At 39.4% G+C, this 57671-nt stretch carries 52 protein-coding genes and 1 pseudogene (1 of these 53 running past the window's edge); 33 read left to right on the top strand and 20 right to left on the bottom strand.

The genetic code is table 11. The annotated features are described in order from the left end of the window. The 5 genes from dhaM to glpK form a co-directional block, all read left to right on the top strand. Positions 1-172, top strand: the 3' portion of a protein-coding gene (gene dhaM, locus KS419_RS12845; RefSeq protein WP_217066803.1) for a dihydroxyacetone kinase phosphoryl donor subunit DhaM. The gene continues 227 nt to the left of window position 1, outside the view; the window shows 172 of its 399 coding nt (coding positions 228-399); the start codon falls outside the window, past its left edge; the stop codon is at positions 170-172. Positions 173-197: 25 nt separating this feature from the next. Then, entirely contained in the window at positions 198-458 is a 261-nt protein-coding gene (locus KS419_RS12840; protein WP_217066802.1) for an HPr family phosphocarrier protein, read from the top strand. 219 nt (positions 459-677) lie between these two features. Then, on the top strand, positions 678-1268 hold the full coding sequence (locus tag KS419_RS12835; RefSeq protein WP_217066801.1) for a glycerol-3-phosphate responsive antiterminator: 591 nt from the start codon (positions 678-680) through the stop codon (positions 1266-1268). 184 nt (positions 1269-1452) lie between these two features. Beyond that, complete coding sequence (locus KS419_RS12830; protein WP_217066800.1) at positions 1453-2289, top strand: MIP/aquaporin family protein; 837 nt, start codon at positions 1453-1455, stop codon at positions 2287-2289. 14 nt (positions 2290-2303) lie between these two features. Further along, positions 2304-3824 (top strand): glycerol kinase GlpK, encoded by a 1521-nt coding sequence (glpK, locus tag KS419_RS12825; protein ID WP_217066799.1) that lies wholly within the window; start codon positions 2304-2306, stop codon positions 3822-3824. 204 nt (positions 3825-4028) lie between these two features. Here glpK and KS419_RS12820 read toward each other — a convergent pair whose 3' ends face one another. Both KS419_RS12820 and KS419_RS12815 read right to left on the bottom strand, forming a co-directional pair. Continuing rightward, positions 4029-5201, bottom strand: coding sequence for an MFS transporter (locus KS419_RS12820; protein ID WP_217066798.1), 1173 nt, complete (start codon positions 5199-5201; stop codon positions 4029-4031). A gap of 220 nt (positions 5202-5421) precedes the next feature. After that, a complete protein-coding gene (locus tag KS419_RS12815) occupies positions 5422-6177 on the bottom strand; it encodes a YqcI/YcgG family protein (RefSeq protein WP_217066797.1) in 756 nt (251 codons plus the stop codon). Positions 6178-6505: 328 nt separating this feature from the next. On the opposite strand from KS419_RS12815, the gene queC reads away from it, so the two are divergent. Next, on the top strand, positions 6506-7171 hold the full coding sequence (queC, locus tag KS419_RS12810; RefSeq protein ID WP_217066796.1) for a 7-cyano-7-deazaguanine synthase QueC: 666 nt from the start codon (positions 6506-6508) through the stop codon (positions 7169-7171). 242 nt (positions 7172-7413) lie between these two features. On the opposite strand, the gene KS419_RS12805 is transcribed toward queC, so the two are convergent. From KS419_RS12805 to KS419_RS12790, 4 genes are all read right to left on the bottom strand, one after another. Beyond that, the gene (locus KS419_RS12805) at positions 7414-8484 is read right to left on the bottom strand and encodes an undecaprenyldiphospho-muramoylpentapeptide beta-N-acetylglucosaminyltransferase (protein ID WP_217066795.1); all 1071 of its coding nucleotides are present in this window, start codon (positions 8482-8484) and stop codon (positions 7414-7416) included. Between the two features lie 186 nt (positions 8485-8670). Further along, on the bottom strand, positions 8671-9927 hold the full coding sequence (locus KS419_RS12800) for an ABC transporter permease (RefSeq protein WP_217066794.1): 1257 nt from the start codon (positions 9925-9927) through the stop codon (positions 8671-8673). Further along, the gene (locus tag KS419_RS12795) at positions 9920-10822 is read right to left on the bottom strand and encodes an ABC transporter ATP-binding protein (protein WP_217066793.1); all 903 of its coding nucleotides are present in this window, start codon (positions 10820-10822) and stop codon (positions 9920-9922) included. The genes KS419_RS12800 and KS419_RS12795 overlap by 8 nt, the downstream gene beginning before the upstream one ends. 454 nt (positions 10823-11276) lie before the next feature. Continuing rightward, positions 11277-12938 (bottom strand): M20/M25/M40 family metallo-hydrolase, encoded by a 1662-nt coding sequence (locus tag KS419_RS12790; protein ID WP_217066792.1) that lies wholly within the window; start codon positions 12936-12938, stop codon positions 11277-11279. A gap of 860 nt (positions 12939-13798) precedes the next feature. Here KS419_RS12790 and KS419_RS12785 point away from each other — a divergent pair. The 8 genes and pseudogenes from KS419_RS12785 (at position 13799) to aroD (ending at position 22135) form a co-directional block, all read left to right on the top strand. Further along, positions 13799-15032 (top strand): annotated as a pseudogene (locus tag KS419_RS12785) (L-lactate MFS transporter). Positions 15033-15156: 124 nt separating this feature from the next. Beyond that, positions 15157-15537, top strand: coding sequence for a Na-translocating system protein MpsC family protein (locus KS419_RS12780; protein WP_217066791.1), 381 nt, complete (start codon positions 15157-15159; stop codon positions 15535-15537). A gap of 37 nt (positions 15538-15574) precedes the next feature. Next, positions 15575-17926 carry an FdhF/YdeP family oxidoreductase gene (locus KS419_RS12775; RefSeq protein WP_217066790.1) on the top strand — a complete coding sequence of 784 codons (2352 nt, stop codon included), beginning with the start codon at positions 15575-15577 and terminating at the stop codon, positions 17924-17926. Between the two features lie 13 nt (positions 17927-17939). After that, entirely contained in the window at positions 17940-18731 is a 792-nt protein-coding gene (fdhD, locus tag KS419_RS12770) for a formate dehydrogenase accessory sulfurtransferase FdhD (protein WP_217066789.1), read from the top strand. Further along, positions 18728-19753, top strand: coding sequence for a GTP 3',8-cyclase MoaA (gene moaA, locus KS419_RS12765; RefSeq protein WP_217066788.1), 1026 nt, complete (start codon positions 18728-18730; stop codon positions 19751-19753). Before fdhD ends, moaA begins: the two co-directional genes overlap by 4 nt. Positions 19754-20115: 362 nt before the next feature. Further along, entirely contained in the window at positions 20116-20562 is a 447-nt protein-coding gene (locus KS419_RS12760; protein WP_217066787.1) for a GNAT family N-acetyltransferase, read from the top strand. A 171-nt stretch (positions 20563-20733) separates the two neighbouring features. Further along, positions 20734-21282 (top strand): shikimate kinase, encoded by a 549-nt coding sequence (locus KS419_RS12755; protein WP_380086549.1) that lies wholly within the window; start codon positions 20734-20736, stop codon positions 21280-21282. Between the two features lie 88 nt (positions 21283-21370). Next, on the top strand, positions 21371-22135 hold the full coding sequence (gene aroD / locus KS419_RS12750) for a type I 3-dehydroquinate dehydratase (RefSeq protein WP_217066786.1): 765 nt from the start codon (positions 21371-21373) through the stop codon (positions 22133-22135). 77 nt (positions 22136-22212) lie between these two features. Here the strand turns inward: aroD and KS419_RS12745 are convergent, their stop codons facing one another. After that, positions 22213-22533, bottom strand: a complete 321-nt coding sequence (locus tag KS419_RS12745; RefSeq protein ID WP_217066785.1) for a DUF4870 domain-containing protein — start codon at positions 22531-22533, stop codon at positions 22213-22215. A gap of 320 nt (positions 22534-22853) precedes the next feature. Here KS419_RS12745 and KS419_RS12740 point away from each other — a divergent pair, with 320 nt between their 5' ends. Then, positions 22854-24029, top strand: coding sequence for a DUF5050 domain-containing protein (locus KS419_RS12740; protein ID WP_217066784.1), 1176 nt, complete (start codon positions 22854-22856; stop codon positions 24027-24029). 59 nt (positions 24030-24088) lie between these two features. Continuing rightward, on the top strand, positions 24089-24421 hold the full coding sequence (locus tag KS419_RS12735) for a hypothetical protein (protein ID WP_217066783.1): 333 nt from the start codon (positions 24089-24091) through the stop codon (positions 24419-24421). Between the two features lie 137 nt (positions 24422-24558). Here KS419_RS12735 and KS419_RS12730 read toward each other — a convergent pair whose 3' ends face one another. After that, positions 24559-25398 carry an endonuclease/exonuclease/phosphatase family protein gene (locus KS419_RS12730; RefSeq protein ID WP_217066782.1) on the bottom strand — a complete coding sequence of 280 codons (840 nt, stop codon included), beginning with the start codon at positions 25396-25398 and terminating at the stop codon, positions 24559-24561. Positions 25399-25643: 245 nt separating this feature from the next. On the opposite strand from KS419_RS12730, the gene KS419_RS12725 reads away from it, so the two are divergent. From KS419_RS12725 to KS419_RS12710, 4 genes are all read left to right on the top strand, one after another. After that, positions 25644-26561, top strand: coding sequence for an MBL fold metallo-hydrolase (locus tag KS419_RS12725; protein WP_246593961.1), 918 nt, complete (start codon positions 25644-25646; stop codon positions 26559-26561). A 125-nt stretch (positions 26562-26686) separates the two neighbouring features. Further along, entirely contained in the window at positions 26687-27247 is a 561-nt protein-coding gene (locus KS419_RS12720) for a DUF2179 domain-containing protein (RefSeq protein ID WP_217066781.1), read from the top strand. A 150-nt stretch (positions 27248-27397) separates the two neighbouring features. Next, positions 27398-28342: an AraC family transcriptional regulator gene (locus KS419_RS12715; RefSeq protein ID WP_217066780.1), complete on the top strand. Its 945-nt coding sequence runs from the start codon at positions 27398-27400 to the stop codon at positions 28340-28342. Positions 28343-28479: 137 nt separating this feature from the next. Further along, a complete protein-coding gene (locus KS419_RS12710) occupies positions 28480-30597 on the top strand; it encodes a glycoside hydrolase family 52 protein (protein WP_217066779.1) in 2118 nt (705 codons plus the stop codon). Between the two features lie 211 nt (positions 30598-30808). Here the strand turns inward: KS419_RS12710 and KS419_RS12705 are convergent, their stop codons facing one another. Further along, on the bottom strand, positions 30809-32464 hold the full coding sequence (locus KS419_RS12705) for an FAD-binding dehydrogenase (protein WP_217066778.1): 1656 nt from the start codon (positions 32462-32464) through the stop codon (positions 30809-30811). A 297-nt stretch (positions 32465-32761) separates the two neighbouring features. Here KS419_RS12705 and plsY point away from each other — a divergent pair, with 297 nt between their 5' ends. Continuing rightward, positions 32762-33430, top strand: coding sequence for a glycerol-3-phosphate 1-O-acyltransferase PlsY (gene plsY / locus KS419_RS12700; protein WP_217066777.1), 669 nt, complete (start codon positions 32762-32764; stop codon positions 33428-33430). Positions 33431-33660: 230 nt separating this feature from the next. On the opposite strand, the gene menC is transcribed toward plsY, so the two are convergent. The 3 genes from menC to KS419_RS12685 are packed head-to-tail and all read right to left on the bottom strand — an operon-like array spanning position 33661 to position 36804. Next, positions 33661-34785, bottom strand: coding sequence for an o-succinylbenzoate synthase (menC, locus tag KS419_RS12695; RefSeq protein ID WP_246593959.1), 1125 nt, complete (start codon positions 34783-34785; stop codon positions 33661-33663). Between the two features lie 14 nt (positions 34786-34799). Further along, the gene (locus KS419_RS12690; RefSeq protein ID WP_217066776.1) at positions 34800-35660 is read right to left on the bottom strand and encodes a GNAT family N-acetyltransferase; all 861 of its coding nucleotides are present in this window, start codon (positions 35658-35660) and stop codon (positions 34800-34802) included. Further along, positions 35653-36804 carry a M20 peptidase aminoacylase family protein gene (locus KS419_RS12685; RefSeq protein WP_380086589.1) on the bottom strand — a complete coding sequence of 384 codons (1152 nt, stop codon included), beginning with the start codon at positions 36802-36804 and terminating at the stop codon, positions 35653-35655. The genes KS419_RS12690 and KS419_RS12685 overlap by 8 nt, the downstream gene beginning before the upstream one ends. A 251-nt stretch (positions 36805-37055) precedes the next feature. Here KS419_RS12685 and KS419_RS12680 point away from each other — a divergent pair, with 251 nt between their 5' ends. Further along, positions 37056-38012, top strand: a complete 957-nt coding sequence (locus KS419_RS12680; RefSeq protein ID WP_246593957.1) for a DMT family transporter — start codon at positions 37056-37058, stop codon at positions 38010-38012. Between the two features lie 102 nt (positions 38013-38114). On the opposite strand, the gene KS419_RS12675 is transcribed toward KS419_RS12680, so the two are convergent. From KS419_RS12675 to KS419_RS12665, 3 genes are read right to left on the bottom strand one after another with little or no spacing between them, the layout of a single operon-like run. Then, positions 38115-39236: a Ger(x)C family spore germination protein gene (locus KS419_RS12675; protein WP_217066774.1), complete on the bottom strand. Its 1122-nt coding sequence runs from the start codon at positions 39234-39236 to the stop codon at positions 38115-38117. Next, on the bottom strand, positions 39233-40348 hold the full coding sequence (locus KS419_RS12670) for a GerAB/ArcD/ProY family transporter (protein WP_217066773.1): 1116 nt from the start codon (positions 40346-40348) through the stop codon (positions 39233-39235). Before KS419_RS12670 ends, KS419_RS12675 begins: the two co-directional genes overlap by 4 nt. Positions 40349-40355: 7 nt before the next feature. Beyond that, on the bottom strand, positions 40356-41870 hold the full coding sequence (locus KS419_RS12665) for a spore germination protein (protein ID WP_343215061.1): 1515 nt from the start codon (positions 41868-41870) through the stop codon (positions 40356-40358). 404 nt (positions 41871-42274) lie between these two features. On the opposite strand from KS419_RS12665, the gene KS419_RS12660 reads away from it, so the two are divergent. Then, on the top strand, positions 42275-42913 hold the full coding sequence (locus KS419_RS12660) for a hypothetical protein (RefSeq protein ID WP_217066772.1): 639 nt from the start codon (positions 42275-42277) through the stop codon (positions 42911-42913). A gap of 126 nt (positions 42914-43039) precedes the next feature. Here KS419_RS12660 and KS419_RS12655 read toward each other — a convergent pair whose 3' ends face one another. Next, complete coding sequence (locus KS419_RS12655) at positions 43040-44356, bottom strand: DUF4179 domain-containing protein (protein ID WP_217066771.1); 1317 nt, start codon at positions 44354-44356, stop codon at positions 43040-43042. Continuing rightward, positions 44332-44862: a sigma-70 family RNA polymerase sigma factor gene (locus KS419_RS12650; protein ID WP_246593968.1), complete on the bottom strand. Its 531-nt coding sequence runs from the start codon at positions 44860-44862 to the stop codon at positions 44332-44334. Before KS419_RS12650 ends, KS419_RS12655 begins: the two co-directional genes overlap by 25 nt. A 314-nt stretch (positions 44863-45176) precedes the next feature. Between KS419_RS12650 and KS419_RS12645 the strand changes: the two genes are divergently transcribed. The 6 genes from KS419_RS12645 to KS419_RS12620 all read left to right on the top strand — a co-directional run bounded on the left by KS419_RS12645 (position 45177) and on the right by KS419_RS12620 (position 50157). Next, positions 45177-46124, top strand: a complete 948-nt coding sequence (locus tag KS419_RS12645; RefSeq protein ID WP_217066769.1) for a D-2-hydroxyacid dehydrogenase — start codon at positions 45177-45179, stop codon at positions 46122-46124. A gap of 51 nt (positions 46125-46175) precedes the next feature. After that, a complete protein-coding gene (locus KS419_RS12640; RefSeq protein ID WP_217066768.1) occupies positions 46176-46406 on the top strand; it encodes an excisionase family DNA-binding protein in 231 nt (76 codons plus the stop codon). A gap of 150 nt (positions 46407-46556) precedes the next feature. After that, on the top strand, positions 46557-47663 hold the full coding sequence (locus tag KS419_RS12635; RefSeq protein ID WP_217066767.1) for an anaerobic sulfatase maturase: 1107 nt from the start codon (positions 46557-46559) through the stop codon (positions 47661-47663). 22 nt (positions 47664-47685) lie between these two features. Continuing rightward, entirely contained in the window at positions 47686-48870 is a 1185-nt protein-coding gene (locus KS419_RS12630) for an ROK family transcriptional regulator (protein ID WP_217066766.1), read from the top strand. Positions 48871-49003: 133 nt separating this feature from the next. Then, entirely contained in the window at positions 49004-49621 is a 618-nt protein-coding gene (locus KS419_RS12625) for a chromate transporter (protein WP_217066765.1), read from the top strand. Beyond that, the gene (locus tag KS419_RS12620) at positions 49621-50157 is read left to right on the top strand and encodes a chromate transporter (RefSeq protein WP_217066764.1); all 537 of its coding nucleotides are present in this window, start codon (positions 49621-49623) and stop codon (positions 50155-50157) included. The genes KS419_RS12625 and KS419_RS12620 overlap by 1 nt, the downstream gene beginning before the upstream one ends. On the opposite strand, the gene KS419_RS12615 is transcribed toward KS419_RS12620, so the two are convergent. The 3 genes from KS419_RS12615 to KS419_RS12605 all read right to left on the bottom strand — a co-directional run bounded on the left by KS419_RS12615 (position 50154) and on the right by KS419_RS12605 (position 51527). Next, positions 50154-50699, bottom strand: coding sequence for a YkoP family protein (locus KS419_RS12615; protein WP_217066763.1), 546 nt, complete (start codon positions 50697-50699; stop codon positions 50154-50156). The two genes, KS419_RS12620 and KS419_RS12615, sit on opposite strands and share 4 nt — an antisense overlap. Before the next feature lie 160 nt (positions 50700-50859). After that, positions 50860-51171 carry a 4a-hydroxytetrahydrobiopterin dehydratase gene (locus KS419_RS12610; RefSeq protein ID WP_217066762.1) on the bottom strand — a complete coding sequence of 104 codons (312 nt, stop codon included), beginning with the start codon at positions 51169-51171 and terminating at the stop codon, positions 50860-50862. Between the two features lie 224 nt (positions 51172-51395). After that, positions 51396-51527 (bottom strand): DUF4023 domain-containing protein, encoded by a 132-nt coding sequence (locus tag KS419_RS12605; RefSeq protein WP_217066761.1) that lies wholly within the window; start codon positions 51525-51527, stop codon positions 51396-51398. Positions 51528-52056: 529 nt separating this feature from the next. Between KS419_RS12605 and KS419_RS12600 the strand changes: the two genes are divergently transcribed. The 4 genes from KS419_RS12600 to KS419_RS12585 all read left to right on the top strand — a co-directional run bounded on the left by KS419_RS12600 (position 52057) and on the right by KS419_RS12585 (position 57446). Continuing rightward, a complete protein-coding gene (locus KS419_RS12600) occupies positions 52057-53103 on the top strand; it encodes a hypothetical protein (RefSeq protein WP_217066760.1) in 1047 nt (348 codons plus the stop codon). 257 nt (positions 53104-53360) lie between these two features. After that, the gene (locus KS419_RS12595; RefSeq protein ID WP_217066759.1) at positions 53361-54368 is read left to right on the top strand and encodes a substrate-binding domain-containing protein; all 1008 of its coding nucleotides are present in this window, start codon (positions 53361-53363) and stop codon (positions 54366-54368) included. A 30-nt stretch (positions 54369-54398) separates the two neighbouring features. Continuing rightward, entirely contained in the window at positions 54399-56222 is a 1824-nt protein-coding gene (locus KS419_RS12590; protein WP_217066758.1) for a cache domain-containing sensor histidine kinase, read from the top strand. Between the two features lie 6 nt (positions 56223-56228). Beyond that, positions 56229-57446: a response regulator transcription factor gene (locus KS419_RS12585; RefSeq protein WP_246593954.1), complete on the top strand. Its 1218-nt coding sequence runs from the start codon at positions 56229-56231 to the stop codon at positions 57444-57446. Positions 57447-57671 lie beyond the last annotated feature (225 nt).

Below are 57671 nucleotides of genomic sequence, written 5' to 3'. Positions count from 1 at the left end.
TGCAGAATTGGCAGTAGAGATGTTTGGAGGAAATAAAAAAATCATTTTTGCGGACGCCCCTTTAGTAGAAGGTGCTTATGCTGCTGTAGTGGAATCTGGTTTAGGCAATACCGTAGAAGAAGTGGCAAACGCAGCAGAAAGTGCAAAACAACTGCAAAAGATATCAGACTAGCATGAGAGAAACAGAGGTGTATGATATGGTAGAAAAAGATATTTTAGTTCGAATTGAGAATGGCTTGCATGCAAGACCTGCAGCACAATTTATTAAGAAGATAATTCCTTTTCAAAGTAAAGTGGTCTTTGCTCTTGGCTCAAAAAAAATAAATGCAAAAAGTATTTTAAACCTAATGGGGGTAAGTATTCTAGAAGGACAAACAATAAGAGTGATTGTGGAAGGGGAGGACGAAATTAAAACACTAGAATGTATAGAATCCTTTTTTCGTGGTCAAAACGACTAAATATTCATTCGCATAAGTGGTTAAAATACTTTCTCCCGACTTAATATAGTAGAATGATTAACTAAACAAAATGGGAAAATACATCCTTCCCCATGTGTGACACCTATTACGAAAATGAGAAATAACTTTCATAAGGGAAATGGAGCGCACTATCTTTAAGAGGAGTCTGTTCACAAGTTGAAAATATATTCAACTTTGTATTAAAGGGGGATCAAAGCAGTGAATATAAATTCGTCGGTTTTACCGGCTATTCGTGATTTGAAGGATTTAGATACAGCCATCAAACATGATTATGAATATGTCGTTCTGCTGAATACGTATATTGGTCAATTAAAGAGTATAGTTAAAATGCTTCACAGTAATCAGAAAAAAGTTCTTATTCACGCAGATTTAGTTCAAGGTTTAAGAAATGACGAGTATGCAACACAGTTCTTGTGCAAGGATATTCGCCCGGATGGGGTAATTTCCACAAGAAAGAATGTACTATTAACCGCTAAGAAACATAAGCTAATTACAATACAACGTTTCTTTTTATTAGACTCCATTGCACTTGAATCTAGTTACCAGACACTTAAATCTATTGAACCGGATAGTGTAGAGGTGTTACCAGGTGTCATACCTCATATGATCACGGAGATCTATGAAAAAACCAAGATTCCAGTTATTGCTGGAGGATTAATTCGCACCAAGAAAGAAGTGAAGGCTGCACTTGAAGCAGGAGCTATGGCAATTACTACCTCTAAAAAAGAGCTTTGGAGTTATCAGGATGACCTTCACCTAACAGAATTCAGAAAAAACAAAATAGTATAAATATTGTTTAAAAACTAATTGACAACGCTTACATTAGGGTATTATGATGTAACTAAGTTAATATATTTTCGATTGAGACGTGGAGACCAACGAAAAAGCTTACCTAGCGATTTGAAGTGCTAGGTAAGAGTTTTTGTTGGTCTTTTTGTTGTCTCATCACATTATTCTATAAGGGGGAAGAAAAATGACGGCGTTTATGGGAGAATTAGTAGGAACGATGATTTTGATTATCTTTGGCGGCGGTGTTGTTGCAGGTGTCGTGCTAAAAGGAACAAAATCAGAAGCCGGTGGGTGGATTGTTATTACATTGGCTTGGGGCTTAGGGGTTGCAATGGCTGTTTATGCAGTAGGGGACATCAGTGGAGCACATGTTAATCCTGCGGTAACGGTTGGGTTAGCCTCGGTTGGGGAATTTCCGTGGGCCAGTGTACCAACTTATATTGCAGCACAAATGATTGGAGCCTTTATTGGTGCTGCACTTGTCTGGTTACATTATTATCCACATTGGAAGAAAACAGACGATAAGGGAGCAAAGCTTGCTGTGTTTTCGACAGGTCCTGCAATTAAACATACTCCTGGGAATTACTTTAGCGAAGTTCTTGGCACATTCGTCCTCGTATTAGGTATATTATCCATAGGTGCCAATCAGTTCACGGAGGGGTTAAATCCTCTGATAGTTGGATTCTTGATTGTAGTAATCGGATTGTCTTTAGGGGGTACAACAGGGTATGCTATTAATCCAGCCCGTGATCTAGGTCCAAGAATTGCCCATGCTGTTCTTCCGATTTTTGGAAAAGGTAGTTCTGATTGGGGATATGCATGGATTCCAGTTATAGGTCCTATCATTGGCGGTTCTCTTGGAGCATTGTTCTATGCTGCTGTATTTGAAGGTGTCGTGCATAATTTATTGTATGTGTTTTTAGCTTTATTCTTTGTCGTATTATTAGCATCCATGCAATTGCATAAAAAGGATATTAAATCATTACCAACAATTCCAAAAGCGACCGAAAAACAAGCTTAAAGGGGGAAATCATAATGGAAAAAAGGTATGTACTTGCACTTGATCAAGGAACTACAAGTTCCAGAGCAATTTTATTTAACAAAGCAGGAGAAATCATCGGGGTAGCACAAAAGGAATTCACGCAAATTTTTCCTAAGCCAGGCTGGGTAGAGCATAATGCAAATGAGATTTGGTCTTCTATCTTGGCAGTTATGGCAGAAGTGCTTAATACGAATGATGTGTCACCAAAGGAAGTAGCATCCATTGGGATTACAAATCAACGGGAAACAGCTGTTATTTGGGATAAGGAGACGGGAAAGCCTGTATATAATGCTATCGTCTGGCAATCCAGACAAACGGATGGGATTTGTGAAGAGTTAAAGAAACAAGGCCATAACGATTTGTTTCGTGATAAAACGGGGTTACTAATTGATGCCTACTTCTCAGGTACTAAGGTGAAATGGATTTTGGACAATGTAGAGGGGGTGAGAGAGCGAGCTAATAGTGGAGAGTTGTTATTTGGTACGATTGATACATGGCTGATTTGGAAATTATCCGGAGGGGAGACCCATGTAACAGATTATACGAATGCCTCAAGAACATTAATGTTTAATATTTATGATCTTGCTTGGGATGAGGAACTACTGGAAATTCTCACAGTTCCCCGCTCTATGTTACCGGAAGTACGGCCATCTTCAGAGGTATACGCTCATACAGTGAACTATCATTTCTTCGGGGAAGAAGTACCGATTGCAGGTGTAGCGGGAGACCAGCAGGCAGCTTTGTTTGGGCAAGCTTGTTATGAAAAGGGTATGGCCAAGAATACGTATGGTACAGGTTGTTTCATGCTTATGAATACTGGAGAGGAAGCTGTAAAGTCAAATCACGGACTTTTGACTACTATCGCTTGGGGAATCGATGGCAAAGTGGAATATGCACTTGAAGGGAGTATCTTTGTTGCAGGTTCCGCCATTCAATGGTTGCGTGACGGTTTAAGAATGCTTAAAAAGGCATCGGATAGTGAAGGATATGCCTCAAAAGTTGACTCAACCGATGGTGTATACGTAGTGCCCGCATTTGTTGGCTTAGGTACACCATATTGGGATAGTGAGGTAAGAGGTGCAATCTTCGGGATCACGAGGGGGACGGAAAAAGAGCATTTTGTCCGGGCGACATTGGAATCTTTAGCTTATCAAACAAAGGACGTTTTAAATGCAATGGAAGCGGATTCTGGAATTGATTTAAAAACGTTGAGGGTAGATGGGGGAGCCGTTGCAAATAATTTCCTCATGCAATTTCAAGGTGACATCTTAAATGTTCCAGTTCAACGTCCAGTCATACAAGAGACAACTGCATTGGGAGCTGCATACCTTGCAGGATTAGCAACAGGATTCTGGAGTAATAGAGAGGAAATTGCTCAACAATGGAAAATTGATAAAACGTTTGAACCAGTAATGGACGAGAAAGAACGTACTGAACTTTATGACGGATGGAAGATTGCAGTTGAAGCGACGACGAAATTTAAACGGCCTTCCAACGAAAGTATGCCAGTATAGAGATTAGAGACTGCTTATAAAGTAGCAAATAACAAATTTATAAAAGTAGGTCAGGGGAGATGGAGAGAGTGCAAACAAAGATTCTATGACTGCAAGTTAGTAAAATGAGTAGTGAATCCAAACGCATAACCAATGAACAGTCTCTTCAGAAGGTTCATTTTAAAATGGAAAAGACAGCAAGGACTCGCTGTCTTTTTCATTGGACTAAGAAGCTTCGGCATGGAGTTTCCTAGTTTGAACTTGATAAATTCGATACAGTAAGAAAGCAATAAGTGAGAGAACGATTCCTGCTAAATAAGGTAAACCAATCATAATTGAAAACAAGAACCCACCTAAAGGAGGACCAATAATTCTTCCAAGAGAATCAAAGGAGGATAACAGTCCGGTTGTGCTGCCATGCCCAGTAGTGGATTTTTTCGTTAATAGGGATGAGACACTCGGACGAATAAACCCATTTCCTATTCCAAAGATTGTTAGAAAGATGGCAGCTGTAAGAAAGTTATCAACCAATAGTATTAGACCAAAGCCAAGTGCTGAAATCACTATTCCCAATTGGATGACAGGCCCCTCTCCAAATTTTTTAGTAAGCCTTCCCACCAATCCACCTTGTACAAGTGCTCCGCTAAAACCCATGATCATGAAAATATAGCCTAACTGGACAGTATCTAGTCCCGCCGTTTCCGCCGCAAAATATGCAAATGTTGCCTCTAGTCCTGCTAAGGATAAGGAAACAAATAACTGCAAGAAATAGAGAATAGAAACGGGCCCATTTAATGCTTTTAGTAATGGAGTTTTTTTCACTGGTTCATTAGTCGGTCCACTTAAAGTTAGGGATTCTTTTAACACAAACATGACAAAGAAAAACGTGAGCAGGGAAGAAACTCCCGATAAAAGAAAGGGAACATGTAGGCCAAATTCTGAGAATATGCCCCCGATCGCTGGTCCAAAAATAAAGCCGAGACCAACAGAAGCACCAATTATCCCCATACCCTTCCCGCGGTTTTCTTCTGATGTGATATCTGCAACATATGCCATGACAGTAGGCATGTTTGCAGAGGATAAGAAACCACCGATAATTCTCGCTGCAAACAACATCCAAAGTTGGGTAGAAAATGCCATTAAGAAAAAGGATAATGCCAGTCCAATAATCCCAATCATCATGACAGGTTTACGTCCAATTCGATCGGATATTCTCCCCCACATTGGAGCAAAAAGAAGCTGCATAAAGGAGTAGACAGCCATTAGAAGACCTAACTGTGTTGGCGTTGCCCCCATTTCCTCTGCATAAAATGGAAGTACAGGTATAATTATTCCAAATCCTACCATCACAAAGAACATGACGGCAAATAAAATTGGTAAGGCTTTTTTTGTTTCCAAAAGGTATTCACTCCAGTTTTCTAACTGTAACCACGTTAGTAATATGTAAATTATAAGGAGTTTAAAGGAGGCTCGTCAACTTCTACTTGAATAATTTTGGCTGAGGATAACTTCCTATTCATTAGAAACAGATCTAGAGGTAGGGACTGTCCAAAATTAAAATAAAGGTCGAGGGACTGTCCAAAACTTTCCCCCTTGAAAATGGGACAGTCCTTCTAGGTTATTTCGAATCATTCTTTTTTGTCTCTTCCCTCAACGTTCTATGAAAAGGACATTTATTCAACTGTGTATCATCATCCCTTAAAAAATATTGTTTCCATTCAAAGTTATCTTCATTTCCGTAATGCTTTAGTTCAGGATGTGGTGAAATAGTGTCATAGGCCATTAGCCGATCTCTGATAGCAGATTTTATTTTTTTCGCGTAGTCAGGAGAACTGTTAAATTGTGTTAAAACCCAACGTGGGGTTATAGCCAGCATAAAATAAGGAAATGATCTACTTTTCCGATAGTGATGGGATGGTGTTGCACAATAAACAAAATATGGTTCCCCGTGATAGCAAAATTCCCAGACACTATTTTCAGCATGTTCCGGTATTTGCCTTGGCCATGATTCCTTATCAATAGACGAAAGCCAGTTTAACTGTTGCCAGAATAGTTGTTCAAACTGTTCTACCGTTCTACTTCTAAGGTCTTTAGGAGTTTGGAAAAAAACGATGAGTGTTGCATATTTTCCGAAACTTCTAGATTTTTCCGTGAATTTTTGTAAACATCCTCCTAGTTCAATGGCGGAATCCTTATAACGGGGGTCCCTAACAAATGCGTATCGGAGATGGCCAAAGGAGAAAGCTTGTGTTGCTGGAATACATGGAAATGCATTTTTACGATCAGACATTTTATGTTCAAAATCCTGAAGAGCACTCCTTTTCCAAGAAGGTAGTTTGGTAACCGTTATAGAGTCGTTAGAATATAACGTCATTGAAATTAAACCTCCTGTATAGCATTAGTTTATGCTATGTGAGTAGGGGGAAATAGGCGACACAAATTCATACTTGTAATGGATGTAAGCTTTGTTATTCTCAAAGGAGAGAATGGGATAAACTGATACATGAATACGACCAATGCTTAACATTTTGATATGGACCAGAGGCAGTCCAACGGAGCTATATCATTTTAATAAATGGTTGATGAAATTGATTCATTTGGTGATGTTATTCGTTGGAATTTGATCTATGTTACTATTAGGAAAATCGATGAAAGAAATGGTTAGATAATTTTTCTCGAGATTCGAAAGGGGAAAGTGAGTGATGAAAGAAGAGAAAGCTGTTGTTGTATTTAGCGGAGGGCAAGATAGCACAACGTGTTTATTCTGGGCCATAAAAAACTTTAAAGAAGTTGAAGCGGTAACATTTGATTATAATCAACGGCACCAATTGGAGATAAAAGTGGCTAAATCCATTGCCGATGAAGTGGGTGTAAAACATACCGTTCTGGATATGTCCCTCCTAAACCAACTGGCCCCAAGTGCATTAACCCGTACAGATATTCCGATAGAACAAAAGGAGGGTGAACTGCCATCCACCTTTGTTGAGGGAAGAAATCTATTATTTTTATCTTTTGCAGCTATTCTGGCAAAGGGGACTGGTGCAAGACACCTAGTTACAGGAGTTTGTGAAACGGATTTCAGTGGCTATCCTGACTGTCGTGATGTATTTATAAAATCAATGAATGTGACATTGAATTTAGCCATGGATAGCCAGTTTGTTATCCATACTCCATTGATGTGGCTGGATAAAGGAGAGACGTGGAAGCTTGCAGATGAATTAGGTGTGTTGGAGTTTGTCCGGGATAAGACGCTCACTTGCTATAACGGGATTATAGCGGATGGTTGTGGTGAGTGCCCAGCATGTATTCTGAGAAAAAGAGGGTTAGACTCTTATATGAGGAAAAAGGAAGAACGGAGCGAGTATTAAAACAGTGTGGATACAACGGATGGTCTTTTATATTAATTTACAATATAAAAAGCAACCGGTTTTTCTCACCGGCTGCTTACAGATTTATGTGAAAAGAAAGCCCATACAGGGCGAAGCCCCTCTTTAGAGATGGGATGATTTTTCACTCAGACAATTAAGGTAGCTTTTGCTACCTTAATTGTCTGAAGATATGCCATGATTCCAGAATGGATATCCGTTCCCACTTACCAACTGAAGAGGCCCTATTTAATGTTTTCCATCTCTTGAATTAAGTAACTTACCGTATCCTGTGAGACTGCCTCCGACATCTTTGCTTTAAATGTCTCCTGGTTTTCTCGGAGGTTTGCTAAAAGATCTAATAAGCTTTCTTCATGAAGATCCTCTTCCTCGAGCATGAGACTGTACCCTTTTTTCTGAAAGGATTTCGCATTCAAAATTTGATCGCCGCGGCTTTGCTTCCGAGTAAGTGGAATGATCAGCATCGGGATACGTAAATTTAAAAACTCAAAGATAGCATTGGATCCGCCCCTGGTAATGACAAAATCAGTCACAGCCAAGATATCTGCCAATTCCCCGTGAACGTACTCGAATTGTCGGTAACCAGGCTTCCCTTCTAGAGAATCATCAAGATTGTTTTTTCCACATAGATGGACAATTTGATATTTCGCAAGTAGTTCTGGAAGGGCACCCCTCACCGTTTCATTAATTTTTTTTGCCCCTAAGCTCCCGCCCATAATGGTTAAGACAGGCTTTCCTCCGTCAAAATCAAGGAATTTCAACCCCTTCTCCCGATTTCCTTCAAATAAATCTTTACGGATTGGACTTCCAACCACAGTTGCTTTTTCTTGTGGGAAGTGAGCTGCCGCTTCTTCAAATGACGTAAAGATCCTTGTAGCAAAACGATTGGCAATTTTATTGGCAAGTCCCGGTGTGATATCACTTTCGTGCAGAAATACTGGAATTTTCAATGATTTTGCAGCAATAACAACAGGTACAGTCACAAATCCCCCTTTTGAAAAAACTAGCTTAGGCTTAACTTTCTTAAGTATTTTTCTTGCCCCAAGAATTCCCTTAAGTACTCTAACCGTATCTGTAAAATTCTTTCTGTCAAAATAACGCCGCAGTTTACCACTGGAAATCCCGTGGTAAGGAATAGTTAAGTTTCCAATAAGGTCTTTTTCTATCCCCTCATAGGAACCGATGTAATGAATATCCCATTTTGATGTATCAAGTTCGTTTATGATCGCAATGTTTGGTGTCACATGACCGGCAGAGCCGCCCCCTGTAAATACAATTGTTTTCTTTTTATCCATCTATCTGCACCCAACTTTCACCTTATTTCATCCATTCCACTTTATCAAAAGAGGCTATTCCAATACAACAATGAATACAGTTAATTTCATTTTTCATCGTATCACAGAAAAAAACGGAGGTGAACAGTGATACTGACACCTCCGTACAACTATCTATTCCTCTATACTTTAACACGTTCAAAAAAATTACCCTTCTTTTTTTCCCAAATTGAACGCTTGCTTCAGCCCAGTTTTAAAAGAAAATTTACCGTACATTAGAACGCCACCCTTATAAATTCTTGCGGCTAGGATATTAATCAATATGGCACTGATAATCAATACACCCATAATCACAACGATTTCCCAACCTGGAATTGTATCCATTCCAATGCGGAGGAATAATAGCTGTGGTGTAAAGAATGGTACATAGGATAAAACTTTAATAAATGCAGCATCCGGCGTATTTAAGCCAATCACAGAAATAAACAATGCAATAATAGCAATAAAAACAAGAGGTTGGATGGCCTGATTTACTTCTTCGGCACGACTCACTAATGCTCCAAGCATTGCAGCGACACCTCCGTATAGGAAATACCCAAGAATAATTAGTACTAAAGCAAAGATGATTAAGCTGATATCAAACGTCTCGGAAAAGAACGTTTCAAGAAAATCGTCCCCACTTAACGTGTAGCCGATAAAGGCTGCCACAACGATGGCTAGTAAATTTAATAAACCAGCAGCACCAATTCCAAGAATCTTTCCTAACATTTGTGTAACTGGATTCACACTTGATACGATGATCTCCATTACCCGCGAAGACTTTTCGGTGGCCACTTCCGTAGCGATCATGGACCCAAAAGTCAGGACAACCATATAAATAGCGAACACCAAACCATAAACCATCCAATACGCCTGCATATGCCCTTCTTGTGTTTGCACTTCCCCATTTTCACGGAGCGGACTTTCACTGAAAGAGACAGGACTGTATATCATGGCCATCTGTTGCTCATTTAAATCCAGTTCATTTGTAACAAGACTTTCCTTCACACGCTGGACATCGTTATTCACTTCCATAGCCACTCTGAAATCGGAACCTCCACCGAAAAATTCAGCGGATATATTCTCGAAACTACCTTCTAAGGCAAGGACATAATCATGCTCCCCATTCCTGGCATCTTCCACAGCGCTATCCACATTGGAACTTGAATAAGGAGTATATTGAAATGACCCTCCCTCTTCAAACGAAGCAAGGACTTCCCCAAACATTCCCTCACTTACGGTATTATCGACCACAACAATAACGGAACGTTCTTCCTCCCCGTCCCCTGAAAAGCGGTCAATTATCGTGTTGATATTCATTAACGATATAATTAACAGACCCATTACAAGAGTGGAGATCACAAACGCCTTGGATTTAATTCGTCTCTCTGCGGTATGACTGACTGTCGTCCAAAAATTATTCATCTTTGTCTCCTCCCGCCTTATCAATGAATATATCGTGCAACGACGGCTCTTCCACTTCAAACTTACGGACAAATCCCTTTTCAGAAATGGCACGGAAAATTTCCTCCGCTACCCTTTCGTTTTCCACTTTTACGACAGCCCCATCTTTTGATACATCCAGATTCATTACTCCCGGTATACTTCGGAGAAACGCCAACTCATAATCGGCTCTAATGCTGATACTCTTCATTCCGTAAGAACGCTTAATTTCCCGAAGGTTCCCCTGAAGAACGGCCTTCCCTTCCTTGAGCATGATGATATCCTCACATAACTCCTCCACATTTCGCATCTGATGACTGGAAAACACAATCGTCGTCCCAGCCTTTTGCAGATCCCGAACAGCATCCTTCAACATGTCAGAATTGACAGGGTCAAGACCACTGAATGGTTCATCCAAAATTAAGATTTCCGGTTTATGTAACACAGCAGCCATGAACTGAATCTTTTGCTGATTTCCCTTCGATAACTCCTCAATTTTCTTATTTTCATACTCTGGAACTTGAAACCGATCCAACCATTGCCGAATCTCCCTTATGATGTCAGGTTTCTTCATCCCCTTCAACTTCATTAAATAAATGAGCTGATCCTTTACTGTCAGCTTTGGAAATAACCCTCGCTCCTCGGGCAGATAACCGATTAATTTTGTCCGCTTGTAAGATAGGCGGTCCCCATCCCAAGTAATGTTTCCCTCTGTGGGATCAAGCAGTCCCAAAATCATACGAAACGAAGTCGTTTTCCCAGCACCATTCGCCCCAAGCATCCCGAACATTTCCCCCTTTTGAACCTTGAGAGATATGCCTTCCACCGCAACATGATTGTCGAACGTTTTTCGAATATTCTCTATCACCAAAGTCATCCTGATTTTCTCTCCCTTCTGTTTTTAAGACCCACAAGCCCCCTTTTAGGGAAAAAAGGGGATGAGTGTCCTAATCTAAGAAAATATACTAATGGAGTTTCCCTTTTCCAGTCAGCAGGTTTAAATACCTATTAAACGTTTACGTCTGTATCATACAAATAGTTTCAAGTGAATGGAAATATGTTGAAACATGAAGTACATTCCAGATGATCGGGAAGTGGGGAATGAGTTATGTGACTTGAATTTACATCTATAGATAGACATTAACAGTCCATTGTTTTCCAATAAAAAGAAGAGACTAACAAACGAAAGTGTTTAATGGAATCGAACAATGCACAATCATAGGGAAGTATATTTCCGTAAGATAATGCATTGCGATAACTAACATATCATTCGAAAATTTCATTGATTAAAACACTTTTGTTCTAGACTCTTCAGGTTGTCTGTTAAAGCTCTAATCTTTGTGGTCTAAGAGTTTTTGAATCACTAGATTAGTTAAGTTTGGTACCACTTCTAAAGAGTAGTCCAGTTCCATACGCTCGTATTGCTTGTGGGCGTCGAAACCGTAAGGACCGATATTAATTACAGGGACATTGACATCTCTTATATCCTGATAATTGACAAAATGTTTTGTTCCCCAACCTGGATTATTGTTGGATACAGCATTAATTCCCGCTTCATCATCACTTAATGCCACAAAGCTCATATCCGATATATAAGGGAAGAAGTTTCTAACGACGATTGGATGCTTATATTCCGGTTGAATTTGAGCAACTGATTCTTCAAGGGCATCGATTAATTTTTTCTCTCGCTTGTCCTTCCCAGAAACATCAATTCTAGGAGAATAGAGTGAGGAATAAAATAGGATGATCGCTGGACTACGATCGTCCATCCATTTCCACGATTCTTCCACGACTCTTGCAGCAAACATTCTCGTATCTAACTCCGGATCAAGGAGTAACTGCTCTTTGAACGAAGTCATATGATCTTTATAACGTTTTCCGTGTTCTAAAACTAAACTACTCTCCATCTCCTCGTAGGTCATCACCCTTGATTTCCAAGGAACTTCCACGTATGCTTGCTGACTCCTTTGGCTGAACAATTTATGTCGTGCCTTAAATTGATCGAGGGCGTTAGAAAAGGCAATGTGAGCATGTGCCTTCAGTTTCTCCAAAACATCTTTCGGTGACCAAGAATGAATAAAGAAGTTATAGTAAACATAGGAAGAAAGTGCAGTTTGAACCGTATAGGAAGGTTTTAAGTCCATTTGTTTCAACGAAACTGGAGGTACTGTCGTTTCTCCAAATGCCTCATCACAGAGGTCAGGATTATAATTAATTTCCTTTGTTAATTCGGCTGCAATAAAGTTAGGGTCTATTCCTTCAAAACAAGAACCCACATGTGTTTCTGCTCCTGTTATAAAAAAAGATGGGAGGAGTTTTCCAACAGTACCTTTATAAATATAACGATTTTGATCCCCTTCGAAACGTGGTGAAACAAAGTCAGCATTAATTGCACCCACATAATCAAAATTGTGTTCTTCACGAAGTTTTTTCAATGTCTTTAAAGCTGACAGTATTCCATGAGAGGAATCTTCTTCATCACATTCAATGACGACGAGGAGGTTTCCTTCTAATTCTTCGGGATGTTCAGCATAATAGTTTAATAGATAGAGGTGACTGGCAACTCCACTTTTCATATCTAAAACGCCTCGTCCAAACAAGTATTCTCCTGATTGTAATTGGGCATTTACCGTTGGGGGAAGATCTTCTGAACGGAGGGTGTTCATTAATTCCTCTGGATTGCATGCCTTATCTTTTAAATGGTTATAATCTTCTATCCCCACGGTATCCATATGCCCCATTAAAATGACAGTTTTGTCACTTTTATTTTTCATTCCTTTCACAAAAGCGATGACGTTATAACGTTCCTGTTCATCATCAACTGTTTGTTGTTTCAGTAGGTAGGTAGGATTCTTTTTGAAATAAGGTGAAGAAGAGAGAAGTGTATGGATAGCAGAACTAATTTCCCTTTCCCCATCTGTATTTACGACACTTTCAATGTGAACTAGTTGATTTGTTAAATGCAATACTTCTTCTCTACAAGATAGTTTCATAGTTAAATCCCCTTTAACAGAAAATCAGACACAAAATCGTGCGGGACCTGGTCCCGCACAATTTTGTGACCAAGGCGTTTGCGCTTTTCTTATATACTAATACCTTATTATTATTCTTCAATATAATATAATTCTTAAGTTTCGCCAAGGAAAATAGGTAGCAACACTTAAATATTTGAGTATAGGTTTACACTATTTTCAATATACAAATGTGTTTATTCCCTTGACTTTTATAAAAAACTATTTTAATGTAAAAATATAAATTGTGAACATTCTGTGAACGAGAAACTATTTGAGAGAACGACAGTATTGATTTCTTAAACAATTTCATAGCTAAATCTCGAGAAATTATGTGAAAGCTACATCTGGATGGTTTTGAGACAGCGACCCTGTTTTCTGCTACTTGGATGTGATTGCAAACGCTTTAAAATGAAAGCGTACATAATTTTAAGCTTGATTGTGGTCCGATAATAGCGTTCCTGTTTACTCAACCACCGTCACAAATACTATTGCCATCAGTGGCTTTAGTGTATGTGACGGTTTTTTATTTAAAGAAAAGAATGTATAAGTTTTTGCACCTTCGGGCATTGTTAGCTCCATCGCCTACTCGCTGCGGGGCACTTCGGAAGTGACAACTGAAGTCAAAGAGCGGACTTCAGTTTGTCATTCCTGCACTGCCCTACGCTTGTGACCATAGGCGCTTGCGCTTTTCATATTGTTAGCTCCAGCGCCTACTCGCATGGGAACTGAAAAAGTGGTTTTAAACTTTTTCAGTTGCTTCTTAATCGCTGCGGGGCACTTCGCTCGTGATCTTAGGCGCTTTCGCTTTTCTTATTAAAAATGAATGGGGGAAACCGATTATGAATGAAAAGAAAGTAAAGAATCGTTGGTTAATTGCACTATCTGCGGTGGGAATTCACATCTCTATCGGGGCAGTATATGCGTGGAGTAATTTCACCAATCCGTTAATGGAGCAATATGGATGGACGTCTAGCCAAGTACAATTAACCTTTAGTATTGCCATTTTGTTTTTAGGGCTATCAGCTGCATTTTTAGGTCATTTTGTAGAAAAATACGGTCCGAAGAAGGCAGGGCTGTTAGCATCAGGTTGTTTTGGAATCATTACTATTTCTTTATTTATCCTTTGGGGTTCTTGGGGGAATCGGTTTAGGTGTTGGATACATAGCCCCCGTTTCAACTCTAGTAAAATGGTTCCCAGATCGAAGGGGACTGGCAACGGGATTAGCGATAATGGGTTTTGGATTTGCAGCAGCGATCAGTAGTCCCATAATGGACTATCTCATTTATAATGTTGGGATTGCAAATACGTTTTTCACATTAGGAGCAGCATATTTTGTCATCATGACCTTATCCTCTTTATATCTTGAACGGCCACCACAAGGCTGGTTGCCAGAAGGATTTAAGGAAAAAATCGACTCCGGGAAGGTGAAAATGAAGGAGGATCTTGCACAATTAACCGCAAATGAGGCGATAAAAACACCGAGGTTTTATTATTTATGGATCATGCTCTTTATCAATGTTACGTGTGGAATTGCGATATTATCGGCCACAAGCCCATTAGCACAGGAAAGTATTGGTCTAAGCGCGACGCAAGCGGCAGCACTTGTTGGGATATTAGGTATCTTTAATGGAGTTGGCCGTCTCGGATGGGCAACAATATCTGATTATATTGGCCGACCGAATACTTACACTACTTTTTTTGTCATCCAGATTGTTTTATTTGCCTTACTGCCATTTACAACCGCAGCACTTCCATTTCAAATCATGCTAATGATCATTTATACCTGCTATGGAGGTGGGTTTGCATCTATCCCGGCTTATATCGGTGATATCTTTGGTACGAAGCAGCTTGGTGCAATACATGGCTATATTTTAACAGCTTGGGCTGCTGCAGGATTAGTGGGGCCACTATTTGCAGCATGGATGTATGATACAACCGGAAGTTATTCCAACAGTTTGCTCTATTTCGCTGGCTTATTTTCGATCGCTCTCATTGTGTCTCTTGTGATTCGACTAGATATGCGAAAACTAGAAACAAGAAATCAAAAGGAGAGGGCGTTACTCAGTGCCTAAAAAGGTAACTAGTTCAAGTGAATAATCAATTTGTAAGCTTCCAGTTTTGGACAATTGTTCCATGTGAATTATACTTTAATTAAACAATCAGTCCGAAAATACAAAGGAAGAAGGGCATAGAACGATGAATAAATACGAGGCAGAATTCAGTAATCTTGTAAGGGCATTTCGTAAAAAGCATATGGGGAAAGGTCCCAGTGTTGTTCGGACGACCTTTTGTAAAAACTGGGCCATCTGTGAAATGGAGGGTAACCTCTCTCCCGTTGAAAAGTTTATCGCCACAACCGAAGATGGGAAGCAGATGCTTAGATCTGCGAGGACGGAAATGGTTAAAAAGATTTATTTGAAACATCGGCCCGTGGAAATGGAAGAATTACTCCAAGCCAACTATCTCGATTTATTTGTGGATATTGATATAGAAAAGGATATGGCCATGTCTATTTTTATCTTCGATGAAAATGTAGAGTTGAAGTTTGGATCTGATAGAGGGAAAGATAGACGTTAGCCTTAAGTATTAAATCAAATTATAGAGGGTGAAACAAATGGGGAAAACAAAACACCAAGGACCTATGAAATTACCAAAAATGCCTGATCCGTCACATTGGGTAAGTATGGTTCCTTTTGGAATAGGAAAAGTAAAACCAAAACATATTCGAGATACAGTTAAAGTTGTTTGGGAAAATAAAGATAATTTACCATACGCTACTCGAATTTTAACACAAGGTGTTTGTGATGGCTGTGCCTTGGGAGTAGCAGGATTATATGATCAAACTCTTGCTGGCCCACATGTCTGTACCACACGTCTTAACGTCCTTCGATTAAATACAATGTCAGCAATAAAAGAAGAGGTCCTCCATCAGGACATTGAGGAACTTCGAAAATTGGATAGTACAGAACTTCGAAAATTAGGACGTATTCCTTATCCCCTGTCCCGAAAACCTGGAGAGAAGACGTTCCGAAGAATTTCATGGGACGAAGCACTGGACCGGGTTGCAGAGAAGATAAAAGCGATTGATCCGAAACAGTTGGCATTTTTTTTAACGGCGAGGGGAATTACAAATGAATCGTATTATGCTGCAGCAAAAGTGGCCAGGTTTTTGGGGACAAATAATATTGACAACGCCTCAAGAATTTGTCACTCACCAAGTAAAACAGCATTAAAACGATCCCTTGGAATTGGTGCCTCCAGCTGTAACTATCAAGATTGGATCGGCTCCGATGTCCTAGTATTCTGGGGTTCTGTAGCTGCTAATAACCAGCCTGTTTCCACGAAGTACATGTATGCAGCAAAACGAAAAGGAACGAAGATTATCATCATTAATCCATACCATGAACCATCGATGGATGAATACTGGATTCCTTCTATTCCTGACAGCGCCTTGTTCGGAACGAAACTGGCTGATGATGTATACCAAGTGAATATCGGTGGAGATATCGCCTTTATGAATGGCGTAATGAAGCATTGGTTTGAAATGGAAGAACTCGTTCCAGGATCAGCCATTGATCACCAGTTTGTTAATGAACATACGAAAGGTTTTCAACAGCTAAAAGAACATGTACGGAATCAAGACTGGGAAACTCTTGAAAAGTCATCCGGACTTACAAAAGATAGAATGCTAGAGTTTGCTCAATTGCTAGCGAAATCGCAGAGTGGAGTTTTCATCTGGTCGATGGGCCTTACACAACACCGCTTTGGAACGGATAATATCTCTCAAGTGGCAAACCTTGCCATGCTCCGTGGATTCCTCGGGAGGGAAAAATGTGGAGTGATGCCTATTCGAGGACATTCTGGAGTGCAAGGATCCGGTGAAATGGGAGCAGATCCATTTGTTCTTCCAGGTGGAGATTTCGAACCGAAAAACAAAAAACGAATCGAAGAACTTTGGAATTTCAATGTTCCAGATTGGCAAGGGGATATTGTGGGAGTAACACTTGAAAATGCTCTACTACCAGAGGAACATGAACGGCACGTAAAGGTTTTTTACACATCTGGAGGGAACTTCCTTGAAACAATGCCAAATCCACAATTCGTGAAACAATGTTTAGAAAGTGTGGATGTCCGTGTTCATCAAGATATTATATTAAATACATCAACATTGGTGGATGCAAAAGAAGAAGTAATCGTTCTTCCAGCCATGACAAGGTATGAACAACCAGGTGGGGGAACTTCCACTTCCACCGAGCGAATGGTCTACTTTTCCCCGGAAATAAAAGGACCACGAATTGAGGAAGCACGCGCTGAATGGGAGATCTATGTAGATCTTGCTAAACGTGTGAAATCGGAGGAAAAGGATCTTATTGATGTGAAGAGTGCTAAACAACTGAGGGATGAAATAGCTAAAGCGAATCCAAATTACAATGGAATTCAGCATTTGAAAAATAAAGGGGATGTTTTCCAATGGGGTGGCGCCTGGTTATGTGAAGGTGGGATTTGCCCGACAGAAGATGGTCGGGGAACTTTACTTCCCATTGAATTACCGGAACTAAGAAAGCCAGAGGGACATTTTTATGTGACCACAAGGCGTGGAAAACAATTTAACTCCATGGTTTATAGTGAAACAGATCCAAATAATAGCGCTGACCGATATGATGTATTAATTCATTCGGAGGATGCAAAGGAATTGGGAATATCCGAAAGGGAAGCCATCGTAGTATATAATAAATACGGTGTTTATCACGGTAGGGCGAAATTTGAAAATACCCGGCAAGGCAACATCCAAGTATATTGGCCAGAAGGAAATGTTTTAATTCCAAAGGGAGTTTATGAAACTTATGCTGGTATTCCAGAATACAATACAGCAGTGGTAGTGGAAAAAGCGGAACAATATTATTCCCAAAAAGATACGAAATATGTGGAAAAACGAGTGGAAGAACTTGAAATGGAGATTAGTTAAAAAGGAGCTTGCCATGAAAAGCAATGTACTGGAAACGTACTCAATCACAAAATTTGATGGTGGAAAACTATACAAGGTGGAAGATATGATCGCTACGGAATTCCCCCTTACCATTCACATTAACGGGGCAGAATTTGCAACGATGGTATGTACTCCTACACATTTGCAGGAACTGGTTAGGGGCTTTCTAGCATCAGAAGGAATTATTCGTTTTCTAGATGAAATCCAATCCTTAGTGATTGATGAATCTAAAGGCTTTGCATTTGTGGAACTTAAAAATAAACAAATATCAACTACGTCTTTTCAGACTAAACGATTCATTGGTTCATGTTGTGGGAAAAGTAGACAATTCTACTTTCAAAATGATGTAAAAACGGCTAAAACGATTAAAAGCAATCAAACTATTACAATACAAGAGTGTATTCAGCTAATTAAAAGGATGCAAGAGGAGTCAGAAGATTTTCATTTGTCGGGGGGGTTGCACAATACAGCCCTTTGCTCAAACAAAGATATCATTGTTTCCAGATCCGATATCGGGAGGCATAACGCCTTAGATAAAATTTACGGGTACTGTATGGAAAACAAGGTTTCTCTCCGAGATAAGGTCATTGCTTTTAGTGGAAGAATTTCCTCTGAGGTATTACTTAAAGTATCAAAAATAGGGGTAGGTATTATCCTGTCAAAGTCAGCACCTACCACTTTGGCCATTCAATTGGCAGAAGACTTAGGAATAACGGCAGTGGGTTTTATTAGAGAAGAACGTCTCAATCTATACACTCATCCAGAAAGAATTATAAACCAATGAATGCTAACTCAACGCTTGTAACGGATAAACTTTCTAGACCGATAAAAGATCTGCGAATATCGGTGACAGATCAATGCAATTTCAGGTGTTCTTATTGTATGACTGCGGAATTATTCGGACCGGATTTTCCGTTCTTACAACAAAAGGAACTCTTATCTTTCGATGAAATAACACAGATAGTGGAGCAGTTTGCGAAATTAGGGGTGGAGAAGCTTCGAATTACAGGGGGCGAGCCATTACTTCGTAAAGGTCTTGCCAATCTCATTCGTGAATTAAACAGAATTCATGGAATAAAAGATATTGCCCTGACAACAAACGGAGTTTTTCTCCCTAAGCAATTACAAAAACTAAAAGAGTCAGGTCTGAAGAGAATTAATGTGAGCCTTGATGCCATTGATGACCATGTATTTCGACGAATGAATGGTCGAAATATTTCCACAGAACCTGTTCTGAAAGGAATTAAGGAAGCAATGGACGCTGGTCTTCCTGTAAAGATTAATGCAGTGATAAAAAAAGGGGTGAATGATTCTCAGATCATCCCTATGGCAAAATATTTTAAAGACACCCCGGTAATCTTACGGTTTATTGAATTTATGGATGTGGGAAATACAAACGGTTGGAGTTATCAAAGTGTTGTAACGAAAAAAGAAATTATATCTGAGATTAATCGTTTTTTTCCACTGGAGCCAGTAAATAAAAATTATCAAAGTGAAGTGGCGGACCGATATCGTTATTTGGATGGGGGAGGTGAGATTGGTGTAATATCCTCTGTTTCTGATTCCTTTTGTGGCAATTGTACAAGGGCGAGGCTATCTGCTGATGGGAAACTATTCACTTGCCTGTTTGCCCAAAAGGGTCATGATCTTAAAAAACTGTTACGAAATGAGAAACTCTCTCCCAAACAATTATTGATGGAATTGCAAAATATTTGGGGAAAACGGAGTGATCGTTATTCAGAGGAAAGGGGTAAGAATCCAATCTCAATTGCTGATAAAATAGAAATGTCTTATATAGGAGGGTGAAAGATTTATATTATACCCTTTCAAAATAGAGCTGAAATCTATATCCAATAATAAAATTAGAAGCTTACAGGATGATTTGACTATCAAATTGTCCTGTTTTTTTAGGCTTTGTTATCATTCAATGGTGATTTTGGCGAATTCACTGTCCAACGAGCGTTTACTTCAGTGGCAGCACGGGAGCGATGCTACCCTTTGCGTTAGCTTCTAGTTGCCTCCACGGACAGAACCTAGGGGATAGGGATATCTCACTAAAATAGACGTTTGCTCTTTTCTTATAGATTCTACATAAACATGAAACTTTCCACTGTATTGTTCGTCTTATATAGAGGTTCTCGTGAATATATATATAAAGGATGTCGAAGATGACTAAAATTCAATTAAAGGAAATCAATGAAAAAAATTGGGAGAAGTGTATTAGTCTCCGTGTTGGTAAGGATCAAGAACAATTTGTCGCATCCAACATCTACTCCCTTGTACAATCACGTTACGAAACTTCCTACATTCCATTAGCTGCCTATGATGAAGAAGAGATGGTAGGGTTTGTAATGTACGGAAAGGATCCAGATGACGGGGTCTACTGGATAGTCCGGCTAATGGTTGGAGAAAAATTCCAAGGCAAGGGGTATGGAAAACAAATATTGTTAAAAACAATGGAACAAATAAAGATGCTCCCTGACTGCGGTTCCTTTATTATTACAAGCTATGTTCCCGAAAACACGATAGCGGAGAAATTATATGAGAAGGTAGGGTTTATAAAAACAGGTGAAATAATTGATGAAGAGAATATAATGAAGTTTTATATTGTGTGATTGCGCAAAAACTTGATATTCAAAGAATCACTCTCTTGATGATATTCACCATTTATTGATTTATACTATAAGGTGAGGTAGGATATTGTCAAAGTATGATGTAGTTACCGTCAGAATTTCCAGGACAACATAGATCATTACTCCATTGATATCACTAGGGGGATTGAGGCTTTGGAAAAGCGCGAGACACCAATAAGAGAGAAAAATATTATGTTTACTGGGTTTATGGGAGTTGGGAAAACGACCATTGGGAATTTAGTTGCCAAAAAACTGTATCGAGATTTTATCGATATTGATGCAGTCATAGCAGCAGAATACGAAAAGCCAATTACAGAAATATTTCAGGAAATTGGGGAGAAGGCCTTTCGGCAAAGGGAAAAAGAAATAATAACAGAATTATGCCATAAAAAATTAAAAGTTATTTCTGTCGGTGGCGGAGCTTTTCTTCAACAAGAAGTAAGGGATATTGCCATGTCTTCCTGCATGGTATTTTATTTGGATTTATCATGGGGGTCTTGGAAGGATCGGATTAATTTAATTATCGACAGTCGACCTGTTCTACAGGGGAAATCAATGGAAGACATTGAAAAACTTTTTTATGAAAGACAAAAGATATACTCTCAGCATCACTCAAAAGTGACAATGGATAAACAGGAAGTGGAAGAGATTGCCGATCATATTGTTGACTCCATTAAATTAGCTTGGGAGTTGTATGATTAAATAGATAACAAGAATAAGGTGTCTAAAAGGTTCATGGGGATCTTTTTAGACATCTTTTTTAAACAGATGAAGAAAGGGAAGTGGAGAAATGAGCAACACAGTAAAAGTCAAGGATATCATCATTGGGGAAGGTATTCCAAAGGTATGTGTACCAATGGTCGGAAGAAACTTAACCCAGTTGAAAGAAGAAGGGGATATGTTAAAAAATATTGACTTTGATGTGGTGGAATGGAGAGCCGATTTTTTTCAGGACGTAGAAGATACACAAAAAGTAATAGAAGCGTTACATTCCATTAGAGAGATATTCCCAACTATCCCCCTGTTGTTTACGTTTCGGAGTGCAAGAGAAGGGGGAGAGAAAGAAGTTACAAATTCCTATTACTTCTCTTTAATAAAAGAGGTGGTAGAATCTAATGAAGTGGATTTAATCGATGTTGAATTATTCCTTGAAGAACAGCATGTAAAAGAAATCATAAGTATTGCTCACCAACAAAACGTTTTTGTTATTCTCTCCAATCACGATTTCAACAAAACTCCATCAAAGGAAGAGATGATATCCCGTTTAATAAGGGCACAGGAACTAGGCGCTGATATACTGAAAATAGCAGTTATGCCTAATTCAACAAAAGACGTACTTACACTATTAGAAGCGACAGAGGAAATGTATACGAAACATGCCACTCAACCAATTATAACGATGGCGATGGGCGATAAAGGAGTAATAAGCAGACTGTCCGGAGAAGTTTTTGGTTCAGCAATGACCTTTGGGGCAGCAAAGAATGCGTCAGCACCTGGACAATTAAATGTGGCAGACTTAAAGCATATACTTAATCTTTTGCATAGAAGTAGTTGATCACTAAGAAGGTGCAGCAACAACAGGAGTTGTTCTGCACCTTCTTTTCACATAGACGCTTTGTGATTTTTTCTATTCTACAGCAAGCGGAAAATGAGAGGGAAACGATATCGATCTCCTTCATAGGCTTTTATCGCTGCAATAATTGTCAATACAATTGTAGCAATTCCAAGAACGATGAGGACTAAAATTCCAATTAATACAAATGTCAAAATGAATCCAATTATGTAGTATACCGTAAATGAAATGAGAAAGTTAAAATACTCTCTTCCATGATGATCGATATAGTCGGAATCATTCTTTTTAATAAGCCAAATAACGAGTGGTCCAATAAGCGGAAAAAAGAAACTTATGAGATAAATTACCATTGCTAACAACCGTTCATCTTTTTCTTCCATGTTATTTCACCTCCTTTTTCTTATTCTATTCGACAAGTTAGGATAGAATCCTTTCTTTTCTCTAAAAATATTCAAAATTTCTCTTGGATTTTAAGTTGTTACCTAATCAAATATAATACTTTTGGGTAATAGGTGTAAGGATATAAATTCGATAAAATAAATGCAGAGTTTAGTAAGCTGTTTTCTCTTTGTTGAGTGTTGTTGAATGGTCCCTGAATGAGCGGTGTGTAAATAAAAAACTATCGGTTGATTACGGGTTACTATTTTCCCCCTAAGACGATCTCAGGATAAAAAACCTAAATCATGTTAGAGGTGACAGTGTGAATCGGATATTATTAGTTTTAATGATGACAAGTAGTCTACTTTTTGTTGCGGGCTGTGGGGATTTAGTTAGGGAAATAACGGGACTTCTAAATGATATAGAAGAATTAACAGATTCCTCCGATCAAGGGGATGTAGAAGCTGATACTGTCTCCGAAGGAAATGACAGTGATGATGGAAATATTGATGAAGAATCAAATGACAGTGATGCAAATGATACGGAAGGTGAAACCACTGAAACAGATGGGGACCAAGATACGGAAGAAGAACCGGAAAGTAATGCGGGGAAGGGTGTCCAAAGTTATGGAAACTACAGTGGTAACATAAATACACAGGGTGGTTTATACGATATAAAAGGAGATTATATTTTCTTTGCCAATCTTCAAGATAATAATAATCTATATAGAATGAAACTAGATGGAACGGAGTTAACACAATTAACGGATCACCGTGTCTGGAGTATTCATGCACTTCAGGATTGGGTGTACTATATAAAACTTGGTGATGCAAATAATTATATGGACTATCAATCATTTAATCGTGTATCATTAGATGGTGATACTGTAGAAGTGGTCATGGATGATCCAATTACCCAACTCCACTATTATAATGGTGAATTTGTTTTTAACCTTTACTCTCAGTTTACGAAAATGTCATTAGACGGGGATCTTACACCTCTCCCTTATCAAGGAACTGACATGGCGATGTACGGAGAAAAATTTGTTTTTTTCGGTTATGATGTGGATGAAGGGGAATCTGCCTACTATCTTGGGGATATTCATGGTACAGAGGAGCAGTTAATAAGATATGAAGGCTATGGTGAGTATGTATTTGTGGAGGATACCCTCTTTTTTACAAGGGGATTTGGAGATGAAGGACTATTTAAACAATCAATAAATGAGACAGATTCCACGTTAATTATTGATGATTTTATAGATTTTTTTAACGTAGATGAAGACTATATCTATTATTCTACCGCAGAATCAGAAGCAACACGTGAAAATATAAGGGCAGATCATAACGGGAATAATAAGGTTAACTTAGGTGCAGGAACGTATTCTCTAAATGTTTTTGATTCATTTATCTTTGGTGAATTTGCCCGTCAAGGATATTACTCTTTCTATTTTATTGACAAGGAAACTAACGAAGCAACCGAAATTATACCAACGGAATAAGAATTTCATTGATTAGTAACAACGGGTATTTTCCCGTTTTATACAGGGGGAGAATAAAAATGTCTCTCCTCAAAAATTTAGAAAAGAGGGATATAATCATGAGTGAGCAGGCGGTGGAACAAACACACGTAGGAACAACATCAACGGGAGATCAAAGGGAAGAAGTAGTACCTGTAACTGGGTGGTTATTGTATATGCTGGTCATGATGATTCCACTAGTTAATATCGTAATGCTGTTTGTGTGGGCGTTTGGAAGTAATGTTAATAAAAACAAATCAAATTTAGCAAAAGCGTCTTTGATCTGGATGGTAATTGGTATTATTCTTTCAATTGTATTTTCAGTTATGATGGGAGCAGTTATAAGCAGTATATTTGGTGAATTTGCAGTTTAATTGTTCGTTTTTCTTCCCTGTGTTTGTACTTCCTTCTAGTTTTTAGAATGGAAAGTACAAACACTTTTTTCATGTTCATAAAAATGTCGGGGACCAGGTCCCCGACATTTTTGTGAACATTTATTTTTGGTAGATTACTACTGTTTACCATCATATAAGCGAAATACCCCTGTCAATGGATAATGATCTGAACTATCACTTTCATACACCGATATATCTTCAACTGTAAAATGGGACGTATGGAAAATGTAGTCAATCTGCCAATCGTGCTTATAAAATGTCCGCAATGGTTTCCCTTTGTTACTCTTCGTTATGATATCATTCCAAGATTCATATTCTCTTTGGGAAGGGGTAGCGTTTAAGTCACCCATTAAGAGAAGTGGACCATTAATTTCCAATAATTTTTCGTTTATTTTATCGATTGCCTTCCTCCGTTCCCCGTAGTCTAAACCTAGATGGGTATTTATGATATTGATTCTTTTCCCTTCTGTGATTTCTACTTCAGAAAATAAGGCTGTCCGATTTTCAATTCTGTTATCAAATGATAGGACTTCCATGTTTTTAATGGGATACTTAGAAAGGATGGCATTCCCATAATATAAACCAGGAAAAGCGAGTGACGGGGAAAAAACAGCATTCATTTCAAGGAGTTCTGCCATAAGTTTTACCTGATCAACAAAACCTGAACGTAAGCTGAAGCGTTCCACCTCTTGTAAACTAATAATATCAGCATCTAATTCTTTCAACGTGGCAATCGTTTGATGAATGTCCACTTTTCCATCCTGACCTTTTCCAAAATGAATGTTGTATGTTGTAACAGTGATTTGCAGATCGTGGGGAAGGTTCGTCGTTGAAGCGGTGTCGAATGAGTATTTATGACCCAATTCCCCATGGATGAAATAAAAGGGTAAGGTTAGGAGGATCAGTAAATGGAAAAACAGAATCAATTTTTTACTAGCGAAAATAGGATGGATCAAAATCGCCCCCCAACTGTTATCATTAATAAAAGCAATTGTTATCAATAATATAAGAAAATAAGAAAAGTCTGTATATTCATTTTACATGAATTATCTGAATCTATGAGATTGTAAAACTTACCAAATTAACAGATAGCCAATCTTGTTCATGTGCTGTTCATTTTTTATCCGTATAATATAATAGATTAGTTCTAGAACGTAGTTTTCGTTGAGACTTAGAAAATGACAAGTTAGGAGGATGTACATTGGCGAATCGTTATCAAAATCTTGACGGTGTGGAAAATCAGAAGAGTTTCAACGATATGTGGCGCTGGATGAAAGAAAGACGCAGTAAAACAAAGGACTTGACCACATTAATTGCCCATTCAGAGAATAAAAAAGGGAAAGAATTGCTGGAGAATCACAGGAAAACTTCCTACACTTGGATAGGACACGCCAGTTTTTTGATTCAATTAAACGGCCTAAATATATTAACTGATCCTGTCTTCGGAAAACGGATGGGATTTTCCAAGCGAATGACTGAACCAGGGCTCACTATTGAAGAACTTCCGGAAATTGATGTGGTAGTTATTTCCCATGGGCATTTTGACCACCTAGAGTTTTCCACCTTAAAAAAATTAAAAGGTTCACCTACATTTTTTGTTCCTATAGGATTCGGAAAACTGTTTCGAAGACGAAGATTTCTAAAGGTGATAGAAGCCAATTGGTGGGACTCTTTTGACCATCATGGAATCAAGATTCACTTTGTCCCGGCACAGCATTGGACGAAACGGGGATTATTCGATACAAATAAATGCCATTGGGGCGGATGGGTTTTTGAATCTCCACTTAAGACCTTTTATTTTGTGGGAGATACAGGTTACTTCCGTGGTTTTAAAGAGATTGGGGAACGATTTCAGGTGGATATCGTTTTGATGCCCATCGGTGCATATGAGCCGGAATGGTTTATGGAAATATCCCACATTAATCCGGAAAATGCAGTAAAGGCCTTTTTGGAACTGAAAGGAAAAACGTTTGTACCAATGCACTACGGAGCATATCGTCTCGCGGATGATACGGGGCCGGAAGCGTTGGAACGCCTTTATCGTGAGTGGGAAAACCAGCAATTGTCTAATGAAGACTTACATGTAATGAAACTTGGTGAAACGCATTTTTGTGATTAACCCAGTGGTGATTCTTAAACCATACGGAATTAGAAGTAATTTTTGTAAATGTGCTTAAATACCTGTCTTTTTTCATGTCCCCTGTTACAATGGAACAGGAAATACATTGGAAAGAGGTGGTGTCCATGTTTTTATTGGAACCTATCATTATTTTTGTAGCCCAGTTACTTTTTGTTCCTATATTAACTCTACGAACTATTATGATGGTCAAGGGTCTAAAGGGAAAAGCAGCAGGAATTGGAGTGCTAGAAGGTGTCATCTATGTCGTAGCAGTTGGGCTTGTGTTAAGTGATTTAACGAATTATTATAATATGGCTGCCTATGCTATAGGGTTTGGGGTAGGTTTATATATTGGTGCTTTAATTGAGGAGAAGCTGGCGATCGGTTATGTGACAATAGAAGCAAATATTCCAGAGCGGAATGAGGCGTTAATCGAACGCTTGCGGGAAGTGGGATTCAGTGTTTCCACTTCCACAGTGGAAGGGATCGCCTCTACCCGATATTTACTGTATTGTACAGCTAGACGTGACAGAGAACGGGAGTTTTACCGAATTATCGATGAATATGAAGACAAGGCTTTCGTTGCTTCCTATGAACCGCGAAGTTTTAAGGGCGGTTATATTACAAAGGGAATGAAAAAGCGTCGGGACTTATTTTTGAAAAAGAAGAAAAATAAGTCAGCATAGGAGTAAAGATTAATGGTATTTTAGTGGTGGTAATTCCTTGTAATCACACTAAAATACCCTTTTGCTTTAAAAGGGAATCATTGTTTTATCTACAAGTAATGAGAATAAAAAAGATGAATGCGTAGAAAATTGAGATGAGGGGGAGTGACAATGGAAATTAAGTATCCAAATGAGAATGAAAACGACATTGAAGCAGTTACGAATGAATATAGCGTCAATGAATTTTTCTTCCCGGATATGAAAATTGGGTTTGAACTGTACCGGATGCATCTCAGAAGTGCAAAAAGTACTTGGGAATACCCTGTCCATGAACACCCATTATATGAGATTAATCTAGTAACAAAAGGGGAGCAGCATTTTCATGTGAAAGGGAATAAGTATGTTTTGCAGGAAGGTGACTTAGTTCTCGTCCGCCCGGGGGATCTGCACTCCAGTTCTGGGGCAGGAAACACAGAGGTAGGGTTCACCTATTTCTGTGTTCATTTTAATGTGGACGATAAACTTTTGTTACCTTATTTTAAAGAGACGACAGAAGTTTTTTACCCGGTTCACTCCAAGTTAAACCGAAGTATCCGCCCCCTATTAGATCGCTTAATGACTTTTTCAGAAAATCCCACGTTACTGTTTAAAGATAAAATGAATATGCACTCCATCATGTTCGAACTCCTTGGAATGGTCGTGTCTTGTCTAGAGGAAGAGCAGGATGAAGACTTTGAAAAAATTTCCGACAGGACATTTCGAGTTGCCTATCAAATAGCAGATAAAATTGATGAGTTCATCCGTACCCCAGGCAAAAGAGAGGATTACGTGGAGGAAAGTGTCGTCAGAATTGAGGAGATTGCCGATCAGTTAGACTTTAGTGTTTCTTACTGCAACAAAGTCTTTAAGAAGGTATTTAAGATGTCCCCGAGGCAATATGTGACATTTCGCAAATTAAATGAATCGAAGAGTTTGTTGATTCAGGATAAGTATTCCGTGGAGCAGATTGCGTTTATGATGGGATATCATGATGCCTCCCATTTTAGCAGGCAGTTTAAACGGTGGACAGGGATATCACCAAGTCAATATCGTCAGAAGCAGCGAACGGCGGAGTAACGCCCTGATCTGCTTTCCTACTAAACTTGTTCAATTCCCGATTTGGACAATTCCGATTACGGAAAAGTACATAGAAAAGCGCTTCCATTGACGTTACTATATTCTAGAAGGTAGAAAACTTCAATGGAGGTCTTGATATGGAAAAGAATAAGTTTTATAATGCGCATCACTCCCCAATTGGTGCTTTCGCCAGTTTTACCCTAGGATACAAAGGGGGAAATGGCGGATTAGGATTAGAACTTGATAAACCAGCAGAAGAAAACGTGTTTATTGGTTTGGAGCGGAAAGATAAAGCTGGTCAATTTGAGGCATTTCCCTTTTTCGGAAGTTCGGCGGAAGAACTTGCCCGATTTGGGATTGGTAATGACCAGGCCACGGTGGATGATCAACTGATCAAATTTTATCAGGATGAAGAAATCACCCGCGAATTAAAATTGGGAACCGATACTTGGACAGCAAAAGATATGACTTTCAAAATATACAACCCAGTAACATCCGTTCCTGATCCGGAAACAGCGGATGATAAAGCACTCAAAAAAGCTCTTTTACCGGCAGTTTTTGCAAAAGTAACGATTGATAACACCGGTCATGATAAACCACGTAAAGCATTTTTTGGTTATCAAGGTAACGACCGTGTGTATGCGATGCGGAGACTTAATGATACAAGTAACGGAGAATTCGTCGGTGTAGGCCAAGGACCACAAACAGCGATTGTATCTAATGACGAAGGAGTCATTGCAGGACTCGGTTTTTCCATCGATAAAGTACTTAGCGTCAAGCACGAAGTGAACTACGGGTTCGGCTTAGGTTTAACTGGAGCACTTCTCATGGAAGTTCCGGCTAATGAAAAGAGAGAATTTACATTCGCCATCTGTTTCTATAAAGGTGGTATTGTAACAAGTGGAATGGATACGGAATATACGTATACCCGTTATTTCTCATCGATCGAAAAAGTTGCCAGTTATGCTCTGGAAAACGCAGACGTACTAACACAAGAGTATGAGGCGGCTAACGCGATGCTTGAGCAGGATCACTTGAATGAAGAGCAGAAGTACATGTTAGCTCATTCCATTAAAAGCTATTATGGGAACACACAGCTTTTGGACGACATGAACGGCAACCCGATTTGGATTGTGAACGAAGGGGAATATCGAATGATGAACACGTTCGACTTGATGGTGGATCAGTTGTTCTTCGAGTTGAAATTCAATCCTTGGACGGTGAAAAATGAGTTGGAACTCTTTATCAATCGATATAGTTATCGTGATGAGGTCCGCTTTCCAAATGACGAGGAGCTACATCCAGGTGGAATCAGTTTCACCCATGATATGGGGGTCTCCAATGTGTTTTCCAGACCAGGCCATTCCGCTTATGAGGTGGCAGGAATCACAGGGTGTTTCTCTTACATGACACATGAGCAATTAATTAACTGGCTTTGCAGTATGACGGTATATGTGGAGCACACGAAGGATACGGAATTCCTAAACAAACACATGGACATCGTGAAGGAAACATTCCAGAGTATGCTGAATCGTGACAATCCAGACCCGGAGAAACGTAATGGTATTATGGCGTTAGACAGTTCCCGAACAGAAGGTGGTGCGGAGATTACTACTTATGACAGTCTGGATGTCTCCCTCGGACAGGCGCGAAACAATATTTACATTGCATCCAAATGCTGGGGAGTTTACGTGTCACTAGAGAAACTTTTCCGTGACCTTGGGGAAAATGAGCTTTCTGAAATTGCTGCTGACCAAGCGGAGAAATGTGCAAAAACCCTTTCCAACGAAATGACAGAAGGGGGATATATTCCAGCTGTAATCACAGAAGGGAATGATTCTAAAATCATCCCTGCCATTGAAGGGTTGGTATTCCCGTACTTTACTGGTTGCAAGGAAGCGTTAGATGAAAACGGAAAATACGGATATTATATTAAAACATTAAAAGAGCATATCACGACTATTTTAAAACCTGGAACGTGTCTCTTTGAAGATGGGGGCTGGAAACTTTCCTCCACAAGTGATAACTCTTGGTTGAGTAAAATCTATCTTTGCCAGTTCGTATATCGGGAAATCTTAGGATTCCCATGGGATGAAGTGGGGCATAAAGCAGACAAGGCTCATGTTGGATGGTTAACGGATCCGGAGCTTTCTTACTGGAGTTGGAGTGACCAAATTATTGCAGGTAAGATCACTGCCAGTAAGTATTACCCACGTGGTGTAACAAGCATCCTCTGGTTACAAGAAGGAAAATAAAAATTCTAGTAGCAGTAGAAAAATCTATTATGGAACATGAAAAAAAAGAGGCTGGGACATAACTAAAGTGTTTAATTAAAAATCCGAACAATACAAACGATAGCGAAGTATATTTCCGTAGCTAAAGATAGCAGCAATTATCAGTTCGTTCGGATTTTTCATTGATTAAAACACTTTTGTCCTAGCCTCTTTTTCTTCTGTAAAATTTCTTTTAATCATTTAATTCTTTGGCCAACGCCCGTCCGGCCTGTCTTCCTGTAAAGAGACATCCACCAAGGAATGTCCCTTCCAATGATCGGTACCCATGTACACCACCGCCACCGAAACCGCAAACTTCCCCTGCAGCATAGAGACCAGGTACTGGTTTTCCCGAATCATCCAGCACCCTGCCAGATAAATCTGTCTGTAAACCACCAAGTGTCTTTCGACTGAGTATATTCAGCCGAACGGCAATTAACGGTCCTTTTTTTGGATCCAGGAATTTATGAGGGGGAGCAACCCTCACGAGTTTATCACCTCGGTAGTTCCGGGCGCCACGTAATGCCGTGATCTGAAGATCTTTAGTGAAAGTATTATCCATTTCCCGGTCCCGTGCAAGGATTTGACGTTCCACTTTGGAAAAATCAAGTAAGTTCTCTCCAGTAAGTTCATTCATACCAGCAACTAACTCTTCCAGTGTATCTTTAATCACAAAGTCTTCCCCTTTGTCCATAAATGCCTGTACCGGAGCAGGAGCACCAGGGAGGACACGAGACAAGACTTTCTTTATACTCTTTCCAGTTAGATCAGGGTTTTGTTCTGAGCCTGACAGGGCAAACTCCTTTTCAATAACCTTTTGAGTTAAAATAAACCAGGAATAATCATAGCCAGTTTTCTGAATCGTCTCTAACGTTCCAAGCGTATCATACCCTGGGAAGTTTGGTGCAGGGAATCGATTTCCTTTCGCATCTAGCCAAATGGAACTGGGGCCAGGGAGAATTCGAATCCCGTGTTTATCCCAAACTGGATCCCAGTTTTTAATCCCTTCCGTATAGTGCCACATCCGGTCACGGTTAACGATTCTCCCACCAGCTTTTTCTGTGATCGCAAGCATCCTCCCGTCCACATGGGCCGGGACGCCAGACAGCATGTTTTCAGGCGCTTTTCCGAGTCGTGCTGGCCAATTTTTTCGGATAAGGTCGTGGTTCGCACCAATACCTCCACTCGTAACCATTACTGCTTGAGCACGATACTCAAACTCTCCGGCAATTTCCCGTGAACTTGCTTCTCCCCTTTTTGCATCACTTGGGACTAGGACATCTCCCCGCGCACCGACAACGGTTCCTTGATCAGTTATTAAATCATTCACCCGGTGGCGAGGTTTATAAACTAGTAATCCCTTTTCTATCGATTGTCTTACACTAGTTTCAATGGGTTTGACGATTCCAGGTCCTGTTCCCCAGACGATATGAAACCGGGGGACAGAGTTGCCATGACCTTCTGCCAAATAGCCTCCGCGCTCAGCCCAGCCTACCACAGGGAACAAGCGGATCCCTTTTTGATGAAGCCATTCCCTTTTTTCTCCTGAAGCAAAGTCCACATACGCCTCAGCCCATTTTTTTCCCCAATCATCTTCATCATCCCGGTCAAACCCAGCCGTTCCGAGCCAATCTTGCCAGGCCAATTCTTTTGAATCTTTTATTCCCATTCGCCTTTGTTCAGGTGAATCTACCAAAAATAAACCGCCAAAGGACCACCAAGCTTGTCCTCCCATGGATGCTTCCGGTTCTTGATCAAGAAGTAGCACCTTTTTCCCGGCATCCGCCAGTTCAGAGGCCGAAACTAATCCTGCAAGGCCTGCACCAACTACGATCACATCGTAATCCATCTTGAATACCCCCTAATGCCAAATCGGTATATTATCGCCAATAGGTAAAACCAATACTAATTTCATTATAGTGGAATCCTACTAGGAATGAGAGTAAAAAGACTAACTAGTTAGAATACGTAAAAAAGTCTCATTTAATAATAACAAGAAGAAAAAAATAATGATAAACAGGAGGAATCTTCTAATTTTTCCAGCTAAAACATTCGTTCTTCTGAAACTTTATAAAAATAGACTACTTTTCTCCTTCGTTCCAATATATAATTAGATCTATAGATATAAAATGATTGTATTGGAGGGGTGATTAAACTGGGAGATTTATCTTTAATCCTACTGGCGTATTTAATAGGTTCGATTCCATTTGCTTTAGTAGTTGGTAAACTGAAGTATGGGGCCGATGTCAGGAATTTCGGCAGCGGAAATCTTGGGGCAACCAATAGTGTCTTAGTACTAGGTAAAAAAGCTGGTATCTTAGTTTTATTAGGGGATGTTGGTAAAGGTGTCCTGGCAACATCACTTCCGGCACTTTTCCAAAGTAATGTGAATCCAGTTTTGATTGGTGCAGCTGTTATTTTAGGCCATTGTTTCCCGATTTTTGCAGGTTTTCGTGGAGGGAAGGCTGTCGCTCCGACGGCAGGCGTATTGATCGGCTACAGTCCGATTTTATTTTTAATCGGCTACATGACTTTTATTTTGATTACATTAGTGACGAAATACGTATTTATGGGATCCTTATCCATTGGAGTTTCCCTGATGATGCATTCTTTATATATGGGAGATCAGGCTTTAGCCCTTGTTTTCCTGACATTCTCGTTGTTTATGGTTTATCTTCACCGGAAAAATATCATTAATTTTCTTGCGAATAAAGAAGTTCGAATTAATGACAAGAGAATTAAGGAATATCAAGATAATATAAAAGAAGAATTAACCGCCAGTGAAATAGCGAATCATGATACAGGTGCATCCTAATAAAAGTCTATACAGTGGAAAAGATAAATTTTCTTTCCTAACTGTATAGACTTTTTTTGACGAACTAAGTGCTTCCTAGGCACTAGGATGAATCATAGCATGGAAGACTACCGTGAAAATTATCAAGTTGTGTTGATGTTTGTTACAGTCCATTTTTAAAAGGTAAGAATTTATAAATTATGGCACCTTTGGACAAGTTGTCATTCCTCCACTGCCCTACGCCCGTGAGCTTAGGCGATTACGCTTTTCTTAATACATAACTTTTCCAGTGCTTTACGATTCACTTCATATCCGATTCCAGGTAGATCAGGTACATGGATAACACCATTTTTTACCACCACTTCCGGTTCGATTAAGTCCTCATCCCAGTAGTGGCTAGAGCCCGCAGTGTCCCCAGGCAAAACAAAATTGTCTAATGTCGTTAATGCCACATTATGGGCACGGCCTATACCAGCCTCTAGCATTCCACCGCACCAAACTGGGATATTCCGATCCATGCAAAAATCGTGAATTCGTTTTGCCTCACTTAACCCTCCAACCCGGCCGATCTTAATATTTATAATTTTACAGCTTCCCAATTCCACTGCTCGTCTCGTGTCTTCTAATGAATGAATACTTTCGTCTAGGCAAATTGGGGTAGAAAGGGCTCTTTGCAATGTGGCATGATCCACGATATCGTCATGGGCAAGTGGCTGCTCTATCATTTTCAAATCCAAATCATCCAACTGTTTTAAGTGTTCCAAGTCTTTCAATGTATAAGCGGAATTGGCATCTGCCATTAACGGAAGTGTTGGAAAAACCTTTCTTACTTCCTTTAAAACATCCACGTCCCAGCCTGGTTTGATTTTGATTTTCATTCGTTTATAGCCTTGTTCAGCAAAGTTTTCCACAAGTCTTACTAACTCTTGCACCGAAGATTGGATTCCAATAGAAATTCCCACATCAATTTCTTTTTTCTTACCACCAAGTGCCTGAGCCAGTGGCACACTTAAACGTTTAGCATAAAGATCCCATACGGCACCTTCCAATGCAGCTTTCGCCATATTATTGCGACGAATCCCGGAAAAACGTTGAAATACCTCATCAGGATGCTCTAATGGTTTCTCCAATAATAAAGGGATTAAGAAATCTTTCATCATATGTTCGTTTGTCCTAACCGTTTCCTCACTGTACCAAGGACTAGAGAAGGCAACTGACTCTCCGAACCCTGTTCGTCCAGCATTATCTATCATTTCCACGACAAAAAAATCCTTATCTTGAAAAGTACCGAAACTCGTGGTAAACGGTGCTTTTAACGTCATCCTCACCTGATGTAAAATGACTTTTTTGATTGAAATCATCCCATCTATTGTCATCTCCTAATCCCCCCTCATTTATCCTTACAATTAATGAACAAACTGTCTCTCCTTTTAAAAATGTAAAGGGAGCAACCCACACTTGAAGCCCCTTTTCTGTCCAGGTCGACAGCAACAAAACCATTTTCCATCAATGTGTTTATCCAATCTCGGCTGATGAATCGCCAATCGGCCGCTAATTGCCCGTCTCTCAGTTTTATAGATTGAAAGTTTTGCGGAATGGGGAGAAAATACTCATCTACATTGGGGTCCAGATGGAATGTTCCGTTCGTTTCCTTAGGAATCGGGTAACCGCTTTTGGACAATTCAGGCTGAAACAACCATCCTTTTCCACCGATGCTTTCGGTAGATGATGATTCCGTTTCCGACAAATCCATGTCGTCAACATAAGGACTATCAATCCACCACTCCACTAAAAAACGATCAGAGGGAAGACCATTATTTAATGAATCATCAAGTTCACCATAATAGTTTTCAATATAGGAGGCTCCAAGCCCCTTGAGTTTATGGAGATTTAAATAAGCGTTGACACTTTCAAGGGGATCGAACGTCCAAGTAATCAGATCGAATCCCATAGATAAGGCTAACGACCGTTGCTTCTCTTTCAACTGTCTTCCGAGACCACCTTTTTGGTAGTTCGGGAGAATTCCAAGCATATGGGAACAGAGATAAACCTTTCCGTCCTTCCATCCAGGAAATCCATAAGAAAATCCCACGAGTTCTTCTCCATCAAATGCCCCAAGGAGAAGGCCACCATTCTTCGATACCGTCAACGTTTGATGATATGGAAGAGGGTCCATATTCCAAATTAATCTTTCCAGTGTTTGAATCCTCTTCATCTCTTCTACTGAAGTGAGTTGACTAATTTCAATCAACGTGTTGCCTCCCTCTCTTACCTTTTCCTTCTTTTAATGTTTCAAGAACCGTCTCTGACAAAATATGTACCCCATTTAACAAGGCATCTTTGTTAAAAGTCATGTTCGGATGGTGGAGACCTGGTGCCAGTCCACATCCTAACCCAAGCATTGTTGCCTTTAAGTGTGGACGTTTAATCGTGTAGAAATGAAAATCATCTCCCCCAGTAGATACAAGGGGCGGTTGGAGGGCATCAATGCCCAGTACATTTAGGATTCCTTTCTCCATAAAAGCTTGAGCTTCTGGATGTACTTCCGCCGCCGCAACATTTGCTCCAGTTTCCATTTCAATATCAACCCCAAACAATTTTTCAAGGGAAGAGGCGATTTCGAATACTTTGGATACTAGTTTCTCCATTCCCTCATTGGACTGGGATCGCATATCAATACTGAATGTGGCGGAACCTGGAATGATATTGGCACTTTCTCCCCCTGCGTGAAAAGACGTCATCTTTACCGAATATGGAAGCATTGGATTAAGGTGAATATTGTTTAATAGAGAGACAAAGGTAGCACCCACTTCGATGGCATTGGCCCCGAGATGTGGGCGCGCACCGTGGGCATCATCACTTCGAATCCTCCCTTTTACGAAGCAGGCTGCACCATGGAGAATTGCCGGTGCAGCAAAACCGTCCCCCAACTCCAGTTCCGGACGTAAATGAACACCGTACAAATAATCCACATCATCCACAACACCATCTTCCACCATCTTTAAAGCACCAGTCCCCTTTTCTTCTGCCGGCTGAAAAAGAAAACGAACGGTGCCAGGTGGGAGGGAGGAGAACTTTTGAAGTATGAGAAGCACACCGCATACCATTGCCATATGGGCATCATGACCACAGGAATGATTTGCTTGAAACTGACCATTCACTTCTTGCCATAAAGCATCCATGTCTGCGCGGACAGCAACGACAGGAGACCCTTCCCCCATTTCTGCAACGATACCTGTGTGATTTAAAGTTCGGACTCTCCCACCATTTTTCTGTAAAAACTGAGTGAGATAGTCACTCGTCTGGAACTCTTTCCAACTTACTTCCGGATGTTGATGAAGATGCTCAAAGATCTCCATGATCTCCGGTTTTATGGTATGTATCCTTTCTTTTATCATAAGCCATTTCCTTCCTGTACATGAATTTCTCATTGTCACTATATTCTAAAAACAAAAACTTTTATTCATCTTACCAATTTAAACACTTCCTATCAATATGTTTAATGTGGAGAATAGCCCAGTAATTATAGGACCGTAATCACATCATGTTCCCCATGCAACCGAATATATCCAGTTGCAGGAAACGCCCAATATGGAGTATTGTAGAAGAGTATTTATCTCGTTGCCAAAGTGCTGGAGAGGAACAAATGATGAAAACAAATTACTTATATTACCTAGGTCTTATTGCTGTTTCCATTATCTGGGGTGCCAACTTTGGCATATCCCGTTGGGGAATGGACTTTTTTTCAGCTGAAATTTTTGTATTTTTCCGATTCGGTTTAGCAATACCTGTGTTATTCCTTCTCTTATACAAACTCGAAGGGAATATCATGGTGGAAAAGAAAGACTTCTTGAAACTTGCCGTCATCGGTATATTCGGTGTTACGATCTTAGAAATCGCCGTGATGTATTCCATTAAATTCACCACATTAGCTAACGCATCTCTTCTAAACGTGGCCCCGTGGCCAATTTTTGCGGCACTCTTTGCACCACTATTTACAAAAGAACTCCTCACAAGAAAAGTAGTAGCAGGAGGAGCAATCGCCTTAGTCGGAGTAACATTAATCATCCTCGGAGGCGGAGAAGGCATCGACCTGTCTTCTCAATATATGCTTGGAAATATGCTCGCCCTTTCCATCAGCCTGATTGGGGCGCTCTTTAACCTGGCATGTATGCCAATGATGAAGAAATACTCCCCCCTGAAAGTGACCACATGGTACATCCTGTTCGGAACCATCCTTTTGTTCCCATTCACCTTTGGAGGATGGAGTGACGTGAATTGGTCCAACCTCACCATGCCAGTGTATGGGGCCATTGTCTATAACGTGATTCTCTGTACAATTGTGGCGTTTGTCCTATGGAACCTAGCCATGAGTAAGGTGGGAGCAACAAAATCCAACTTCTTCCGTTACGTCGTCCCTGCCGCTGCCGCAGTGACAGGAGCCTTATTCTTTGGAGAACCAATTATGCTCGCCCAAATCCTAGGTGCTGCAATTATAATGTCCGGCCTCATGATCATCGGATCCGAGCGAAAAGCTGCCAGACCAAATACAGACAAAGACCAGGATCCAGACCCTTTGGGAAAAAGCAAGATAGCTACTTGAACCATGTAAATTTAATAACTATCAGTAGATACCAAGAAGGACCTGCCGCTATTAGGCAGGTCCTTCAAAAACGTTTCTTCTCTCATCCGCTGGGAAGAGACATTAATAAATCGTCCCTGTGGAAGTAATCCTCGGTTCCACATGTACCGTAATTTCAGCCCGGCTGAAAATGTCATTCCAGTACTCCTTACTCCATTCACCTCTGTCTTTCATTCGGAAGTAGTCGCCAAGGGCTAAGGGGTCAATCCCCAGTTCCTGAAATTGTTGGATGGAATCCGATAGTTTTGCTTCTATTTCTTTACTCAGTTTATCCTCTAGAATATGACGTTCCCCTTCCACATCTAAATTATAGTCTCCTGTATAGTCCACCACCGACCCGGCAATATAAAGATAAACATGAATTTCCGGATTAACAGGGTCTCCATTCGTTTTAACATCTCTTTTGGAACGGATAAAATTTAATACAAGGACCGCTTCTTCTCCACTTCCCCTCCCATCCTCTTGAATTTCATAGGAGATATCAGATGTTTTACGGTTTCGTTTTATACTCTCAATGATTTTTGCCTCTTCCCTTTCGATGGTTGATACCATCTTGGACCCTTTAAAAAGGGCAACTTTTGTTATTTGAATCGAATCCCCTGTTTTTTCAATGTAAGGGGCAAGAGCATCGGAAACCTGGCTTGTCACATGTCTGATAAAGTGATGGATTGTCGTAAAAGGACTGAAAGCAGTGATGGTGGTTGGCTTTAGCAGTTGATTTAAATATCTGTTTATATTAGGTTTGTCTTTATACTCCCCAGATAATAATTCTTCTGTAGAACCTTTTACAACAGCAATGAAAGAGTTTGTCCCCACCCTAGGATCACGATATAAGTTTTCAAGAACTTCCCAGACACCCACTTCTTTCGCAAATTCCTCACTGAAAAGTATTACCCGAAGTTGAGCGGTAGACAATAACTTTTCCGATTTGGTGGATGCCTCCATGATTGCACGATGTGGTGACTTCACTGTTGTTGTATATTTCTGTACTTTTGTTTCCGCGTCCATTTCAGGCTGAGGTAAGGTAACGGTCACGTTCATATAACCATCTTCCGCCACGTCGAAACCCATAACCCCGACCATTCCGTAATTTTCAATGGAAGGTTGTTCGAAATCCTGTACATTGCAGCCGGATACTGACAACAAAAAGAGAAGTGAAATAAAAAGGGCTGTAAGATTCTTCATGATGCAGATGCTTCCTTTCCATCGTTACCTTTTTTTCGTTTTTTCCAATGGTTGATGATCAATAGGAATAACGGTAGTAATATAACAGCATATCCCCAGTAAATGACCCATTTTTCATAAAGGAAGGTCTGATAGATAAGTGGTATTGGTCCCAACACAAGAAGAACGGAAATACCATTGACGATAAATAGATGTCTTGTTCGGTTTTTATGCTTACTGAACAGGGCATCCAATCCCTTTTTTGCCACCCACAAATACAAAGATGCTTTAGATAGTACTAGAAAAGCGTAGAGGCTGATCCCCATCGTTTCAATCCGCTCCACATTAGAAAGTTCCACAGCCTGAAACAAATTTAAGAGGGGGTATAGGAGATGTTCAATTTGCCAAATGGAAAAATAAACGATACTTGCAATACAAATTAAAATCATTATACCAATCCCTGACCAGATCCCGATTGCTGCATGTTTAAAGGCTTTCTTTTGGTCGATGATGTATGGATAAAAGAATACAATTAATACAAAACCAAGCATGATCTGTGACCCTTCAAAAAGTCCGTTCAGCCAATCGATCATATGATACTCATGAAGTCTCGGGTATAAATGATGTACATTAGCATCAGAAAACGCCCAGTTACTGTAATACCCCATCCATACTGTTAAGAAAAACGACAATATACAAAACCTGGCTATGGATTTAATTCCTCCATTTACAATGGAAATCATCACTAAAAAAAGAGTTAAAGCGGGGAAAGTAATGGTGAAGTCCGGCAAAGTTACAGACTGAACGATGCGTACATAGGACTTCCCAATATTACTAACCTGAACAATGGCATAAGACAAGATAAAAACATGAAGGAGTTTGCTAACATACTTGCCCACGACTTTTTCCATGATGACATAAAATGTATCATTAGGGAATTGCTTTGATAATTGAAGGATCACTTTAAGCAAAAGGGAGGATAGGACTCCATAGATGAGAAGAACCATCCACATATTATAGCCCACATGTCTTAAATAATATGGTAAAGAAAACAAAGCAATCCCTGACAAACTACAATGGACAAGAAAGATGACATGGTATTTATTTAACTTTTTGAATTTACCGGTATCCATGGTAAGACTACTCCTCATCTAAAGGTCTTGTTAATTGCTTTTTAGCACGGGACATGCCGGAGCGAGTCACTATAAAATTAATTGGTGCCCTGAAGACACTGTTGAATAAATCGGTCCATTGTCTTGGGATAAACGGTGTCATATAAGGAGAGCCGAGAGACGTTAAATTGGATAAATGATTCATTAACCAGGCGAAAAAAATAATTTGTCCGTACATCCCAAGCAATCCCCCTGCAATGATAAAACCGTATCTCACTAACCGGATCGCATTGCTCATTAAATAGTTTGGGGGGAGAAACGATAAAAGGGCAGAAACGGCAACAAGGACAATTAATACATTACTGGAGAGCCCCGCTTCTACTGCGGCAGTCCCAATAACGATACCCCCAACGATACCGATTGTTTGCCCGATTTTCGTAGGCATCCGTGCACCCGCCTCCCGTAAAATTTCAATAACCATCTCAATGATCAATACTTCCAGAACAGGAGGAAAGGGTACTTGAGTCCTGGATTCCGATAACATGAGGAGGAGTGTTGGTGGCAGCATCTCAGGGTGATAGGTTAAGACAGACACATAAGTGGATGTGAGTAAAATAGATACGAGAAAGCCCCCTAACCGTATTACGCGTAGCAGGGAGGCGGTCGTCCAGCGGTTATAAAAATCTTCTGTTGTCGTAAACATCTCGAAGAACGTTGCAGGTAAAATGGCGGCTTCCGGACTTCCATCCACCATCACGATGACCCGCCCATCTAAAAGGGCTTCTGTCGTATAATCAGTTCGGACACTAATCCCATGCTGCGGAAAAGGAGAAAAGGGCTTATCCTCGAGCATCTGTTTAAAGATAGGCATTCCCACAAAACCCTGATATTCAATATTCTTCACCCGATGTAACACTCTTTGGACATTTTCTTCGTTTGCAATGTGGTCCATGTACAGGACAGCAACGGTATCATTTGTTTCTGTTCCCATTTGAAATATCTTCGTTTTGAGATTGGCAGATCGGATTCTCCGCTTGATTAAGGAAAGACTCGTATTAATGGCCTCTGTTAAGGAATCCTGTGGTCCGAGCACGGTTGTTTCACTTTCCGGTGCGGTAATGGATCTTTCATTCACACTATAGGTGTTTACTTTTAAAACAAATTCCCTTTCCAGAAAGTAAAGGACTGTGTAACCGCTCATAATATCGTTTATTAAAACTTGAAGATCTTGTAAATCTGCAATACTACTATTTTTTAAAACATGTTCTGGTGGCAGTTTCCCTTCCATTTGATTGAGGGGAGTAAAGATAAGGTCTTGAAGGGTGCCAGTTTGGACCAGTGCTGATATATAAATAAGTACTACTTTTTCACCATTGATGGTAAGTTCTTTTTGCTGAGCATCATCAATATCTTTAAGCTTTGTTTTTATGCTTTCCAAGGTGACATTTTCTTTATTTGGAACTTCCTTCGTAGGGTTTTGCTGCGGTGTCGTTGTCGTATTTAAAATTCGATTGCGGAACCATTTCCAAAGCAGTTCTGTCACCTCCAGCTTTCCTAATGTTGTATGTATTTCCAAATTGTAATCTTAGGCGCTTGCGCTTTTCTTTGTCTAGCTCCAGCGCCTACGGGCTCGGATCACTTCAGGCCTTTTCGGAAGCCAAAAAGCGGCTTCTGTCAAAGTCCTTCCAGTGACTTTCGCCCGTGACCAAGGCGCTTGCGCTTTTCTTTGTCTAGCTCCAGCGCCTACTCGCTACGGGGCAATTCGGAAGTGACAACCGAAGTCAAAGAGCGGACTTCTAGTTGTCATTCCTCCATTGCCCTACGCTCGTGTTCATAGGCGCTTGCGCTTTTCTTATCATGTGGAGTTTTGGCTAATTTATGCAACTTAGAAATAATGAGGTAAAATATAAGCAAAACTGGAAACTGAAAAAATATTGGGGGATTAAAATGGAAGGGCAGATTTTAGTAGTATATGGAACAATGGGTTCTCGTTCAGAGGTGCTCATTAATGCACTTGCAATGTTAGATACACGATTTTCCAAAGTAACTTTACATCGTGGAAGTGATGTTGGAAGTTTGAAAGACCAGAGACCAACGGACTTTTTCGATATATCAAAGGAAGAATTTGAAACGATGGTGACGGATGAAGCATTTCTTCATTTTTTCCGGGAAGAAGAATACTCTTATGGAATAACTAAACATGTGGTTGAACAAAAAAAATTGGAAGGGACCATACCTGTGATTTTTTCCAGAACCATCAAAGAGCTGGAAGAGTTAAGGGAAAAGTCTCTTGGGGAGAAGATAATTACTCTTCTAGTTTGGGAACCAATGGAGACAATAGAGAAACGTCTGTTAAAAAGTTATAAAGGAAATCCAGACAAGATAATGAGCACAATGGGCCAGGTGAAAGAATCGTTAGTTTCTTTAGCTGACATTGAGATCGAAAAGAGCTTTGATTTAGTAATGGAACATTCCAGATCACCAGTGGATGCAGGACTAGAATTATTATACGCCGTGAATGATGAGGATAGTATTCAACAGGAAAAACAAAAGTTGAAAATGTACCTAGGGCAATTACATTCTTAATGAGAAATAACTTAGTACTCACATCGCATCCATTAAAGAAAAATAAATCTTAAATGGATAGAAAAAGTGGAGCACCTCAAGGTAATTTCCTACCAAGAAAGCTCCACTACATTCCACATGCAAAATCTACTTATCAAAGTGAATGGTTGTTTCTAATTCTTTAATAAAATTAGGTGTTTCCAATTCCCTTGTCACAACATATAAGTCATCCATATCTGGAAATTCTGAAAAAGAAATCTTATAGTGATTCATCTTGTCATCCACCCGTTTAGGCGGCATGTATTCAGAGAAATATTGCGTTCCTTTTTTATCTTCCAGCCAAAAAGTCACGGATTGGTCATAAGCATTTTTTCCTTCAGCGTGTAATGTGACAGTTAGCAGTTGATCTACTTCCTCCACTTCTAAAATGTTCAAGTGACCTATATCCCCTTGATGAAGTACAATTTCTGACCCATCCCACTTTTGTTTAATAGTATCTAAACCTTGATCTTTCCATTCCACATAATAAGGCTTGATCGTTAATGATTTAGGAATTCCAGTAAGTGGTTCGTAATTGTTGAGAATGGTTTCAACGATCATACCGTCTGTCTCTTTTCCATAACCATTGCCACTGAATGGTTGAAGTACTCTTCCCTGGTCATCCACGACTTGGTAATCTAAGAATCTGTCTTGCTCCTCCTCGTGAAAAAGGGAGCTATCTCTCACTAAACGAAAGGAAATTTCTGTGGTGGTAGGGAAGAATGTGACGCTGTCATAATGAATGGTATAATCGTCCCCAACTTTAGTCTCACGGACAAGAAAACTCTTATTTTCCCCTTGGAGTTGAATGGGAATATCCACTTTCCAGTCACTACTCCCGTCATATGGTGCAATTCCAAGAACAAATTCATCAGGAACACTGTCGCCAAATCGTAGACTGATCGTTCCGGCGAAGGCCCCGTTTTCTATTTCCTTACCCTGGCCTCCCCAGCCGTAGTTTCCTTTTGTTCTTCCATTAATCGTAAAATCCACATTATCAAAAAGGTGAATATCATATGGTACAGGTTCGCCTGTTTGTGACTCAATCACGTAACCTATATGAATTTCAGAACCATCGTAGAGGCTTTCGGTAAAAGTGACAAGATAGCCGTCGATTTCAACCTGTTGACCAATTCCCATGGTTAAACCTTCTTGATTTCCCTTTTGAATACCGATATTTCCAACGGTTTCAAATACAGTCCCCACAATGGGAAGTGATTTTAATGACTCTGCCAATGCAGGTGATAAGTATGAACCGCTCACAAGAATGGTAATAAAGAAAATGACTGCAGCAACTATGGAGTATAACTTAGATACCTTTCTCTTTGAGGGAAGAGTTTTCAACGTCTGTTCCATTCGTCCCTTTACAATTGAAGAAGGCGTTTTATTCACTTGCTCTTTTAGTTCCCGTTCCCATTTTTCCATTGTGATATTCCCTCCTGTGTCATGACTTCTTTTAATTTTTCCCTTGCTCTCCGTAGTCTTGTCTTAATCGTGTTCTCGGGGGAATCGTAAATAATCGCAAGATCGTGTATGGAAATGTCTTCAATATAAAACATCTTGAGTAAATGTTGTTGTTCATCTGGAAGGATATGAAGTAATTCGTCCAGTTCGATTTTGTCAAAACCTGTCTCAACGGTGCCTGGTTCGATCCATTCTGCAATTGACACCAATTTTTTCTTGTGACGAAGTATTTGGTAACATTCATTCATCACTATTCGTATTAGCCATGTTTTGAAATACGCAGGCTCCCGTAATGTACGAAGTTTCTCAAATGACTTAATGATGGATTCCTGAATGGCATCTGCACAATCTTCTTCCCTAGAAAGGATGGTACGGGCCACCCGGTACATGATGACTTGATGGGCATTAATAAGTCGTTCAAATGCAGGTGTGCTGCCTTTCTTTGCCTTTTTCACCTCTTTTATCATATCCAATGGAATTGCTCCTTTCCGGTCGACCTGTTCTTTAGATACAGGAGTGATGAGGGAGGTTTCATCTTTTGAAAAAAAATTATATATTTTTAGATTATAGATGGGATTTATGCAAGAGGTGTATGGTAGCCAGTGATAAATTCAATATATCATAACAATAAGGATTGGATATTTAATTCTTATAGCAGGGTTTTAAAAGATACCATTAATAGCTCGGTCTTGTAAAAGTGGAAACAGACGGAGAAATGGTGGTATCCTTTTCTTTGTAAATCAAAACAAATACTCTATGAGACGTGGAAAAGGAGTCAGTTATGAGGATTAATAATATTTTAATGGTCAGTCCCATGTACAAAGAATTAAATTGGTTACTTGAAAAGCGTAAAGACAATCTAATAAATAAGAGATTCCGTTTTCTGCCAGAAGGAAATGTCCAGGAGGAAGATTATGGATGGGCAGACGCTTTCGTTTCCTTTAAGAGACCAAATAATTTCCAGTTTTGTAATATCCGTTGGGTTCACTCGTTAGGTGCAGGAGTGGATAAGATTTTGAAGGGGGATAACTGGAAGGAAGATGTATTGCTCACGAGGACGATTTGTTCCTTTGGGCAAAAAATCAGTGAATATTGCTTAAGCTATATATTGCGTGATCTGCAGCAGCATAACAGTTATAACACTGCCCAAAACAAAAAGGAATGGACATCCTTTGCTCCAGTACCATTAAAGGAAAAAACAGTACTCGTGTACGGGACAGGTGTGATTGGACAAGAAGTGGCAAGAACTCTATCTTTCTTTGGAGTAAGAGTGTACGGTATTTCGTTGAGCGGGAAACAAAAAGATTTTTTTGAGTATGTACACCCTTCATTAGATGAGGGGAAAGAACTGGATAAAGTTAAGTTTCCAGACTATGTTATAAATACAATGCCGAATACGAAACAAACGGTGGGAATGTTTAATAAGGCTAGGTTTTCCAAGCTAGAAGACGCAGTTTTTATTAATGTGGGCCGTGGCGAATCAGTAGATCACGGGGCACTGTTGGAAGCATTAGGAAAGGGAATACGGCTTGCAGTTCTGGATGTCTTCCCGGAAGAACCCCTTCCAAAAGATAATCCCCTTTGGAACCATCCTAACGTAATAATTACACCACATATTTCCGCCATTACCACTCCTGAGGAGGGAATAGATTGCTTTTTAAAAACTTTACATAATATTGAGACAGGGAAGGCATTACAGAATCAGGTGGATTTAATAAAAGGGTTTTAAAAAACTGGGTTTTATACGGGGAATATTGTTTTTGGAAGGGGAGATAAAAGGATGTATTATACAATTGCAGAAACAGCTGAGTATTTGGAAGTGTCAGTGTCATATGTGGAAAAAATGATCCAATCTGGCAAGATCCGGGCAGTTCATGACGGGGATCAAAACCTCATTAATAAAGAGCAGTTTAATACGCACATGGATCAGGTGGAGAAATATAAAGAGCTTGTGGAAGAGATTTTAAATGAACCGCTCCCGGAAGATGTGGATGTGAAGGATGAAGATTGATCGACTACTTTGGAGGAGATTTTAGGTGTGAGATTTGTCACAGTTTCTCAAGCGCCTTTCCAATTATTATTTAACTAACGTTTGATGAATTGGGAAAGGGTGTTTAAGGTGAATATGTGTCATGAACGAAAAAAAGAGGTTTTGGGGATAATGTGGAAAACGGTCTCCGAATCTTGTAATCTTATATGTGATTACTGTTACTATCGTAATTGTAAGGGAAATGTAAGTGACATTGATGTGATAGATGATGCTCTTTTAGAAAAATTTATAAAGGAATATATGGAATTGACTGATGGAGTAGCAAGTTTTGTATGGCAAGGTGGAGAACCATTACTTGCGGGTATTGATTTTTTTGAAAGGGTAGTACAGTTGCAGGGAAAATATGCACCTCCTCATACCATCATCAGTAATTCGGTTCAAACGAATGGTACGTTAATTGACCAAAACTGGGCCAGTTTTTTCAAAAAGTATCACTTTCTTGTGGGAGTTAGTCTGGATGGCCCGAAGGAGATCAATGATCAGCGTAGGAAAACAGGATCTGGTTCAGGGAGTTTTCATTTGATTATGAACGGTATTCAACATCTGAAGAATGCGGGAGTGCCATTTAATATTCTAACAGTTATTCATCAAGGAAATGTTAATAAAGTAGCAGAAGTATTAAAGTTTTTTAAAGAACACCAATATCACTACTTACAGTTTATCCCTTGTATGAAATTTAAGGCACAGACTATAGAGGAACCAGGTAAGTACGAGATTACCCCGAAAGAATACGGGGATTTTTTATGCGAGGTATTTGATCATTGGTATAACAATGGAAAGCCACAGTTTTCAGAACGCTTTTTTGATAGTATGCTTGCATCTTATGTTGTTGGAGAAGGGGAGATATGCACCCACCGGAAGACATGTCCTGAGACACTCCTATTAGAGAGTAATGGAGAGGCTTATCCATGTGATTTTTATATCCATTCTGATTTTTTTCTTGGGAATGTAAGGGAGGATTCTTTAACTTCTATTCTTCATAAAAAGAAGGAGCACCCGTTTCAAAAGCTGAAATCTAATTTACCATCTTCATGTCAGACATGTGAGTTTCTCCACTTATGTTTTGGGGGATGCCCAAGGAACCGTGATTGGAGAAGATCTTCACAAGATTCAGAGCCAGATTATTTTTGTGAGAGTTATAAACAAGTATACCGCTATACTCAAACACATTTGAAGAATTTAAGCGAGATTTTAGCGCTTAAGAATGGAGTAGATTAACAGTGAGCAAAGGGGGAAGAGTATGTTAAAAAATTTTTTCAGAGATTCATCCGTAACGAACAATTTTCGAAAAGATATTTATCGATATATTCATGCTTCTGAACCTGTATCAAAGGTGGATTTATTAGCGCATTTTGACGCAACACAAACAACAATGACTAGACTGATTGACGACTTGGAGAATAGGAAATTGATTAGAAGATGTGGTTATGGAAAGTCTATTGGAGGAAGACCCCCAGTACTCTATGAAATTAATCGTAAGAGTGGCTATGTTTTTGGAGTGGAAATTGCCCGTACTCATGTGAAGATAGTTCTCTTAGATGCTTCCCTGCAAATGGTGGAAGAAAGGGGATTTCCCTTAACCCCCGAAGATAGTCCCAATATCACTGTTTCAAAATTAATCCTCCACATTCATAAAATAATGAAATTACATAATGTTTCTGACAACTTGATGATTGGTATTGGAATAGGTTCAGTTGGTCCAATTGACAGGAGAGAAGGGGTTATTGTAAACCCGGAATCGTTTCCTGCAAAAGGCTGGAAAGATGTTCCCATTGTAAAGATGTTAAATGCTGAATTTAGTGTTCCTGTGACAATAAACAATGGCGCCAATACAGCAGCCTTAGCGGAATATCAATTAAGGAAAACCGATGAAAGTCTATTTTATTGCATTAGTGGGTATGGTATTCGAGGGAGTTATGTGAATCGTGGTTTCTCTATCAATCAACGGGAAGGAAATGCCAGTTCCTATGGACATATTATTATTGATGCGAAGGGAAGAAGTTGTGATTGTGGACGGAAAGGATGTTTAGCAGCTTACACGTCCTATAATGCCATTTTTAAAATGATTAGAGAAGGGGAACAGGAAGCAGGGGAGGTAAGTCGTCATATAGCAAACGTAGATAGGTTACTGGAAAAGTTGAAAACGGGTGACCCTCTCGTGGAAAAAATTGTTCTGAGGTCTGCAAATTATTACGGCATAGGTCTGGCAAATATGATTAACACACTTCATCCTGATGTGGTTATTTTACACGGTGTACTTATTCACCAGTGGGAAAAATATTTTCAGGAAGTAGTTCGTTCTGTAACAGAAAATTTATTTGGCAGCAGTAACCGTCCCGAAATCATAAAGGGGGCATTAAAAGGGGAAGCACCTGCGATTGGAGCGGCTATTGAAATCTTTTTAAGTGAATTAAAGAGCTCATAAATAAGATAAACATTTGCTTACTACCGAATGCCACTTTTTTGTCTCATTTTTATATAGCACACTTTTATCCATTTTGGTTAAAAGTGTGCTATTATTATAGGTGGAAGCTCATTGTTCGGAAAGAAGGGTTAATATGAAGACAGATTGGAAACTCCTTTCTAAAATATTCCTGTCATTCTTAAAAATTGGACCTGTGACATTTGGAGGTGGATATGCGATGATTCCACTGATTGAAAGGGAAGTGGTGATAAAACGTAAGTGGTTAAAGATGGATGATGTTTCAGATGTATTTGCAATGGCTGAGTCGGTCCCTGGAGCTATCGCTATTAATTCCGCTACATTTATTGGACATCGGATTGCCGGAACAAAAGGAGCAGTATGTGCCATGTTAGGCACTCTTTTTCCAACTTTTCTAGTTGTCATGGGGATCAGTACCTTGTTTTTTATACTCCAAGGTAACCACTATTTAGAGTCGGCTTTCTTAGGAATTCGACCTGCAATTGTAGCTTTGATTGTTTACGCAGGTGTTAAGATTTCAAAGACAGCGATTTTTGATAAAACGACATTAGGTTTAACAATAGCAATGCTGAGTATATTATTATTTACTCCGTTGCATCCCATCCTCATTATATTGAGTGGGATTATTTTAGGAATTGGGATCATAAAGCTTAAGGAAAAACTTGGCTTAGTTATTCAATTAGAAAGTGGACATTCAAACGAGGCAATCATGACTAAAGAAGGTGAGAGTTAATGTTGTTGCAGCTATTTTTCGTTTTTGTGATGATTGGTGCCGTTTCCTTCGGAGGGGGTTATGCAATGATCCCTGTGATTGAAGCGGAAGTAACAGGTCGTGGATGGATGACAACAACGGAGTTCACAGATGTCATTGCTGTGGCAGGAATGTCCCCAGGACCAATTGCTACCAATAGTGCAACTGTGGTAGGCTACCATGTTGCAGGTGTACCAGGGGCCATTGTCTCTGCTTTGGCAATGACACTTCCATCATTAGTCATTATATTAATTATTGCTTCTATCTTTGTAAAAATAAATCAAAACAAATTGATAAAATCTGCCTTTTATGGGTTGAGACCGATCGTCACAAGCTTGATAATTTATGCGGCAATAAAGTTTGCCATTTCCAATGGAATTATTGGACTGGATTTTTCCTTTGAAATGTTAAAATATGGTGGAATCTTCTTGTTATCGTTAGTTGCTTTATTATACTGGAAGCTTCATCCTGCATTAGTTATTGTCCTATCTGGCATTATAGGGATAATTGTCTTTTAAGCCAGTTCCAGTAATTTATTTTTTGACATAAATAAATAATTTACCCTTGTCCGATCAAACACTCCTGTAAAGCGACCGGTGGATAAAAAATGAATCGGAATTTGAGAACAACATTTTAATAACCGATAATACGTATTTGAAATCGGTTTTATCTCAAATCCGAGACGTTCAACTAGTTTATTCAGCATGGTTACCCCACATATTCCTTTAATTCGCTGGTTTAACTGATGATTTTTGATGAATTGAGCCAATCCTGGAAGGGCATTCTTCACCATTTGATAAAGGAGTAACGTTTTACGTGTTGGTGAAACTACTTTTTCTAAATATTTGATAAGTCGAATATTGTGTAGGTGTATTTTAATTAAATAATCGCCTTTTTTAATGAGTTCTCCGTTAGAAAGAGTATGTTCCGGACCACGATATCGTATTAATTGAACTCGTAAAACAGGAAATTTATCCTTTGTTTCTATCGTCGTGAAATTTCTTAGTTTATGGTAAACTGGGTCTGCGATTTCCCATGCTCCTAAAATATAATTTCTCATAATAGTTCTGCTCCCCTCTAGGATTATTTTTTGCTGTTAGAGAGGAGATTATTCCTTGGCAGGAGAGGGAAACAATGGATGAAATAAAATGTGAAAACAATGGGATGAAAATAAGAAGGACTAAATAACAACCTCTTCATCTTATTAGGGTCATCTTACGTTAGGATTTTTTCCTATCTGCTACATCCTTTTGGTATATATCATCAAAAAGTTTTGCTAACGTGAAATCCAGCTGGGTCAGTCCGTTTGCTTTCCATGAAGAGAGTTTTACACGGACCAATTTATAGTCAATGGAAATGAATGGATGATGGTTAGCTTTTTCTGACTCACTGGCAATTTTCTGCACAAATTCAATTCCCTTTAAATAATCTTTGAAGCGATATTTCTTTTCAATCCACTTTTCCTCCACAAGTGACCAGTCTTCCTTTTCTGATAGAAACTGTTGAACCTCTTGTTCCGTTGCTTTTTGCATCGTTATCCCCCTCATTTCATTTAAATTACTCTCATCGTACTATAAATTTATAGTCCACTCTATAATAATCTTGTGAAGGCTGGCAGACAGTTCAGTTCAGCAAAGAGGACGTATCTGCGGGACCTAGCGAATGCCCGAAGGTGTCAAAACTTATACTTGCTTATCTTTAAAAAAAAGAGGGAGCCACCAAAAGTAATACTTTTGAGACTCCCTTCCGAGGCGATTTATTTATTTGTACTGTGCTTTTTATTTGGCAATTTTTGGCTCGCTTGTCTATGTCCTTGACGGGCTTTGTTTCGCTCATCTTTTTCCTGTTTTTCATGAAGCTTTTGCACGTAGTCATGTGTGTTATCCAATTGAACTCCTCCTTTGGGACTAGTCAAACTTACTTTATCCGGAAGAGCATTAAATGATACTAGTTAATCGTGCACGGTTTGTTTTTCCTATTCCAACTCATCTAGGGAGTGAAGGAGAGGAAAAGGAAGGATTTCACACTAATGGCTCCTTGCGATGTTGAAAGGGAGGAATACTACAGATTTCACGACTGCTCCCCCTCCTTTGAAAAGATAAACATTGGATTATTGCCTCGAGAATCGGACGGAATATTATACTTTCGTATAATATGAATTCTCTTATTTCTTTCCTATAATTTTAATTATATGATATTTTTTTTGATTTCTAAAAACGCATTATTAAACTCTCTACATTTCATTCAATATAGTCAATTCATTTAGTGTTCTCTTCTCGTCCGGTTCTATTTGATCCAGGAACAGTGTTAAATTTCCATACTAAATGTAGGGTTAATGGGAGGTGTTCTTTCGTAAAACTGCTTCATTAATCGGACTTTGTATCGGAAAAATTATTTGAAAGAGGTGTTTGTTTGTAATGTCGGTCGTCCAGTTAATCACAAAAACGATGCCATTTTTTATTTCACGGATTATTGTCTACGCACTATTCGGTTTAATATCATTAGTTTTTCTAGGAATTGTGATTGGGTTAGGTATACTACTGGCCAGATGGTTTGAATTTGCTTCAGGATTCTTTATTATCATGATTATTGCAACATTTTTCTCCGTATTGGCCATATTAAGATTTATCGAAAGGTATTTCCTTTATATGGTGAAAGTGGGTCATATCGCAGTTGTTACCGAACTATTGCGAAAGGGAAGTGTGCCAGATGGTAAAGGTCAAATCGCTTACGGTAAGGATCAAGTAGTAGCTAACTTCGGTTCTGCGAACATAGCGTTTGTAGTGGATAAAATTATTTATGCTGCTGTCAAGCAGATTCAACGATGGATGATGCGGATCGGGAACTTTTTCAGCTTTATTCCAGGTGCCAAAAATGTTATTGGTATTATAAGTAAAGTTATGGAAGTCAGCTTAAGATATGTGGATGAGGCCATTTTAAGTTATATCATGCTTAAGAAGAGTGAAGCGAAAGATGCTGAAGTTGCGGCAACTCAAGAGGGTGAAGCACCAGCAGAGGGACAACAGGAAGAAGTTAATGTATGGAAAGCTGCCTGTGACGGAGTTGTTTTGTATGCTCAAAGCTGGAAGCAAATCATCATGACTGCAGGGGGAATTGTTGTCTTTGTATACTTATTAAACTTTATTGTCTTCCTTGCATCTGTATTCCCGTTAATGGGTATTGCAAGATTAATGGCTCCGAATCCCGGTGTGGAAGCGGTGTTTGGATATTTCGCGATAGTTGGTGCGTATATCCTCACTTCGATGACTAAAAGGGCACTTGTGGATCCAATTGCCATGATTGCGATGGTCCGTACGTACCAGTTAAACATTAAAGACCTCACACCAAGCATGGATTTACACGATAAACTTTTAGGTGTGTCCAGTAAGTTTAAACAACTATTTAACAAGAGTAAGACAGAAACATCTAAAGCTGTTGCTACTAATTCAGAACCGAGTGCATAATCAACTGGTTATTAATAATAAAGCTCCCAACGATCAATGTTGGGAGCTTTTCTTTGGAATAAATGAAGGTATTTCATCTCCTGACTGAAGTCACGACGCTTAAATAAAAATAATAGATAGTAATTTATATATGTTAAAATATATAATGAGTTTAAAAGGGATGTAATTAAACAGATGATAGTCTCCGAGATAAGAAAGATAGAATCGGATATGATGGAGATGTGTTTGTATCGTCTGTTTTGAAAGGGGTTACAAAGGTGAAGAAGCTATTACTAATATATACGCTGCTAATAGGATCTTTCATGTTATATGTTTATAATGTCCATTTCAAAGAGACTCCCCCTAACCCATGGGAAACTGGAGGATTACAGGGGGAAATTACAGAAACATATGTGATGGTAACATTTCAGGCAGGAATGGATTTCTGGAAAAATACATTAAAAGGATTTGAAGACGCTGCTCAATTACTAAATGTTTCCATTGAATATCGTGGAGCAACACAATACGATGTGAATGAACAGATTACAGTGTTAGAACAAGTGATTGCCAAAAATCCCGCAGGTATTGCAATAACTGCGATTAATCCAACTGACTTAACGGACACAATTAATAAAGCGGTAGATGCGGGAATTCCCGTTGTATTGTTTGATGCAGGTGCCGAAGGAAGTAAGGCATCAGCGCTAATCAGTACAGATAACTACAAAGCCGGTGCTAAGGCAGCACATAAAATGGCTGAACTTCTCCAAGAAAAAGGGGAAGTGGCCGTCGTAACTAATCCTAATCAATTGAATCATCAGGAACGGACTGCTGGATTTATCGATACCATATCTACTGACTATCAATCGATGAAATTAGTTACAGTAGAGGACGGTATGGGCGATCGTTTAGCTGCAAGAGAAGCCACAAATGTCATCCTTAATAACCATCCAGAACTTGAAGGGATTTTTGTAACGGAAGCAAATGGCGGAATAGGAGTAGGGGAAGCACTTCGTTTAAGCCAGAGAATTGGTGACCTCAAAGTCATAAGTTTTGATACAGATAAAGGAACGTTGGATATGATTGAAGAAGGGTTAATTGATGCAACGATAGCACAAGGTGCTTGGAATATGGGATATTGGTCGTTGAATTTTCTTTTTCATCTGCAGCATGATCTCACACAGCAACAGGTGAATGATATACCAGGAATCGCTCCATTACCCACTTTTGTGGATACGGGTGTGACCATTGTGACAAAGGAAAATGTCCAATATTATTACGCCCATTAGCCTTTAAGGGAAGAAGTGGAGGCAAACAACTTGAAAAAATGGTTTGAGATAAATAATCTGCCAATCCGATATAAACTGATCATCCACTTTTTGCTAGTAAGTATATTACCGGCGTTGGCCTTGGCAATTATGATTGGTTGGGCAGTGGATAAAATAATAGAAGAACAAGTAAACGAAAATACGATACAATTAATAGATAAAGTAAATAGTTCGTTAGAGTATTATATTGAAAACGTACAGAATTTATCTTATTTTATATCATTTGATTCCCATATTTCTGATTTTTTGAGTGGGGAATTATTGCTGGAGGAGATGGAACCGGATGAAGAGTATGAAGTATCTCAATTTCTTCTCCGAATGACCACCATCTATCCAGAAGTAGCTGGTATTATGGTCATTAACAAGGATGGGGATTATATCAGTAATGAACTATACTCTAGAACATCCCAAAAACTGACTAATGAAATATGGTATCGGGAAGCGGTGGAAAACCAGGGGATAGCCAAAATAATCGGAAATCCGGTGGGAAGGAATATCGCATCCCACGTTAATTATCAGGAAGAGGAAATCATATCTGTTGCCCGGTCAATTATAGATCCAATTTCACAGGAGGAAAAAGGGGTTATTTTAATTGATTTAAAGGTAAGGGTCATTGGGGAAACGGTAAAAGATGTGAGGTTGGGAAAAACAGGATATTTAATGGTCGTCGATGATCATGGAAATAGGATATACTCCCCCAATCAAAATATGCTTAATGAGATTCCCGTAGAGGAGATCAGTACGAACAATTCAGGCACATTTTCCAAAAAGATAAACGGGGAGCAAATCCAGTTTATATACCGCAAATCGCCATTTACGAATTGGACAACCGTAGGGGTTTTCTCTGCGGAACAATCTATTGCCGCTGTGCAGCAAATCCAGTTTTATGTCATCTCGTTTCTGTTTTTTGTTTGTTTAATCGGGATTACCGCTTCTTATTATTTGTCCTATTCCATGTCTCGTCCGATCAGCAGATTAGTAGGTGAAATGCAAAGGGCAGAATCCGGTGATTTTTCAAGTAATTATAAAGATACAAGAATGGACGAAGTTGGAAGACTTGGACGGAGTTTTAACAGTATGGTTTCAAAGATTAATAACCTCCTTATGCTAACGGAAAAGCAAGAAAGACAAAAACGGGAAGCGGAATTACACAGTCTGCAGGCACATATTAAGCCACACTTTTTATACAACACATTAGATACGATTCAATGGATGGCACGGAAAAAAGGGGCATCTGATGTGGCAGACCTGGTGGGGTCGTTATCTAGGTTATTTCGTATTGGACTTAGTAAGGGAGATACGATTATCCCATTAAGGGAGGAAATCCAACACATCGAGAGCTATTTAAAAATCCAGACGACTAGATATCAAGAAAAGTTGAATTATTCCATCGATGTTTCACCAGAAGTGGAGGATTTTTCTATTTTAAAAATTGTATTACAGCCAATTGTGGAAAATGCAATTTATCATGGAATAAAAGAGCGAAGGGGACCAGGGCATATATCAATTGTTGCTAAAAAACATCGGAATAATCTTGTCATTCAAATTCAAGATGATGGGAAAGGAATGACAAACGAGAAACTAGAAGAATTGAAGGACAGTCTCGCATCTTTTTTTACAAAGGACGACGATGTGCAATCCATGGGAGCGACTAAAGGTTATGGTATTGTAAACGTTCATGCCAGATTAAAACTAACCTTTGGCGAGGATTATGGGGTGAAGATGGAAAGTGAGTTAGACAAAGGGACTCTTGTCACCATTTATCACCCACTCTTAAAGGGAAATATTATTGTGGATAAGGAAAAGGAGAGGTGACCGGTTTTGCGACGAAGAAAAGTACTTATTGCGGATGATGAAATGATTATACGTGAGGGCATACGGGATTCGGTAGACTGGGACTCCCTTCATCTGGAAGTTGTGGGAGAAGGATCTGATGGGGAGGAAGCCCTAGAACTGGCAGTAGAGCATAAAGTGGATATTTTGCTTGTGGATCTTAATATGCCCATTATGAATGGTATGACACTCATTAAGCATATTCGTAAAGAATTACCGAAATGCCGGGTGGTTATCATCACTGGCCATGATGAATTTGCATATGCGCAACAGGCAATTCGTCTCCATGTGGATGACTATATTACGAAACCGATTATTCCTGATCAATTAAAAGAAACGTTAATTAAAGTTTGTGAGAAACTTCATAGAGAAGAGGAGGCGAAGTCCCAGCTAACCTTTTCTTCGAAACAGGTGAAAAAAAATGTTACTGTATTACGTGAAAAGTTATGTGTGGACTGGATCTCTGGGAGGATTTCCGAATTGGAGATCCTTGAGCAGCTTGAATTTTTAGAGTTGCCAGTATCTGTCCCAGACTATATTAGTGTGATACGCTGGCCAGAGATGGATGCAAAGCAACCGTTGTTAACCGAAAATGATCGTAAACTCACACTGTTCGCCATAGAGAACATTATTTCAGAATGGTTCGAAGATAATCAAAAGGTTATTTTGCGGGATGAGAATGGGTTAATCATTGTCATTGTATGGGGGAAAGTGGCGGATAACCGATTCAATGATTTGGCAAAGGCGTTTCAGACTTACTTAAAAATAACTGTTTATCAACATATTGAATGGCTGTCTGAAAAAGATAATCTCTCTGCCATAGGCATTAAGTATAAAGTTTGTAAAGAGCATGTCTACGAAAGGGCTGAAATATCTCAATTAGTTCATCGTGCGGAAGCCTATATGTATGAAAACTATCAAAATTCTGATTTGAACCTGGAAGTGTTAGCTGAGACGTTACATGTTTCTCCCGTTTATTTAAGCCGTTTAATGAAACAAGATCTTGGTATTTCTTTTGTGGCAATGCTTACGAATATACGAATAAACAAAGCCATTCAATTGTTAAATACAACAAATTTTACAATTAACGAAATATCCGAAATGGTGGGGTATGATACGCAACACTACTTTAGTACTTCATTTAAAAAGGTAGTGGGAGTTTCCCCAAAACAGTACCGGAACGGGAAGGCATTTTCCAGTAAATAAATCCAATTAGGCTAGCCAATTATTGACTAGCCTTTCTTATGCAAAAAAACCAATAACTTGGAAATTTATCCCCTTATAATAGAGGGCACTGAAAAAGTGGTTTTAAACTTTTTCAGTGCCTTTATAAAAGGAAAGTATAAGTTTTTGCACCTTCGGGCAAGTTGTCTAGCTCCAGCGCCTACTCGCATGGGAACTGAAAAAGTGGTGCTTTTCCACTTTTACAGT

Source organism: Evansella tamaricis (assembly GCF_019042215.1).
In the GTDB taxonomy this organism is placed as follows: domain Bacteria; phylum Bacillota; class Bacilli; order Bacillales; family Salisediminibacteriaceae; genus Evansella; species Evansella tamaricis.
Note: the sequence above shows the minus strand (reverse complement) of the source record. Positions and strands in the feature narration are given on the sequence as shown.

Excerpts from the sequence above, each read along its gene's own strand:
- KS419_RS12840 (WP_217066802.1), top strand. The coding sequence starts at position 198 with ATGGTAGAAAAAGATATTTTAGTTCGAATTGAGAATGGCTTGCATGCA.
- KS419_RS12830 (WP_217066800.1), top strand. The coding sequence starts at position 1,453 with ATGACGGCGTTTATGGGAGAATTAGTAGGAACGATGATTTTGATTATC.
- glpK (WP_217066799.1), top strand. The coding sequence starts at position 2,304 with ATGGAAAAAAGGTATGTACTTGCACTTGATCAAGGAACTACAAGTTCC.
- KS419_RS12815 (WP_217066797.1), bottom strand. The coding sequence starts at position 6,177 with ATGACGTTATATTCTAACGACTCTATAACGGTTACCAAACTACCTTCT.
- queC (WP_217066796.1), top strand. The coding sequence starts at position 6,506 with ATGAAAGAAGAGAAAGCTGTTGTTGTATTTAGCGGAGGGCAAGATAGC.
- KS419_RS12805 (WP_217066795.1), bottom strand. The coding sequence starts at position 8,484 with ATGGATAAAAAGAAAACAATTGTATTTACAGGGGGCGGCTCTGCCGGT.
- KS419_RS12800 (WP_217066794.1), bottom strand. The coding sequence starts at position 9,927 with ATGAATAATTTTTGGACGACAGTCAGTCATACCGCAGAGAGACGAATT.
- KS419_RS12795 (WP_217066793.1), bottom strand. The coding sequence starts at position 10,822 with ATGACTTTGGTGATAGAGAATATTCGAAAAACGTTCGACAATCATGTT.
- KS419_RS12790 (WP_217066792.1), bottom strand. The coding sequence starts at position 12,938 with ATGAAACTATCTTGTAGAGAAGAAGTATTGCATTTAACAAATCAACTA.
- KS419_RS12780 (WP_217066791.1), top strand. The coding sequence starts at position 15,157 with ATGAATAAATACGAGGCAGAATTCAGTAATCTTGTAAGGGCATTTCGT.
- KS419_RS12775 (WP_217066790.1), top strand. The coding sequence starts at position 15,575 with ATGGGGAAAACAAAACACCAAGGACCTATGAAATTACCAAAAATGCCT.
- fdhD (WP_217066789.1), top strand. The coding sequence starts at position 17,940 with ATGAAAAGCAATGTACTGGAAACGTACTCAATCACAAAATTTGATGGT.
- moaA (WP_217066788.1), top strand. The coding sequence starts at position 18,728 with ATGAATGCTAACTCAACGCTTGTAACGGATAAACTTTCTAGACCGATA.
- KS419_RS12760 (WP_217066787.1), top strand. The coding sequence starts at position 20,116 with ATGACTAAAATTCAATTAAAGGAAATCAATGAAAAAAATTGGGAGAAG.
- aroD (WP_217066786.1), top strand. The coding sequence starts at position 21,371 with ATGAGCAACACAGTAAAAGTCAAGGATATCATCATTGGGGAAGGTATT.
- KS419_RS12745 (WP_217066785.1), bottom strand. The coding sequence starts at position 22,533 with ATGGAAGAAAAAGATGAACGGTTGTTAGCAATGGTAATTTATCTCATA.
- KS419_RS12735 (WP_217066783.1), top strand. The coding sequence starts at position 24,089 with ATGTCTCTCCTCAAAAATTTAGAAAAGAGGGATATAATCATGAGTGAG.
- KS419_RS12720 (WP_217066781.1), top strand. The coding sequence starts at position 26,687 with ATGTTTTTATTGGAACCTATCATTATTTTTGTAGCCCAGTTACTTTTT.
- KS419_RS12715 (WP_217066780.1), top strand. The coding sequence starts at position 27,398 with ATGGAAATTAAGTATCCAAATGAGAATGAAAACGACATTGAAGCAGTT.
- KS419_RS12710 (WP_217066779.1), top strand. The coding sequence starts at position 28,480 with ATGGAAAAGAATAAGTTTTATAATGCGCATCACTCCCCAATTGGTGCT.
- KS419_RS12705 (WP_217066778.1), bottom strand. The coding sequence starts at position 32,464 with ATGGATTACGATGTGATCGTAGTTGGTGCAGGCCTTGCAGGATTAGTT.
- menC (WP_246593959.1), bottom strand. The coding sequence starts at position 34,785 with ATGACAATAGATGGGATGATTTCAATCAAAAAAGTCATTTTACATCAG.
- KS419_RS12680 (WP_246593957.1), top strand. The coding sequence starts at position 37,056 with ATGATGAAAACAAATTACTTATATTACCTAGGTCTTATTGCTGTTTCC.
- KS419_RS12675 (WP_217066774.1), bottom strand. The coding sequence starts at position 39,236 with ATGAAGAATCTTACAGCCCTTTTTATTTCACTTCTCTTTTTGTTGTCA.
- KS419_RS12670 (WP_217066773.1), bottom strand. The coding sequence starts at position 40,348 with ATGGATACCGGTAAATTCAAAAAGTTAAATAAATACCATGTCATCTTT.
- KS419_RS12660 (WP_217066772.1), top strand. The coding sequence starts at position 42,275 with ATGGAAGGGCAGATTTTAGTAGTATATGGAACAATGGGTTCTCGTTCA.
- KS419_RS12655 (WP_217066771.1), bottom strand. The coding sequence starts at position 44,356 with ATGGAAAAATGGGAACGGGAACTAAAAGAGCAAGTGAATAAAACGCCT.
- KS419_RS12650 (WP_246593968.1), bottom strand. The coding sequence starts at position 44,862 with ATGATAAAAGAGGTGAAAAAGGCAAAGAAAGGCAGCACACCTGCATTT.
- KS419_RS12645 (WP_217066769.1), top strand. The coding sequence starts at position 45,177 with ATGAGGATTAATAATATTTTAATGGTCAGTCCCATGTACAAAGAATTA.
- KS419_RS12640 (WP_217066768.1), top strand. The coding sequence starts at position 46,176 with ATGTATTATACAATTGCAGAAACAGCTGAGTATTTGGAAGTGTCAGTG.
- KS419_RS12635 (WP_217066767.1), top strand. The coding sequence starts at position 46,557 with ATGTGGAAAACGGTCTCCGAATCTTGTAATCTTATATGTGATTACTGT.
- KS419_RS12630 (WP_217066766.1), top strand. The coding sequence starts at position 47,686 with ATGTTAAAAAATTTTTTCAGAGATTCATCCGTAACGAACAATTTTCGA.
- KS419_RS12625 (WP_217066765.1), top strand. The coding sequence starts at position 49,004 with ATGAAGACAGATTGGAAACTCCTTTCTAAAATATTCCTGTCATTCTTA.
- KS419_RS12620 (WP_217066764.1), top strand. The coding sequence starts at position 49,621 with ATGTTGTTGCAGCTATTTTTCGTTTTTGTGATGATTGGTGCCGTTTCC.
- KS419_RS12615 (WP_217066763.1), bottom strand. The coding sequence starts at position 50,699 with ATGAGAAATTATATTTTAGGAGCATGGGAAATCGCAGACCCAGTTTAC.
- KS419_RS12610 (WP_217066762.1), bottom strand. The coding sequence starts at position 51,171 with ATGCAAAAAGCAACGGAACAAGAGGTTCAACAGTTTCTATCAGAAAAG.
- KS419_RS12600 (WP_217066760.1), top strand. The coding sequence starts at position 52,057 with ATGTCGGTCGTCCAGTTAATCACAAAAACGATGCCATTTTTTATTTCA.